39 protein-coding genes (1 of these 39 cut by a window edge) are annotated in these 46501 nt (G+C 58.9%); 13 read left to right on the top strand and 26 right to left on the bottom strand.

Features of this window, described 5'->3' with window-relative positions; all coding sequences use genetic code 11:
• Positions 1-38: 38 nt before the first annotated feature.
• The 6 genes from AUC61_RS10170 to glcD all read right to left on the bottom strand — a co-directional run bounded on the left by AUC61_RS10170 (position 39) and on the right by glcD (position 7212).
• Positions 39-1352, bottom strand: a complete 1314-nt coding sequence (locus AUC61_RS10170) for an MFS transporter (RefSeq protein ID WP_243245793.1) — start codon at positions 1350-1352, stop codon at positions 39-41.
• Between the two features lie 79 nt (positions 1353-1431).
• Positions 1432-2775, bottom strand: coding sequence for a CDP-diacylglycerol--serine O-phosphatidyltransferase (pssA, locus tag AUC61_RS10165; protein WP_243245791.1), 1344 nt, complete (start codon positions 2773-2775; stop codon positions 1432-1434).
• Positions 2776-2965: 190 nt separating this feature from the next.
• Positions 2966-3373 (bottom strand): heme-binding protein, encoded by a 408-nt coding sequence (locus AUC61_RS10160; RefSeq protein ID WP_243245789.1) that lies wholly within the window; start codon positions 3371-3373, stop codon positions 2966-2968.
• 34 nt (positions 3374-3407) lie between these two features.
• Positions 3408-4634: a glycolate oxidase subunit GlcF gene (gene glcF, locus AUC61_RS10155; RefSeq protein WP_243245787.1), complete on the bottom strand. Its 1227-nt coding sequence runs from the start codon at positions 4632-4634 to the stop codon at positions 3408-3410.
• Between the two features lie 2 nt (positions 4635-4636).
• The gene (glcE, locus tag AUC61_RS10150; protein WP_243245786.1) at positions 4637-5713 is read right to left on the bottom strand and encodes a glycolate oxidase subunit GlcE; all 1077 of its coding nucleotides are present in this window, start codon (positions 5711-5713) and stop codon (positions 4637-4639) included.
• Positions 5713-7212 carry a glycolate oxidase subunit GlcD gene (glcD, locus tag AUC61_RS10145; RefSeq protein WP_243245784.1) on the bottom strand — a complete coding sequence of 500 codons (1500 nt, stop codon included), beginning with the start codon at positions 7210-7212 and terminating at the stop codon, positions 5713-5715. Before glcD ends, glcE begins: the two co-directional genes overlap by 1 nt.
• 200 nt (positions 7213-7412) lie before the next feature.
• Here glcD and maiA point away from each other — a divergent pair, with 200 nt between their 5' ends.
• Both maiA and hppD read left to right on the top strand, forming a co-directional pair.
• Positions 7413-8051 carry a maleylacetoacetate isomerase gene (gene maiA, locus AUC61_RS10140; protein ID WP_243246053.1) on the top strand — a complete coding sequence of 213 codons (639 nt, stop codon included), beginning with the start codon at positions 7413-7415 and terminating at the stop codon, positions 8049-8051.
• 142 nt (positions 8052-8193) lie between these two features.
• Entirely contained in the window at positions 8194-9270 is a 1077-nt protein-coding gene (gene hppD, locus AUC61_RS10135) for a 4-hydroxyphenylpyruvate dioxygenase (RefSeq protein WP_122666378.1), read from the top strand.
• 226 nt (positions 9271-9496) lie between these two features.
• Here hppD and AUC61_RS10130 read toward each other — a convergent pair whose 3' ends face one another.
• On the bottom strand, positions 9497-10294 hold the full coding sequence (locus tag AUC61_RS10130; RefSeq protein ID WP_243245783.1) for an IclR family transcriptional regulator: 798 nt from the start codon (positions 10292-10294) through the stop codon (positions 9497-9499).
• A gap of 310 nt (positions 10295-10604) precedes the next feature.
• On the opposite strand from AUC61_RS10130, the gene hmgA reads away from it, so the two are divergent.
• The gene (gene hmgA / locus AUC61_RS10125; protein WP_243245780.1) at positions 10605-11912 is read left to right on the top strand and encodes a homogentisate 1,2-dioxygenase; all 1308 of its coding nucleotides are present in this window, start codon (positions 10605-10607) and stop codon (positions 11910-11912) included.
• Positions 11909-13207, top strand: a complete 1299-nt coding sequence (fahA, locus tag AUC61_RS10120; RefSeq protein WP_243245779.1) for a fumarylacetoacetase — start codon at positions 11909-11911, stop codon at positions 13205-13207. Before hmgA ends, fahA begins: the two co-directional genes overlap by 4 nt.
• Positions 13208-13390: 183 nt before the next feature.
• On the opposite strand, the gene AUC61_RS10115 is transcribed toward fahA, so the two are convergent.
• The 4 genes from AUC61_RS10115 to AUC61_RS10100 all read right to left on the bottom strand — a co-directional run bounded on the left by AUC61_RS10115 (position 13391) and on the right by AUC61_RS10100 (position 18598).
• Positions 13391-14860, bottom strand: coding sequence for an N-acyl-D-amino-acid deacylase family protein (locus AUC61_RS10115; RefSeq protein ID WP_243245778.1), 1470 nt, complete (start codon positions 14858-14860; stop codon positions 13391-13393).
• Between the two features lie 3 nt (positions 14861-14863).
• The gene (locus AUC61_RS10110) at positions 14864-15724 is read right to left on the bottom strand and encodes a MurR/RpiR family transcriptional regulator (RefSeq protein ID WP_243245777.1); all 861 of its coding nucleotides are present in this window, start codon (positions 15722-15724) and stop codon (positions 14864-14866) included.
• Positions 15725-17074, bottom strand: coding sequence for a GntP family permease (locus AUC61_RS10105; protein ID WP_243245776.1), 1350 nt, complete (start codon positions 17072-17074; stop codon positions 15725-15727).
• A 540-nt stretch (positions 17075-17614) separates the two neighbouring features.
• Positions 17615-18598, bottom strand: a complete 984-nt coding sequence (locus AUC61_RS10100; protein ID WP_243245775.1) for a GlxA family transcriptional regulator — start codon at positions 18596-18598, stop codon at positions 17615-17617.
• Between the two features lie 108 nt (positions 18599-18706).
• Between AUC61_RS10100 and AUC61_RS10095 the strand changes: the two genes are divergently transcribed.
• Complete coding sequence (locus AUC61_RS10095; protein ID WP_243245774.1) at positions 18707-19384, top strand: DJ-1/PfpI family protein; 678 nt, start codon at positions 18707-18709, stop codon at positions 19382-19384.
• Positions 19385-19389: 5 nt separating this feature from the next.
• Here the strand turns inward: AUC61_RS10095 and AUC61_RS10090 are convergent, their stop codons facing one another.
• The gene (locus tag AUC61_RS10090; RefSeq protein WP_122666386.1) at positions 19390-20004 is read right to left on the bottom strand and encodes a TetR/AcrR family transcriptional regulator; all 615 of its coding nucleotides are present in this window, start codon (positions 20002-20004) and stop codon (positions 19390-19392) included.
• A 186-nt stretch (positions 20005-20190) separates the two neighbouring features.
• Here AUC61_RS10090 and AUC61_RS10085 point away from each other — a divergent pair, with 186 nt between their 5' ends.
• Positions 20191-21273 carry an MBL fold metallo-hydrolase gene (locus AUC61_RS10085; protein ID WP_243245773.1) on the top strand — a complete coding sequence of 361 codons (1083 nt, stop codon included), beginning with the start codon at positions 20191-20193 and terminating at the stop codon, positions 21271-21273.
• 131 nt (positions 21274-21404) lie between these two features.
• Here AUC61_RS10085 and AUC61_RS10080 read toward each other — a convergent pair whose 3' ends face one another.
• The 3 genes from AUC61_RS10080 to AUC61_RS10070 form a co-directional block, all read right to left on the bottom strand.
• Positions 21405-21560 (bottom strand): hypothetical protein, encoded by a 156-nt coding sequence (locus tag AUC61_RS10080; RefSeq protein WP_243246065.1) that lies wholly within the window; start codon positions 21558-21560, stop codon positions 21405-21407.
• A gap of 73 nt (positions 21561-21633) precedes the next feature.
• On the bottom strand, positions 21634-22311 hold the full coding sequence (locus AUC61_RS10075; protein ID WP_243245772.1) for a response regulator: 678 nt from the start codon (positions 22309-22311) through the stop codon (positions 21634-21636).
• Positions 22286-25687, bottom strand: a complete 3402-nt coding sequence (locus tag AUC61_RS10070) for an ATP-binding protein (RefSeq protein ID WP_243245771.1) — start codon at positions 25685-25687, stop codon at positions 22286-22288. The genes AUC61_RS10075 and AUC61_RS10070 overlap by 26 nt, the downstream gene beginning before the upstream one ends.
• A gap of 510 nt (positions 25688-26197) precedes the next feature.
• Here AUC61_RS10070 and urtA point away from each other — a divergent pair.
• From urtA to AUC61_RS10035, 7 genes are all read left to right on the top strand, one after another.
• On the top strand, positions 26198-27442 hold the full coding sequence (urtA, locus tag AUC61_RS10065; RefSeq protein ID WP_122666390.1) for an urea ABC transporter substrate-binding protein: 1245 nt from the start codon (positions 26198-26200) through the stop codon (positions 27440-27442).
• A gap of 127 nt (positions 27443-27569) precedes the next feature.
• Positions 27570-28487, top strand: coding sequence for an urea ABC transporter permease subunit UrtB (gene urtB / locus AUC61_RS10060; RefSeq protein ID WP_243246051.1), 918 nt, complete (start codon positions 27570-27572; stop codon positions 28485-28487).
• Positions 28488-28498: 11 nt separating this feature from the next.
• Positions 28499-29671: an urea ABC transporter permease subunit UrtC gene (gene urtC, locus AUC61_RS10055; protein WP_243245770.1), complete on the top strand. Its 1173-nt coding sequence runs from the start codon at positions 28499-28501 to the stop codon at positions 29669-29671.
• Positions 29668-30429, top strand: a complete 762-nt coding sequence (gene urtD, locus AUC61_RS10050; protein WP_243245769.1) for an urea ABC transporter ATP-binding protein UrtD — start codon at positions 29668-29670, stop codon at positions 30427-30429. The genes urtC and urtD overlap by 4 nt, the downstream gene beginning before the upstream one ends.
• A gap of 13 nt (positions 30430-30442) precedes the next feature.
• Positions 30443-31132 carry an urea ABC transporter ATP-binding subunit UrtE gene (gene urtE, locus AUC61_RS10045; protein ID WP_243245768.1) on the top strand — a complete coding sequence of 230 codons (690 nt, stop codon included), beginning with the start codon at positions 30443-30445 and terminating at the stop codon, positions 31130-31132.
• A gap of 124 nt (positions 31133-31256) precedes the next feature.
• The gene (fmdA, locus tag AUC61_RS10040; RefSeq protein WP_243245767.1) at positions 31257-32486 is read left to right on the top strand and encodes a formamidase; all 1230 of its coding nucleotides are present in this window, start codon (positions 31257-31259) and stop codon (positions 32484-32486) included.
• A gap of 113 nt (positions 32487-32599) precedes the next feature.
• Positions 32600-32947 (top strand): FmdB family zinc ribbon protein, encoded by a 348-nt coding sequence (locus tag AUC61_RS10035; protein WP_243245766.1) that lies wholly within the window; start codon positions 32600-32602, stop codon positions 32945-32947.
• A 135-nt stretch (positions 32948-33082) separates the two neighbouring features.
• Here AUC61_RS10035 and AUC61_RS10030 read toward each other — a convergent pair whose 3' ends face one another.
• The 11 genes from AUC61_RS10030 to AUC61_RS09980 all read right to left on the bottom strand — a co-directional run.
• On the bottom strand, positions 33083-34489 hold the full coding sequence (locus AUC61_RS10030) for a lipid II flippase MurJ (protein WP_243245765.1): 1407 nt from the start codon (positions 34487-34489) through the stop codon (positions 33083-33085).
• A gap of 9 nt (positions 34490-34498) precedes the next feature.
• Positions 34499-35320, bottom strand: coding sequence for an acyltransferase (locus AUC61_RS10025; RefSeq protein ID WP_243245764.1), 822 nt, complete (start codon positions 35318-35320; stop codon positions 34499-34501).
• Positions 35317-36723 carry an O-antigen ligase family protein gene (locus AUC61_RS10020; protein ID WP_243245763.1) on the bottom strand — a complete coding sequence of 469 codons (1407 nt, stop codon included), beginning with the start codon at positions 36721-36723 and terminating at the stop codon, positions 35317-35319. The genes AUC61_RS10025 and AUC61_RS10020 overlap by 4 nt, the downstream gene beginning before the upstream one ends.
• Positions 36723-37823, bottom strand: a complete 1101-nt coding sequence (locus AUC61_RS10015) for a glycosyltransferase family 4 protein (protein ID WP_243245762.1) — start codon at positions 37821-37823, stop codon at positions 36723-36725. The genes AUC61_RS10020 and AUC61_RS10015 overlap by 1 nt, the downstream gene beginning before the upstream one ends.
• Entirely contained in the window at positions 37814-39037 is a 1224-nt protein-coding gene (locus AUC61_RS10010; RefSeq protein WP_243245761.1) for a glycosyltransferase family 4 protein, read from the bottom strand. The genes AUC61_RS10015 and AUC61_RS10010 overlap by 10 nt, the downstream gene beginning before the upstream one ends.
• A 3-nt stretch (positions 39038-39040) precedes the next feature.
• On the bottom strand, positions 39041-40375 hold the full coding sequence (locus tag AUC61_RS10005; RefSeq protein ID WP_243245760.1) for a cellulase family glycosylhydrolase: 1335 nt from the start codon (positions 40373-40375) through the stop codon (positions 39041-39043).
• A 1-nt stretch (position 40376) separates the two neighbouring features.
• Positions 40377-41555 (bottom strand): glycosyltransferase, encoded by a 1179-nt coding sequence (locus tag AUC61_RS10000; protein ID WP_243245759.1) that lies wholly within the window; start codon positions 41553-41555, stop codon positions 40377-40379.
• Positions 41556-41558: 3 nt separating this feature from the next.
• Positions 41559-43553: an exopolysaccharide transport family protein gene (locus AUC61_RS09995; protein WP_243245758.1), complete on the bottom strand. Its 1995-nt coding sequence runs from the start codon at positions 43551-43553 to the stop codon at positions 41559-41561.
• Positions 43554-43567: 14 nt separating this feature from the next.
• The gene (locus tag AUC61_RS09990) at positions 43568-44368 is read right to left on the bottom strand and encodes a polysaccharide biosynthesis/export family protein (RefSeq protein ID WP_243245757.1); all 801 of its coding nucleotides are present in this window, start codon (positions 44366-44368) and stop codon (positions 43568-43570) included.
• 118 nt (positions 44369-44486) lie between these two features.
• Complete coding sequence (locus AUC61_RS09985; RefSeq protein ID WP_243245756.1) at positions 44487-45941, bottom strand: mannose-1-phosphate guanylyltransferase/mannose-6-phosphate isomerase; 1455 nt, start codon at positions 45939-45941, stop codon at positions 44487-44489.
• Positions 45941-46501, bottom strand: partial view of an undecaprenyl-phosphate glucose phosphotransferase gene (locus AUC61_RS09980; RefSeq protein ID WP_243245755.1) — the 3' end only. The gene runs 876 nt beyond the window's last position; 561 of the gene's 1437 nt are visible here — the last part of the coding sequence; the start codon falls outside the window, past its right edge — the gene reads right to left on this strand; its stop codon occupies positions 45941-45943. Before AUC61_RS09980 ends, AUC61_RS09985 begins: the two co-directional genes overlap by 1 nt.

Below are 46501 nucleotides of genomic sequence, written 5' to 3'. Positions count from 1 at the left end.
GCGGCAGCTCCTACAGATATAGCGTGTGTTGCATGACCTCAGCGATTCACCAGTTTTGCCGGCAGGGCAATCACCAGAAAGCTGCTCAGGATCAGGCAACCGGCGAAGAACCACATGGCCCCGGCGCTGCTGCCGGTGATGTCGATGGCCATGCCCATCAGGGAGTTGCTGACCAGCCCGGCAATGTTCGCAAGCGAGCATGCCAAGGCGAAGCCGGTGGCGGCGGCGCGGCCTTTGAGGAAGGTCGCGGGCAGGCTGAAAAATACCGGTACCGCGCCGATGATCGCGGCAGAAGCGATCGCAAACAGCAGCACGGTTGCCACCAGATCATGGGTGAAGAAGGTACTGCTGGCCATCGCCACCGAACCAATCAGGAACGGCACAATGATGTGCCAGCGCCGTTCGCGATGACGGTCCGAACTGGCGCCGATCAACAGCATGCCCAGTAGCGCCGCGACGCTGGGTAAAGCGGTCAGCACGCCGATATGGAAAGTGTCGAACACGCCCGCATTGCGAATGAACGTCGGCATCCAGAATCCCATGGCATAGGCGCTGAGCAGGATCGAGAAGTCGATACCGCCCAGCATCCATACTTTCAGGTTGAAAAAGCCATCGCGGAAGCTTTCCTTGCTGTGGCCGTCATCTGTCTCATCGAGACGTAGTTCGCTCTCCAGCAACGTCTTTTCTTCGCGGCTCATCCACTTTGCCTGATGGTAGTTGTTCGGCAGGGCCCAGAAGGTCAGAACGCCCAATACTACGCTCGGAATTGCCTCAAGGATGAACAGCCATTGCCAGCCACGTAGCCCGGCGGTCTGGTCGAAATGGCTCATGATCCAGCCGGACAATGGGCCGCCGATCACGCTCGATAACGGCAGACCGATCATGAAAAGGGCAATCACACGCCCACGTCGATACGTCGGAAACCAGCTGGTCAGGTAAAACAGCACGCCGGGTAGAAAACCGGCTTCCGCTGCGCCCAGCAGGAAGCGCACTGCGTAGAACTGCATCGGCGTGGTGACAAGCATGGTGCAGGCGGAGAGCAGCCCCCAGGTAATCATGATCCGCGCGATCCAGATCCTCGCGCCAACCTTCTCCAGGATCAGGTTGCTGGGGACTTCGAACAGGATGTAGCCAACGAAAAACAGCCCGGCACCCAGGCCGAACGCCGTTTCGCTGAACTGCAATTGATCAAGCATCTGCAGTTTGGCGAAGCCGACATTGATCCGGTCCAGATACGCAGCCAGATAGCAGAAGCACAGGAACGGAATCAGCTTCCAGGTGATCTTGCGATACAGCGCCTTGACCGGGTCGGCACTGCCGGTCGCCATTGTGTTCATGTTCGCAGAGGGCATGGTGGTCTCATGACAGAGCCTGTGTTTTCTGTTTCAACGCTGAAGGCCGGTCGCACAAGCCTGCCAGGCAATTGCCGTGTCAGAGGATGCGATACAGCAGCCGCTCTGCACGAACCCTGCTGACCCGTCTCAGAAAGGTCCTTACGGCAGACGGATATTCGGTGAGGGTATCCAGTTCGTCGTATTTGCCCACTCGCTGAGTGTTAAGCATCAATTGCTCGACTTCTGCTTCCCTGGGGGCGATCCACTGGCCTTTGGGGTCATCAATGAGCAGGCCGTTTTCCAGGTCCAGATTGAATGCACGCGGGTTGAGGTTGTTGCCGGTCAGCAGTGTGTAGCGATCATCGGCCCACATACCTTTGAGGTGAAAGGTGTTGTCACCGTCTTTCCATAGATGCAGGTTCAGCTTATGACGAGCGATAGCATTCTGATGTTTCTGAGCAAAACGCCGCAGGCTGATTTCGTAGAGATAGGGCAGGGCGGAAATGACTTTGAATGGTTCTTCTGCCGGGATGAAAAAGTCATTGGCGGTCTTGTCGCCAATAATGATATCGACCGTCACCCCACGCTTGAGCGCGCGGTTGATCTCACGCTTGATCGACAGCGGTACGTTGAAATAGGGCGTACAGATGGTCAGGCGGTTTTTGGCTGCTGCGATCAATTCCACGATGGTGCGGTTGAGCGCGTTGCGCGGACCAACGCCCAGTAGCGGAATCACCCGTAGCTCGCCGTTTTCAGGCTCGCCTTGCTGCGTATCGTAAGATGCGCGCTTGAGATGGTTGCGAAAGGTACGGATTTCACTGCGCAGGCTGCGTGACGTCGGCGGCGATGGCAGGTCCAGGCGGTGGACTGCACGGGACGGTAAAATCTCGCGCTGCACCATTTCCTGAAAAGAGTCTGCCAGGTCTTTGCTGTGCAAGACGTGGTAGCGGTCCAGGCGGTACTTGTCGAGCTTGTGCAGATAGACATTGTTGATGCTGGCACCGCTGTAAATCACGCAGTCGTCGATCACGCTGCCTTTCAAGTGCAGTACGCCGAACAATTCGCGGGTCTGCACGGGCACACCGTACACGGGCACTTCCTGGTCGTACTCCAGATGCTGCGCCTGATACCACGCCGCATTCCCTAACTGACGTCCGGCACCGATCAGGCCGCGCTGGGCTCTGAACCAGTCCACCAGCACCACGACCTCCAGCTCGGGCTTTGCAGCCTTGGCGGCATACAGGGCATCGAGTATTTCCTGACCGGCTTCGTCCTGCTGCAGGTACAGGGCGATCACGTAGATACGCCGGGTCGCTGAAGCGATCTTCTCCAGCAGGCAACGACGGTAATCGGCGGCCGAAGGCAGAATGGTGATTGCAGTGTCAGGCAGGGTAAACCCGCGCAGTGCGGCAAGGGTGGAGCGACGGAAGTTGGACCGCATAAGCCTCTCGAAAGGTTAAACCAACAGGTTGTGAGCTTACACGAGCGAGAAGGGTTGGTCGTGGTCCGCAACGTCAGCGCTCAGCCGATTAAACGGTAGGAGCCAACTTGTTGGCGAGGCAGCGGACCTGCGTCGTCAGAAGTTGCGCCTCGCGAACACGTTCGCTCCTACACAGTATATTTCGCGGGATTTACCCCGCATTCACCGCCGCAACCCCGGCCTTGGCCACTTGCGCGTCTTGTGCGGCCTGCACACCAGAGACACCGACCGCGCCAATCACCTGACCATCGACTATCACGGGCACGCCGCCTTCCAGAGAAGTAACGACCGGTGCGGACAGGAACGACGTGCGGCCGCCGTTGACCATTTCTTCGTAACTTTTTGATTCGCGGCGGCCCAGGGCGGCGGTGCGGGCTTTTTCAATACCGATGTAGCCGCTAATAGGCGAGGCACCGTCAAGACGTTCAAAGGCCAGCAAATGACCACCGTCATCGACGATTGCGATGGAGACTGGCCAGTTGTTACTGATGGCGTCCTGGCGAGCCGCAGCAAGAATCCGGGTCACTTCGGTTTGGGTCAGCACAGCTTTGGTTTTCATCGTTCACTCCAGATAGTTGTTGTAAGCGGGATGGTCAATCGGTGCCCTGCAAAGCCTCTTCTATCAATTCGATCCAGTGCCGCACCGGCGTGCGACCTGTACCGGACAAATGCGTCTGGCAACCAATGTTGGCCGTAGCGATCACATCGGGTTTGCCACTTTCCAGGGCGTTCATTTTGTTATCGCGCAACTGGCGCGACAATACCGGTTGCGTGATCGAATAAGTCCCTGCCGATCCACAGCATAGATGGCTGTCGGGTATGGCAGTCAGATTGAAGCCCAGGCGCAACAATACACCCTCTACTGCGCCGCCGAGTTTTTGAGCGTGCTGCAACGTACAAGGGCAATGGAAGGCCAGGCGCAGATCGCTGCGGACGCCGAGACGTTCAAGGGGCTCGTCGCGCAGCACCTCCACCAGATCTTTTGCCAGTTCACTGACCCGTCGTGCCTTGGTCGCATAAGCCGGGTCATTGCCGAGCAGATGCCCGTAATCCTTGACGAAGGCCCCGCAGCCGCTGGCCGTCTGGACAATGGCCAGCGCGCCGCTCTCGATGTCTGGCCACCATGCGTCGATGTTATGTCTGGCGCGATCAAGGCCAGCGTCCTGAGCATTCAAATGGTAGTCCACCGCGCCGCAGCAACCGGCCTGCGCAGCGGGCGTGACGCTGATCCCCAGCCGGTCCAGTACCCTGGCCGTGGCCGCATTGGTATTGGGTGACAAACCAGGTTGTACGCAACCTTCGAGTAATAGAACCTTGCGCGTATGACGCACGGTTGGGCGTGCTTTGGCGGGTGTAATGTGCGTTGGCAGTTTTGTCTTCAAGCCTTCAGGCAGCATGGGGCGGAACGTGGTGCCCAATTGCGTCAGCGATTTGAACAGACCGGCGTTGGGCAGCACATTACGCAAGCCTTCACGCAGTACTCGCTGCCCCAGCGAACGCGGGACTGCCGCGTCGACAACCGCGCGGCCGATATCCAGCAGGTTGTGGTAATCAACGCCGGAAGGGCAGGTGGTTTCGCAGTTGCGGCATGACAGGCAGCGATCCAGATGCAACTGGGTTTTCTCGGTGACTTCGTTGCCTTCAAGCACTTGCTTGATCAGGTAGATACGCCCGCGTGGGCCGTCCAGTTCGTCGCCCAATAGCTGATAAGTCGGGCAGGTCGCATTACAGAAACCGCAGTGCACACAGCTGCGCAGGATGCTTTCGGCCTCCTCGGCGCGGGGCAGTTGTCGGGCCTGGTTGCTCAGGGTGGTCTGCATGGTCAGATCTCCGCGTACATCCGCCCCGGATTGAAGATTCCGTGGGGGTCGAGTTGAGCCTTGAGCTGGCGGTGATAGCGCAACAGGGTTGCAGGCAGCGGATGGAAAGGGCTGTCCTGCAGGCCGTGGCTGTAACATTGGGCGTGACCGCCTGCTGTACTGACCGTGGCGCGAATCGTCGCGCTGTCGGCATCGGATTTCAGCCAGCGTTGCGCTCCCGCCCAGTCGATCAGTTGCTCGCCGGGTACATCCAGAACGTCGGTGTTATTCGGCAGTGACAGGCGCCATAGCGGTGATCCACTGGAGAAAAAATCCAGCTGGTGTTCGTTGAGTTCCTGCCAGTACGCGGGGTCGATGCGCTCGCCGCCAAGCCGCTCGTGGGCCGCTGCCACCGAGCCTTCGCCGCCTTCAAGGCGCAGGCGCAGCACGCCGTTTTCAAAACTCGCCGCGCTGATGGGCAACGGTTGCTGGCCCCATTCCGCAAGGCGTGCCAGGGCGCGACTGCTGTCCATTTCCAGCGCAATACTGCTGCACAAACGGGGTTTGGGCAGGACCTTCAGAGAGACCTCTGTCAGTACACCCAGGCAGCCGAAGCTACCCGCCATCAAGCGGGAAAGGTCGTAACCGGCGACGTTTTTCATGACTTCGCCGCCAAAGCGCAAATGCTTGCCCAGCCCGGTGATCACTCGGGTGCCCAACACGAAATTCCGCACAGAACCGGCCCATGGGCGGCGTGGCCCGGACAGGCCGGTTGCGACCATGCCGCCGACGGTGGCTTCGCCAAAATGCGGAGGCTCGCACGGCAGCATTTGCCCGGCGGCATCCAGCGCCGCACACAACTCTTGCAGAGGCGTTCCGGCGCGGGCGGTGATGACCAGTTCGGTGGGGTCGTAGCTGACGATGCCACTGTGCGTTCGGGTATCGAGTACCTCTCCCGCCACTTCGCGGCCGAGAAACGCTTTGCTGTTGCCCCCTTGAATACGCAAAGGTGTCGCCGTTTGCAGCGCCTGATTGACTTGCTCCAGCAACGCGACGCTATTGTCGGCATCCGGATTATGAAGAAGCGGATCGGCAATCATCAGAAGCGCTCCAGTTCAGGGAAGGGCAACTTGCCCATGTGAACATGCATCGCGCCGAATTCGGCACAGCGGTGCAAGGTCGGGATGTTCTTGCCAGGATTGAGCATGCCGCCGGGGTCGAAGGCCGCTTTCACGGAGTGGAACAAGGTCAGCTCGTCACTGTTGAACTGGGCGCACATCTGATTGATCTTCTCGCGCCCCACACCATGCTCGCCGGTGATGCTGCCGCCGACTTTCACACAGAGTTCGAGGATCTTGCCGCCCAGCGCTTCGGCGCGCTCCAGTTCTCCCGGTTGATTGGCATCAAACAGGATCAATGGGTGCATGTTGCCGTCACCGGCATGAAACACATTGGCAACCCGCAGGCCGTATTCCCCGGACAATGCGGCGATGCCTTGCAGAACGCCGGGCAACTCCCGACGCGGTATCGTGCCGTCCATGCAGTAATAATCCGGAGACAAGCGACCGACAGCCGGGAAGGCGTTTTTACGACCGGCCCAGAAACGTACGCGTTCGGCTTCATCCCTGGCCTGACGAAGCTCCGTGGCTCCGGCTCTGGTCAGTACCTCACGAACCCGCTCGCAGTCGTCGTGGACGTCGGCTTCAACCCCGTCCAGTTCGCAGAGCAGTATCGCTTCAGCGTCCACCGGATAACCGGCGTGAATGAAGTCTTCGGCGGCACGAATCGCCAGGTTGTCCATCATCTCCAGACCGCCAGGGATGATCCCGGCAGCAATGATGTCTGCCACGGCCCGGCCGGCTTTTTCCACGGAGTCGAATGCGGCCAGCAGTACTTTCGCGACCTGCGGTTTGGGCAACAGTTTGACAGTCACTTCGGTGATGATCCCGAGCATGCCTTCCGATCCAGTGAAAAGTGCGAGCAGGTCGAAGCCCGGTGAGTCCAGTGCCTCCGAACCCAGTGTCAGGTGTTCGCCTTCGACGGTGAGAATGTCCACCTTGAGCAGGTTGTGCACGGTCAGCCCGTACTTCAGGCAATGCACGCCGCCGGCGTTTTCCGCAACGTTGCCACCGATTGAACAGGCGATCTGCGAGGACGGGTCCGGTGCGTAATAGAGTTCATAAGGAGCTGCGGCCTGGGAAATCGCCAGATTGCGCACGCCGGGCTGTACGCGGGCAGTGCGTGCGGCGCGGTCTATTTCAAGGATTTTGTTGAAGCGTGCCATCACCAGAAGCAGGCCCTGTTCCAGCGGCAGCGCGCCACCGGACAAGCCGGTGCCTGCCCCTCGTGCGACCACAGGCACCTGCAGAAGGTGGCAGATCTTCAGCAGGGTCTGCACTTCTTCAACGTGACGGGGCAGGGCCACCAGCATGGGGGTGGTGCGATACGCCGACAACCCGTCGCACTCATAAGGGCGCAATTCCTCTGGACGGTGGAGGATGTCCAGGTCCGGCAATTGGCGTTGCAGCTCAGTCAACAACAGTAGTTTGTCGACAACCGGCAGCACGCCATCGACGCGCTCGTCGTAGAGAATATTCATGATGCGTCGTGACCCTGTGTTGTTTTTATAGGGCAGTTCTGGAACATCAGGCAACTTGCATCATTAGGGGTTCCAGGCGGATCTGTCCATGTTTTCGATTCGCCCTTTAGTCTGAGTCGCGATTGACAGCGGGCCGGCAATCGCGCAATTTACGTATTGCGTAAATAAATTACGAAGAATAATAAGAAATGACTCAGCCCTTGGAACTCTTCACGTATTACCGCTCGACCTCCAGTTATCGGGTGCGCATTGCGCTTGCACTCAAAGGCCTGGATTACAACGCGATCCCGATCAATCTGATTCGCGACGGCGGCGAGCATCTCAAACCTGAATACCGGGCGATAAACCCGCAGGGCCGTGTGCCCGCGCTGCGCGTTGACGATGGTTGGGTGATCACTCAATCCACGGCGATCATCGAGTACCTCGAAGAGCGTTACCCTGAACGTCCGCTGCTGTCTGCAAATATCGAAATGCGCGCCCGGCAGCGCGCGGTGGCATCGTTGATCGCCTGCGATATTCATCCGCTGCACAACGTCTCGGTGCAGAACCGTTTACGAGGGCTGGGTCATGGTGAATATGAGGTCAGTCAGTGGATCGGCCATTGGATCAGCCTGGGTTTCGAGGCCGTCGAGCAGATGATTGGTGGTGAGGGATATTGTTTTGATGAGACAACCCCGAGCATCGCCGATGTGTATCTGCTGCCGCAGATGTACGCAGCCCGCCGCTTCAACGTCGACCTGACTGCATACCCACGCATTCTGCGGGTTGAAAAACTCGCGCTGGACCATTGGGCATTTCAGGCGGCGCATCCCGATGCGCAACCGGACAAGCCGGAGTAGTCTGTCCTTATGAAAATTCTTGGCCTGCAACTGATCTTTGGTGATTTCCTCGCGCGTAGCGTGCGAGGCATTCCGTGTGCGCCGCCCGCTGGAAAGTGACGTTCAAACCGCGTTAATCCACTTTCCAGCAAGGAGCCAGACCATGGCTGATTTATATGAGAACCCGATGGGCCTGATGGGTTTTGAATTCATCGAGTTCGCTTCGCCAACGCCCAACACCCTTGAACCTGTGTTTGAAATCATGGGTTTCACCAAGGTGGCGGTGCACCGCTCCAAGGATGTCGTGCTGTATCGCCAGGGTGATATCAACATCATCCTCAACAACGAACCCAATAGCCCCGCCTCCTATTTTGCGGCCGAACACGGCCCGTCAGTGTGTGGCATGGCGTTTCGCGTCAAGGATTCCCACAAGGCGTATCAGCGTGCCCTGGATCTGGGCGCGCAGCCGGTGGAAATTGCTACCGGGCCGATGGAACTGAGATTGCCAGCCATCAAGGGGATCGGCGGTGCGCCGCTTTATCTGATCGACCGTTTTGGTGAGGGCACATCAATCTACGACATCGATTTCAACTTCATCGAAGGTGTGGATCGTCACCCGGTGGGCGCGGGGCTGAAGTTCATCGATCACCTGACCCATAACGTGTATCGCGGACGCATGGCCTATTGGGCGAACTTCTACGAGAAACTGTTCAATTTTCGCGAGATTCGCTACTTCGACATCAAAGGCGAGTACACCGGCCTGACCTCGAAGGCCATGACTGCGCCGGACGGCATGATCCGTATCCCGCTGAACGAGGAATCATCCAAAGGGGCAGGGCAGATTGAAGAGTTCCTGATGAAGTTCAACGGTGAGGGCATCCAGCATGTGGCGTTCTTCACCGACGATCTGATCAAGAGTTGGGATGCGCTTAAAGCTATTGGCATGCGCTTCATGACTGCGCCGCCAGAGACCTATTACGAAATGCTCGAAGGCCGTTTGCCGAACCACGGCGAACCGGAAGCCGAATTGAAAAGCCGCGGCATCCTGCTGGATGGCTCTTCTGATGGTGGCGAGCGGCGTCTGTTGCTGCAGATATTCTCGGAAACCCTGATGGGCCCGGTATTCTTCGAATTTATCCAGCGCAAGGGCGACGATGGTTTTGGCGAGGGCAACTTCAAGGCGCTGTTCGAGTCGATCGAGCGCGATCAGATCAAGCGTGGGGTTCTGGCGGTGGAATAAGCAGGCTCGGAAACTGATTTGGAATGCGTTTTAACTGTGGAAGCTCTGCTTGTCCGGGATTGGGTTAACACCCCATCGCGAGCAAGCTCTGCTCCCACAAGTAGAACGTGTTCACACACCTCTAGAGTTGGAAATAAAGGCCGGTGGGAGCAGAGCTTGCTCGCGATGGGGTGTTAACCCAGTCTCAGGCACACACCGCCTTCCCGGTTAAAGATAGAACCCTGTATCAACCCTCAAATATCGCGACATCGCCACCCATCCTCACGCTGATCACTTGCGCCGTGGCTTTTAGCCTCTGCGCTGCTTCGCCCTGGCGCTCGTCAGTGAATACCGACGCCGAGCCGACCATGGTGATCACCCCGGCCAGTTTGTTGCCAACGCTGAAGACTGGCGATGAAACCGCATTCACTCCGGCCATCAACAATCCGCGAATCTGATGCACGCCGCTGCTGCGAATGTCATTCAGGTGCTGCTCGATTTCGTGCAATTGCGCAGCGTTGAGTCGCGCAGATTCTTCACTGCGCAGTTCGCTGGTTTCGCTCGCACCGAGGAAGCTGTCAAACACCAGACCTGTCGAGGAGCCGAGTAACGGCAGCACCGAACCGACCTGAGTCACCAGCGTCACCGCGCCACTTGAAGGCTCGACGTAAACCACAGTCGGCCCCTTATTGGCCCAGACCGCCAGGAAGCAGGTTTCATTAAGCTCATCACGCAGGCTTGCCAGATGGGGGGCGGTGATTTTCAGTACGTCCAGATGGCCGACCGCCGCCAGGCCGACATACAGCGCTTCGCGGCCTAAAGCATAGTGGTTGGTGACCGAGTCCTGTTCCGCAAAGCCACTGGCAATCAGTGCCTGCAGATAGCGATGTACTTTGCTGGCGGGCATGTCCACATGCTCAGCCAGCTTTGACAGCGAGGTCGCAGGGGCCAGTTCTGCCAATGCCTTGAGGATGCCCATGCCCACTTCGGCGGCCTGCACCTTTTGCTGACGCCCGCCTGTGGGGCTTTCGATATCTGCGGTCATGTCGGTGGGGGCTACGCTGGTCTGAGAAGGCAGCTTTTATAGCTTGACCGGCCTACAAACTCAAATTACGTTATGCGTAATCGTTTTCTGTTAGGTGTAATTTTCTATTTTGATGCTCCTGTAAAAGAAATACGGGATGAAATGCACGTTCTGTAGGAGTGAGCTTGCTCGCGATATGGTCTATTGGTTGACGACTTTTTCGCCTGAACTGACGGTATCGCGAGCAAGCTCACTCCTACAGACTTTGCTTCGCGGCAGCGCTGTGTCAGGGACACAGGGCGATCTCTTATAAAAACAAGAAGAGGTTCCGATGGTTACTCATCCGTCTCCGGAGTCGCTGATCTATCAGCCTGGCTTCGGTAACCAGTTCAGCAGTGAAGCGCTGCCTGGCGCATTACCCGTGGGGCAGAACTCGCCGCAGAAACATCCCTTGGGTCTGTATGCCGAATTGCTTTCGGGCACTGCGTTTACCGTCCCGCGCGCAGACGCTCGCCGAACCTGGCTCTATCGCATAAAACCGTCGGCCAGCCATCCGCAATACCAGCGGCTGGATCGACAGATCATTGGTCAACAAATGGGGCCGATCACCCCCAATCGGCTGCGCTGGAATGCCTTTGATATTCCGGATGATCCGACTGACTTCATCGATGGCCTGCACGTCATGGCCAGCACCCACACTGCAGATCAGAGCGAAGGCGTCACGCTTTATAACTACTGCGCCACGGCTTCGATGCAGCGGGCCTTTTTCAACGCCGACGGTGAATGGCTGATTGTTCCGCAACTGGGACGCTTGCGCATCGTCACCGAGTTGGGTCTTCTGGATATTGCTCCGCTAGAAATTGCCGTGCTGCCTCGGGGCATGCGCTTCAGTGTGCATTTGCTGGACTCCACCGCCCGGGGATATGTCTGTGAAAACCATGGCTGCGCATTGCGCTTGCCTGAGTTGGGGCCGATTGGCAGCAATGGCCTGGCCAACCCCCGGGACTTTCTCGCGCCCTGTGCCTGGTTTGAGGAACGCGATGAGCCTGTCACGCTGGTGCAGAAGTTCCTTGGCGAGCTATGGGCCACGCAGCTTGATCACTCGCCGTTCGACGTGGTGGGCTGGCATGGCAACAACGTGCCGTACAAATACGACTTGCGTCGTTTCAACACCATCGGCACGGTCAGTTTCGATCACCCGGACCCTTCTATTTTTACCGTGCTGACATCGCCAGGTGCCGTAAACGGTCAGGCCAACATCGATTTCGTGATCTTCCCGCCGCGCTGGATGGTCGCCGAAAACACCTTCAGGCCGCCCTGGTTTCACCGCAATCTGATGAACGAATTCATGGGCCTTATCGACGGGGCCTACGACGCCAAGGCCGAAGGTTTCATGCCTGGCGGGGCATCGCTGCACAACTGCATGAGTGCCCATGGGCCGGACAATGCTACAGCGGAAAAAGCCATTGCCGCACAACTGCAACCGCACAAGATTGATAACACCATGGCCTTTATGTTCGAGACCGGCAAGGTGCTGCGTCCCAGTCTGCACGCGCTGCAATCGCCGCAACTGCAAACCGGTTACGACGCCTGCTGGACGGGCATGGCCAGGACGTTCAATAAGGAAGTACCGAAATGAATACGCCCGCACACAGCCGCAGTTGGGTGGTATCTGCCAACGGCCATGCCGACTTCCCCTTGCAGAATTTGCCGTTGGGCATCTTCAGTCGTGGCGACTCCGCCAAACGAGGCGGTGTTGCCATTGGCGACTCTATTTTCGACCTGCAGGCAGCGTTGCAAGCGGGGTTCTTTAACGACGCGGCCCGGGACGCTGCGCAAGCTGCCAGTCGCGATCAGTTGAACGATTTTTTCGCCCTGGGGTCGCACGGACGCCAAGCGTTGCGCAGTGAATTGCTGCACTTGCTGGACGAACACAACCCGCAGCGTTCGCGCCTGCAGGCGTCCAGCGAGTTGCTGTTGCACCCGATGAGCGAATGTCAGTTGCACATGCCGGCACGTGTGGGTGATTACACTGATTTCTACGTCGGCATTCATCACGCTACGAACGTCGGCAAGCTGTTCAGGCCGGACAATCCATTGTTGCCAAACTACAAGTACGTGCCTATTGCCTATCACGGGCGCGCCTCGACGCTCTGTGTGTCCGGCACTTCGATCAAGCGGCCCGGTGGTCAGACCCTGCCGCCAGGCGCGGAGACGCCGCAGTTTGGTCCAAGCAAACGCCTGGATTATGAGCTGGAAATGGGCGTCTGGGTCGGTGAGGGCAACAGCGATGGCGAACCCATCGGGATCAGTGACGCGGCGCAGCATATTGCCGGTCTGTGTCTGCTCAATGACTGGTCTGCGAGGGATCTGCAGGCCTGGGAATACCAGCCGTTGGGGCCGTTCCTGTCAAAGAGCTTCGCGACGACGATTTCCCCTTGGGTGGTGACCGCTGAAGCACTGGCGCCGTTTCGCAGTGCCCAGCCTGCACGCCCCGAAGGTGATCCGCAGCCGCTGCCGTATCTGTTCGATGAAGCGGATCAGCAGGCGGGCGCGCTGGATATCGAACTGGAGGTTTTGCTGCTGACTCGACACATGAAGGCGCAGGGACTGGCTGCGCAGCTTCTGGCCCGCAGCAACACCCTGAACATGTACTGGACCGTGGCGCAAATGCTGACTCACCACACTGTGAATGGCTGCAAGTTGCAACCTGGCGATCTACTCGGCACCGGCACCCTGTCCGGACCACAACCAGGGCAATTAGGCAGCTTGCTGGAAATGACCGAGGGCGGTAAGAACGCGATTGATTTGCCTGGCGGCGAGACAAGACGTTTTCTGGAAGATGGAGACGAAGTCATTCTGCGCGCCCGCTGTAAGCGCGAAGGGCAGGTGTCGATTGGTTTTGGTGAGTGTCGGGGGATTGTTATCGGTTAGGTTCTGCCGGCGAGCGGCGTTTGCAAGAGGTTGTCCAGTTTCCCGATGTAACGCTTTCGCTCGGCAAGCATTGCACCTGTAGGAGCTCACCGAGGTTACGAGGCCAGCGATAGCGGAGTGTCAGACAAACCGTCATCGCTGGCCTCGTAACCTCGGTGAGCTCCTACAGGGGGGGATCTCCGGTCAGGTGGATGATTGCGCAAACCCCGCCACCAGCGAGCCGTTCCGCGGCAAGAACTTCCCTTGCCGTTCACCCTGCGCCTTCCCGTCCGCGTAGCTCAACTGGCCATTCACCCACACCCCGTCAATCCCTTCGGCGGCGCGTTTCGGGTCTTTGAAATCCGCTACGTCGCGCACGGTGTCCGGGTTGAACAACACCAGATCGGCCCAGTAGCCTTCGCGGATCAGCCCGCGCTCATGCAAGCCAAAGCGCGCTGCTGAAAGGCCAGTCATTTTGTGCACCGCGGTATGCAGAGGGAACAGGCCCAGATCCCGACTGAAGTGGCCAAGCACGCGGGGGAATGCTCCCCATAGCCGTGGGTGTGGAAACGGGTCCTCGGGCAATCCATCCGAGCCGATCATCGACAGCGGGTGGCTCATGATTCGCTCCACGTCTTTCTCGTCCATGCCGTAGTACACAGCACCTGCGGGTTGCAGCTTGCGGGCGGTGTCCAGCAGCGACAGTTGCCAGTCGGCGGCGATGTCTTTCAGGTCGCGGCCACTCTGATCCGGATGCGGCGTTGACCAGGTAATGGTGATGCGAAAGGCATCGGTGACTTGTTTGAGGTCCAGTGTCGACGAACTGGCCGCATAGGGATAACAATCGCAACCCACCGGATGATCCTGAGCCGCCTTTTCCAGCGAAGCGAGTAATTGCGGACTGCGCCCCCAGTTACCGGCACCGGCGCATTTCATGTGGGAAATCACCACCGGCGATTTAGCGTGACGACCAATCTCGAATGCCTCATCCATGGCTTCCAGCACGGGCTCGAACTCGCTACGCAGGTGGGTGGTGTATACCGCACCAAAGGCCGTCAGTTCTTCGGCCAGTTGTTTGACCTCAGTCGTTTCTGCCGAGAACGCGGAGGCGTACGCCAGACCGGTAGACAAGCCCAATGCACCGGCCTCAAGGCTGTCGCGCAACTGGGCGCGCATGGCACTGATTTCGTTCGGGCTGGCGCTGCGCTGCAGATCATCCATATGGTTGCTGCGCAGCGCTGTATGGCCGATCAGTGCGGCGACATTGACCGCCGGATGTGCTGCGTTCACGGCATTGCGATAGTCGCTGAAGCGTGGGTAAACGAATGCGGCGGCAGTGCCCAGCAAGTTCATTGGATCGGGTGGGTCTCCAGCCAGGGAGACAGGCGAAGCACTGATCCCGCAGTTGCCGACAATCACGGTGGTGACGCCCTGGCTGATCTTGGGAAGCATGGCCGGATGGCGAATCACCACGGTGTCGTCGTGGGTGTGTACGTCAATGAATCCGGGGGCCAGCACACGGCCTGCAGCATTGATCTCGTGTTTTGCCGAGACACCATCGAGACTGCCGATGCGCTGGATGCGGCCTTCTCGTATCGCCACATCAGTACGCACGCCAGGGGTATTGCTGCCGTCGATCACCAGCGCGTCGCGAATGATCAGGTCATAAAGCATGGTTCAGTCTCCAAGCGGCAAGCCGTCTTCACCGCCGCGGTAGTCATCGAGGGCGAGCTTGATGCGTCGCAGCCGTTCCTGATTGTCTTCCGGGGCGAGCAGGGCGAGTTCGGTCGCCAGCACATCAATGGTCAGCAACATGCCGTAGCGTGCTGCTGTGGGTTTGTAGATGAAATTGGTTTCGGCAATCTGTAGCGGCAACACCACGTCGGCGAGCTGGCCCAACGGCGAGTCGGGCAGGGTAATCGCGAGGACTTTTGTGCCGTAGCTGCGAGCGAGTCGGGCCGCTTCCAGCAGTTCCGGGGTTCGACCACTGAGGGAGCAGGTAATCACGCTGTGTTCCGGGCCGAGCGTTGCTGCGATCAGGCGCATCATCACCGGGTCACGGCAGGCGGCAATGGGATAACCCAGGCGCACCAGACGTGTCTGCAATTCTTCACTGCACAGGCTGGAACAGCCGCCCATGCCGAATGCATGGATCATCCGCGCCGTGCTGAGCAGTTCGATGGCGGCGGCGAAACGCGACTCGTCAAACCCTGCAAGATGCTGACGCAGGGTTGCTTCGATATCGCCGACGATCTGCGTAAAAAATGCCGATTGCTCAGGGGCTTGCTCAGGATTGAGGAAGCGATTGCCAACCGTACTGGCTTGCGCCAATTGCAGGCGCAAGTCGCGCAGGTCCCGGCAGCCAATGTTGCGGGCAAAGCGCGAGAGTGTTGCGCTGCTGACTTCCGCCCGGCTGGCCAGCTCATCAAGGCTGGCACTGGCGGCAAATGCCACGTCGCTGAGGATCAGTCTGGCAATCCGGCTTTCGCCAGCGCTGAGTGAGTCCTGACGCGCGCGGATCTGGTAAAGAATGTCCACTCAGAGCACCTGCGCCAGACCCAGGGTCAGGGCGAATGCCACGATGGAAATCAACGTCTCCAGCACCGTCCAGGTTTTGAAGGTTTGTGCGACAGTCATGTTGAAGTACTCCTTGATAAGCCAGAAACCACCGTCGTTCACGTGGGAAAAGATCACTGAACCTGCCCCTGTCGCCAGCACCAGCAATTCCGGATGCGGATAGCCAAGGCCCAACGCAACCGGTGCAACAATCCCGGAGGCGGTGGTCATGGCGACCGTTGCGGAGCCAGTCGCGACGCGCATGAGTGCGGCGAACAGCCAGCCCATGAGCAGCGGTGACAGATGAAACTCTTGAGCCAGACCGACGATTTCGTTGGTCACGCCACTGTCGATCAGGATCCGGTTCAAACCGCCGCCAGCACCGACCAGCAGCGTGATACTCGCCGTAGGTGCCAGGCATTCGTTGGTGAATTTCAGAATCGAATCGCGATTGAAGCCCTGCGCGATACCCAGCGTCCAGAAGCTTAGCAAGGTGGCCAGCAGCAGGGCGATGACCGAGTTGCCGATGAACAGCAGGAAGCTGTTGAAGCCACTGCCTGGCGTACTGATCAGGTTAGCCCAGCCACCCAGCAGCATCAGGAAGACTGGCAGCAGAATAGTGGTCATGGTCAGGCCGAAACTCGGCAGCTTTTCACGCGGCTCACGGTCCAGAAACTGCTTGCCCAGAGGGTTCTCGGCGGGTAACTGGATGCGCGGCACGATGAATTTAGCGTAGAGCGGACCGGCGATAATTGCGGTCGGAATGCCGATCAGAATCGCATAGAACAAGGTTTGTCCGACCGATGCCTGGTAGGCCTGAACCGCCAGCATCGCTGCAGGATGGGGAGGGACCAGCGCGTGGACCACCGACAGACCCGCTACCATCGGTAGCCCGACCATCAGGATCGAAACGCCGACCCGGCGTGCGACGGTGAAAGCGATCGGCACCAGCAGTACGAAGCCGACCTCAAAGAACAACGGCAGCCCGACCAGAAAGGCAATGCAGACCATCGCCCAATGGGCATTACGCTCGCCGAAACGATCAATCAGGGTTCGCGCGACCTGCTCGGCGCCCCCGGATTCGGCCATCATCTTGCCAAGCATGGTACCCAGCGCTACCACCAGCGCGATGTGCCCCAGCGTCTTGCCGACACCGGCCTCATATGAGGCGACCACGCCACTGGCAGGCATCCCGGCGACCAGCGCCAGACCGACAGAAACCAGGGTGATGACAATGAACGGATTGAGGCGATAGCGGGCTATCAGAACGATCAATGCAATGATCGCGACGGCGGCGTAAACCAACAGCGAAAGACCAGCGGACGGCGGCATAGAGCGGTTCCTTGCAGAGAGTGGAAGTCGAATGGCTCAGCACGGACTGAATCGTCAGTGAGGAGGCGTTTCGGAAAAACCCGGCAGAGGTATCGCTAAAGGTTTGTACGCTGGAGCAAGGGAAGGGCAACGGCGATCACAGGTCATCATTATTTTTATCTCTGTTTTCGTGATGAAAATAAATTACACGAATACAAAAACAAAAATCAATATATGAAAATAGTTTTCTAGTTGGGCTGTTTTGATGATGAGTGTGTGGGAGCAGAGCTTGCTCGCGATAGGGCTGGACACGATTAGCCTGAAACCTGCGGCGTCCTTGGCAAGCTCTGCTCCTGTCAAACCAAATGCAATTAGCTGATTTGGAATGCTTGTTGTAGGAGTGAGCTTGCTCGCGATAGCGTCAGGTCAGACGGTAATTCCTCAACAGGTCTACCGTTATCGCGAGCAAGCTCACTCCTACAGGTCCGTGTTTATTGCGCGACGGGGGAGCTCCTGCAGGATTGCTCCACCTAAAATTCATGAGGCAGACAGATGCTTTGTCTACCCACTAAACCGCGCTCGGTAAGCCATCGGCGTCACTCCCAATCCGCGTAAAAAACTCCGCCGCATCGTCTCTTCACTGCCGAACCCACACTTGGCTGCGACACGTTTGACGGGCTGCGAACTGTCCGCCAACAAACGTCGGGCCGCTTCGACGCGCAGTTGCTCAATGGCTTTGGCCGGGGTGATGCCGGTTTGCGCGCGGTAGTGGCGGACGAAGCTGCGCTCACTCATGCCCATCCGTGCGGCCAGCGAGGTGACGCTGAGGTCGCTGGTCAGGTTTTCGATAATCCAGCCATGCAGATCGGCAAAGCGTGCGTCGTCCGTGGCACTTGCATGCTGCATCGACAGGGTTGCGCTGAATTGCGACTGGCCACCCGGTCGCTTGAGGAACACCACCAGATGCCGAGCGACCGCCAGCGCCAAGGCGTGGCCCAGATCCTCTTCGACCAATGCCAGCGCCAGATCAATGCCTGCCGTGACGCCGGCCGAGGTCCAGAATCCATTGTCGTTGATGAAGATGGGGTCGGGATCGACTTGCAACGCCGGATAGCGGCGAGCCAGAGCTTCGCAGCTGTCCCAGTGAGTCACCACACGACGACCGTCGAGCAAGCCGGTTGCCGCGAGCAGAAATGCGCCGCTGCACACCGAGGCAACCCGTCTGCTGGCACTGGCTCGTTCGTGCAGCCACTGCATCAATTCAGCATCGTTGGCAGCCAGTTGTACGCCACGCCCACCGGCCACGATTAATGTATCGCTGTGCTCACTGGCAGGTGGCAGTGGCCAGGTCAATAAACCCAGCCCCGCCGAAGACTCGACGGCCTGCTCCTGTGTGGCGATGACTTTAAGGTGATAAGGCGTCGGCAAGCCTTGCTGCTGGGCCTGAAGATTGGCTGAGGCAAAAACCTGCAGGGGGCCGCAGACGTCCAGAATCTGAACATCGGGAAACGCCAGGATATGTACGGCTCTGGGTTGTTCAGTCATGAACCTTATCCACGAATGTTTGGCGTGAAAGGTGGGGTATATGGCGTATCCGCCAAAGCCTAAATGGCTACAGTGATTGCGTCTACCCAAACTTCAGGCGAACTTCAGATGACGTTACATATCGGCTTGCTCGTATTCCCCAAGGTGCAACAGCTGGACCTGACCGGTCCTTATGACGTGTTCGCCACGCTGCCTGGCGTCAGCGTGCATCTGATCTGGAAGGACCGCGATACGTTGCTCTCCAGCACCGGCTTGCAACTCACGCCCACTCAGACTTTCGCGGAGTGCCCGCCACTGGACGTACTGTGTATTCCGGGCGGGCAGGGTATTGATGCGTTGCTGGAGGATGAAGAAACCTTGGCGTTCATCCGCAAACAAGCGAAGACGGCCAAATACCTGACCTCGGTGTGCACGGGAGCTCTGGTACTTGGCGCCGTCGGTCTACTGGAAGGCAAGCGCGCAACAACTCACTGGGCGTCGCATGACTTGCTAATGAGTTTTGGTGCTATCCCGGTGCATGAGCGAGTGGTGCGCGACGGCAATCTGATGACCGGTGGGGGAGTAACCGCAGGGATTGATTTCGCCCTGACGCTGGTCAGCGAATTGTTCGGAGAGGTGCAGGCTCAGACCGTGCAGTTGCAATTGGAGTACGCGCCAGCGCCGCCTTTTGATGCCGGGCATCCGTTGACCGCCCCGTCTGAAGTATTGGCCCTGGCGACCGAGCGAGCCCGGAACTCCATGGCGCAACGTCGTGCAATCGTGGCGCGTATAACAACGAAGCCTTGAACGCCTTATTCGGTGATTTCGTACCAGCCGAGGAACATGTCCAGCGTCGATTCGATGACATTGGTTTGCTCTTCGGCGCTGAGCACGGGTTTGTTGAAGGTGACTTGCGGCCAGAAAACAAACCCCTTGAGCAGCCCGTGCATCTGAGTGGCGGCGAACGTCGGGTTTGCAGGCTTGAGGCGGCCATCGGTCTGGGCGTCTCGAATCCACACGGCGAAGGTTTCTTCACGTTCATCCAGCCGCGCGAGCCAGATCTGGGCGCGCTCGGGTGAGTGAATGGTAGCGCCCAGCGCAACTCGGGCGAGGTCGAGGCAATTAGGATCAGAGAGGGTTTGCATCTTCGCCTGCAACATGCCGCGCAATTGATCTCGCAAGGGCACGCCGGGCCGGTAGATCGAATCCGGGATTTCACCGATACGGCACCACAGCCGCTGAAGGATTTCAGCGAACAACTCTTCCTTGCTGGGGAAATGGTTGTAGACCGTACGCTTTGACACCTCGGCTCGTGCCGCGATGCGATCCATGCTGGTCACTTCGAACCCGGTATCGCGAAACTCGGCAATGGCTGCCAGCACGATAGCTTCGCGTTTTCGGTCAGTGAGTCGCAGGGGAGCAGTCATAGGTCTCGCTTCAAACAAGTGTTTTGATAAAAAGTACACCCGGCAGTTTACTTGTCATCGCTGATGATGCAAGCTTAAAACTACACTGTGTAGTGTAAAACTAGGTTACACATTATCTTCCTTTTCCGCTATTGCAAAGCGGAGGCGATGATGAGCAGCGCGGCAAACTCCCGGAGTCAGCAGACCATGTCAAAGATCACAGAGAATTCGTCAGCTCAGCCTTTACCGACCCTGAAGAAGCACGAGGGGCGGTATCGCAACCCCGTGCCCATGAGTCGCATGGGCTTTTTCAAAACGCTGGGGATTTTCTGGAACATGGCCTTCAAGAAACCATCGGTCACACGTCCTTCGGGGGAAATTCCAGTGCAACCATTATCACGTCAGCAGCTCCTGGCTGCTCCGGACTACACGGTCTACCGCCTTGGGCATTCCACCGTGTTGCTGAAAATGCGCGGGGTGTTCTGGCTGACAGATCCTGTCTTTGCCGAGCGTGCGTCACCCGTGCAATGGGCGGGGCCACAGCGTTTCCATCAGCCACCCATCAGCCTGGAAGAACTGCCGCCCATCAAGGCAGTGATCCTGTCGCACAACCACTACGATCATCTTGACCATATGGCTATCAAAGCACTGGAGGCCAAGACCGAGCACTTCCTGACGCCTCTGGGTGTTGGCGATACCTTGATGGAGTGGGGCGTGCCTGCGCACAAGATCACTCAACTTGACTGGTGGCAATCCACTGAAGTGCATGGCATGCAGTGTGTCGCGACGCCTTCCCAGCACTTTTCCGGGCGCACGCTGCTGGATGGCAACCGCAGCCTGTGGGCATCGTGGGTGATACACGATGAACATCAACGAATTTTCTTCAGCGGCGATACCGGTTATTTCGATGGCTTCAAAACCATTGGCGAGCAGTACGGCCCGTTCGACCTGACCTTGATGGAAACCGGCGCCTACAACGTCGACTGGCCAGATGTGCACATGCAGCCCGAAGAAACCCTGCAGGCGCATATCGACCTGCGCGGGCGTTGGTTGCTACCGATTCATAACGGTACTTTTGATCTGGCGATGCACGCCTGGCATGAACCGTTTGATCGCATCATTGCCCTGGCATGGGAAAAGAATGTCTCAATCACTACGCCACAAATGGGCCAGCCGTTTTACGTGCAATATCCGTGTCGCGGCAACGCGTGGTGGCTGGGTATGGAAGGTGTGCGGGAAGTGCCGCTGGAAGATAATCGCGGTTTTCAATACGTGCGGCGCGATGCTTGAGGCCTGGATGTGCAGGCGAACTCGCTGTCACAGAAATGCGCGGAACCCTGAGGGAGCGGTGCTTGCCCGCGATAAGGTTTGAAATTATCGCGGGCAAGCACCGCTCCTACATCAGATCAGTAGCATCACCCTCAGCCTTGCTTCGGATTCGCTGGCGTTCCCGGTCTTGGTTGCTCGCCTTTTTCATTCATTTGCTTGTTCTTCTCCCCCACCTTGCCGGCGTTTTCAGGTTTGTGATCAAGGTCTTCGCGGGTCGATTCCTGGTCTTTCGATTGTTCAGTCATCACGGCGTCTCTTGTTTGTTGTCAGTAGAGATTGGGCAACGCCGGGGCGACAAGATTCGTATTATTTTTCAGCCAGTCACACCCGCTCCGTCATCGCCGCCAACGCCACGGAAGTCGCCGCCGTACGTGTCTCCACACCCAGCTTGATGTAGATATGTTCGAGGTGCTTGTTCACGGTCCGAGGGCTGAGTTGCAGGATGTCGCCGATGTCTTTGTTGGTCTTGCCGCAGGAAACCCAGCGCAGCACTTCGATTTCTCGTTCGGTGAGCTGGAAGCGGCTGGAGAGTTTGCCGTAGGCGGGTTTGTCGTCGAAGCCCAGGCTGGCGGATTGCGACGCGCTGCGGGCTGATTGCAGGATGCGCGCGGTGCGCAGGTGAGAGGCAACGCGGGCCAGAACTTCGTCGCAGACGATAGGTTTGGTCACGTAGTCGATGGCACCCGCTTCGAAGCCTTTGACCACGTGCTCGCTGTCGGTCAGGGCCGTCATGAACAATATCGGGATGTTGGCGCTGTCCGGTTGCGCCTTGATCCTGCGACAGGTCTCGAAGCCATCCAGTCCGGGCATCATCGCGTCCAGCAAAATCAGGTCAGGGCGTCTGCGCTGAATCCGGTTAAGCGCACTGCTGCCATCCAGGGCCACCAGCACCATGTAACCCGCTTCATCCAGCGCGTCCGAAAGCAGCGCCAGATTATCCGGGGTGTCGTCGACGATCAGGATCACGCCGTTATCAGCGGGTTGGGTCAGGGCGTTCATTGAGGGCCTCCTTCAGTTGCAGGCTGAGTTCATCCAGACGAAAGCCCTTGGCCAGGGTTCGCAGGTCGGCGATGAAGCTGGCGCTGTTGATGCTGTCGCGTTCGATAGCGTCGAGTTTGGCCTGAATACCTCGCACATAGCCCAGGCCGCATAACTCGTATAAGTCGAGCAGGTCTTGCCTCGGAGGCAACGTCCACGGCACTTTGACCACCGACACGGCGCGCAAACGACGTAACCACTGCAGTTGCAAGTGGTGCTGAATCCGGTCCAGCAGTTGCTGGATGTGCACGGGCTTGGCCAGGTAGTCATCGCAGACCTGGGGCAAGCTGCGCTCCTTGTCGTCGGTGAACGGGTTGGCATTGGCAGAAATGATGATGATCGGTGCCAGCGACAGCGCGTTGCGGCGGATCAGGCGGCTGGTTTCCCAACCGTCCATGTCCGGCATCGACAGGTCCATGAGGATCAGGTCCGGATGCAGCAGCGATACCTGCCGAATTGCCTCCTGACCGTTTGCCGCCTGAGCCACTTCAAAGCCCAACGGCGCGAGCATGCCGCTGATCACCTTGCGATGTTCGATGTGGTCGTCCACCACCAGGATCAGCCGCCGCTCACCTTCATAGCCCATCACGTCGTGGTCGACATGGATCACCGCCTTGGGCACGCGTACTTCGGACAGAAACAGGCGGACCTGAAAGCGCGTGCCTTCGTCCGGCTGGCTGGTGACGGACAAAGCGCCGCCCATCAACGAGGTGAGCATGCGAGTGATGGTCAGTCCCAGGCCGACGCCGTTGTCCTGACGCACCAGGCCGCCGCGTTCGAAGGGCTGGAAGATGCGCTCGATCTGCTCGGGTGCGATACCGATCCCGGTGTCGATGATGTCGAAAATCGCCGTTTCCCGGCGGTAGCTGACCCGCAGGCAGACTTCGCCGCTGTCGGTGAAATTCACCGCGTTACCCAGCAGATTGATCAGGATTTGCCGCACTCGTTTCTCGTCGCCGCGAACCACTGCGGGCATGCGGCCTTCCACATCAAGGCGAAATGTCAGGCCCTTTTCTCGCGCTGTAGGGGCAAACATTTGCTCCAGATCGTGGAGGAATTCCTGAAAGAGGATTTCTGAAGGTTCAAGACGTAATTTGCCTGCCTCGATCTTGGCGACGTCCAGTAACCCGTCGATCAGCGACAGCAGGTGCGAGCTGCTGCGCAGGATGGTCGCCAGCGGGTCTTGTTGATGAGGCGGTGTAGTGGGGTCACGCTGCAAAATCTGGGTGAACCCGAGAATGCTGTTCAACGGTGTACGCAACTCATGGGAAAGGCCGGTCACGTAGCGACTCTTGGCCGCGTTAGCTGCTTCCGAGGCTTCCTTGGCAGCCTGCAACGCCTGATCGGTCTTGTCGTGGGCGTCAATCTCCTGCATCAGCAGTGACGTCTGACGATCCGATTCCTCCAGCGCGACGCGTCGGCTTTCCCGGGTTAGCACCACCCACCAGGCGAGGATCCCGGCGAACACGCACAGGGTGAAAAACGCTTTGAGAAAGGCCAGGAATAGCGTGTGGTGTACGGCGGGAGATTGATCGATCAGGCTGTGAGACACCTGCCCATAGATTACCGCCAACGCCCCGGAAATGGTCAGCAGCAGGACGGTGAGCAAACCCAGGTATTGCGCCAATCGGGTGTGCAGGTAGTGCAGCGGCAGCTTTGGCAGCAATGTGCTGACGACGTCTTCAAACTGCATCGACAGTCGTGCGCGACTTTTGCATTGGTCGGCGCATCGCGCATCCAGTGAGCAGCACAGTGAGCAGATCGGTGAGCTATAGGCCGGGCAGTAAGCCATGTCCGGAGTTTCGAACTCGTTGCTGCACAGGCCGCAACGCAGGCTGGTCTGTGGGCCTGCCGGGAAGAGTTGCAACGGGTCACTGGTCCGCGCGATGTAGTACTTGCCTTGGGTCCACCAGGCAATCAACGGTGCGGCGATCAGCGCGGTGGTCAGGGAAATCAGCGGCGGGGCGGCTTGGGCCAGTTCACCAAATGCCCCGAAATGGGCACTGATCGACAGCAATGACGCAATCGACATCGCTCCCACGCCAACGGGGTTGATGTCATACAGGTGCGCGCGTTTGAACTCGATATGTTTCGGGGAAAAACCCAGCGGCTTGTTGATGACCAGATCGGCCACCAGCGTGCCTATCCAGGCGATCGCTACGTTGGCGTACAGACCCAGCACTTGTTCGATGGCGTCGAACACTCCCAGCTCCATCAGGATCAGGGCGATGGCGACGTTGAACACCAGCCACACCACGCGGCCCGGATGGCTGTGGGTGACGCGGGCGAAGAAGTTCGACCAGGCCAGAGAGCCCGCGTAGGCGTTAGTCAGGTTGATCTTGATCTGCGAGATGATCACGAACAGCACCATGGCTGCCAGCGCCCATTCCGGGGAGCTGAACACGTACCGGAAGGCGACCAGATACATCTGCGTCGGCTCGGCCGCACGCTCAATGGGGACTTCGTGTTGCAGGGCGAGAAACGCAAGGAACGCTCCGGCCATGATTTTCAGCGCGCCGGGGATGATCCAGCCGGGACCCGCCATCAACAGTGCGGCCCACCAGCGTTTGCGGTTCTTGCGGGTTTTTTCCGGGAGAAAGCGTAAATAGTCGACCTGTTCGCCGATTTGCGTCACTAATGAAAGCGCGACGCTGAACGCTGCACCAAAGAACAGCAGATTGAACGTGCCGCCTTCGCCCTCACGCCCGGCAAACGTGGTCAGGTCGGAGAGGGCTTCGGGGTTTTTCCAGATCACGAAGATGTACGGCACCAGCAGCAAGGTCAGCCATAACGGCTGCGACCACATCTGCAAACGGCTGATCAGGGTAATGCCGTATGCCACAAGGGGAATGACGATGATCGAACAGATCACGTAGGCCATGGCCAGGGGGATCTGGAAATACAGCTCGATGGCCAGGGCCATGATTGCCGCTTCCAGAGCAAAAAACAGGAAGGTGAAACTGGCGTAGATCAGCGACGTGATGGTCGAACCGATGTAGCCGAAGCCTGCGCCACGGGTCAGCAAGTCCATGTCTACGCCGTAGCGGGCCGCGTAATAGCTGATTGGCAGACCCGTCAGGAAAATCACCAACGCCGTGGCCAGGATTGCCCACAAGGTGTTGGTGAAGCCATAACTCATGACCAGCGCGCCGCCGATGGCCTCCAGCGCCAGAAACGAAACAGCACCAACGGCGGTGTTGGCGATGCGGAACTCCGACCATTTTCGGAATGATTTGGGCGTGAAGCGTAAGGCGTAGTCCTCCATGGTCTCGTCAGCGACCAGGCTGTTGTAATCGCGGCGAACCTTGACGATGCGTTGGGAGCCGGAGGGTCGCACTTTTGATTTCCTGAAAGGTTATTGAATTGCCGACAGCAACTTCCGTGCCTGTGAGTTGAACCTCCGTTGTTCCAGACATGACGCCCGATCTTGTAGGAGCGAATTCATTCGCGATGGGCCCGGTACATCCGCAGCTCATGTATCGCTGAAATGCCGCCTTCCCGAATGAATTCGGTCCCACACGTAAATCATGAACCTGTGGGAGCCGGGCTTGCCCGCGATAAGTCTGGATGCGATCCGAAGTGAACCGCGTCCAGCCTGATCGCGGGCAAGCCCAGCTCCCACATGAGATGTCATCCCCCGGTCTACAGCGGATCGGGCTCCGCTCACACGGGCGCAATCATCCTCGTTTTTGTGCAGTCCGGCCCTACGTCAAATGACGTAGCCGGGTACGTCATGATGCGTATACCCGGTTTTGCTCCTCGACCTCATGCTTGCCGCAGTTTCACCACAGGGCCTTTACGGACCGTGGCGCATTTAAAAAAACAGGCAAAGCACAGGAGCGGAAACATGAATTCACGACTGACAGGTGCCAAAAGGTTTTTGCCACGTCGATTGGCGCTGGGCGCTGCTGCGCTTTCGCTGATTGCGGCAGGGGTGTTCGGGCAAGTGGCGCTGGCCGATGACGCCAATACCACCGGGCTGGCCGTGACCGCGACCGAAGTGACGGTCGGCCAGTTGCACTCGGCCACCGGCACCATGGCCATCTCTGAGACAGGCTCGATCCAGGCCGAGCGTCTGGCTATCGACCAGATCAACGCCTCGGGCGGGATTCTCGGGCGGCAGATCAAAGTCGTGCAGGAAGACGGCGCGTCTGACTGGCCGACCTTCGCCGAAAAAGCCAGGAAGCTGCTGGTAGGCGACAAGGTCGCAGCAGTGTTCGGCTGCTGGACCTCGGCTTCACGTAAAGCCGTTTTGCCGGTCTTCGAGAAGGAAAACGGCCTGCTGTACTACCCGACTTTTTATGAAGGCCTGGAACAGTCGAAAAACGTGATTTATACCGGCCAGGAAGCCACCCAGCAAATTATTGCCAGCCTCGACTGGATCGCCAAAACCAAAGGCGCCAAGACCTTCTACCTGATCGGCTCGGATTACATCTGGCCGCGCACCTCCATGAAAATCGCCCGTAAACACATCGAAAACGTGCTCAAAGGCACTGTGGTCGGCGAGGACTACTACCCGCTGGGCAACACTCAATTCGGCTCGCTGATCAACAAGGTCAAGTTGAAAAAGCCTGATGTGGTGTTCGCCGCCGTGGTCGGTGGTTCCAACGTGGCGTTCTACAAACAGCTCAAAGCCGCTGGCGTTGACTCCACCAAACAGACCTTGCTGACCCTGTCGGTGACCGAAGACGAGTTACTGGGCATCGGCGGCGAAAACATGAAGGGCTTTTACGCCTCCATGAAGTACTTCCAGAGCCTGGACAACCCGAACAACAAAGCCTTCGTTGATGCCTTCAAGGCCAAGTACGGCAAGGATTCGGTGATGGGCGACGTGACCCAGGCCGCCTATCTCGGCCCATGGCTGTGGAAAGCAGCAGTCGAGAAGGCCGGTAGCTTTGACATCGACAAAGTGGTCGCCGCATCACCTGGCATCGAGCTGAAAACCGCGCCCGAAGGCTACGTCAAGGTTCACGAAAACCACCACCTGTGGAGCAAGACCCGCATTGGTGAAGTGCAGAGCGACGGCCAGTTCAAGGTGATCTACGAGTCGGACCTGATCGAGCCGAATCCGTTTCCTAAAGGCTACCAATAACCGCTGACCAGACCCATTCCTGTAGGAGCTGCCGCAGGCTGCGAAGCGGTGTGTCATGAAAACCCATTCGCAGCCTTCGGCAGCTCCTACAGGGAATCGCGAAACCTTCACCTCGGAGACCATCATCATGGAATGGCTATCGGAATTTGGTGCCATCGCGGCCATGCAGGGGTTCAACGGGTTATCCGTATTCTGCGTGCTGCTGCTGATGGCCCTGGGGCTGGCGATTATTTTTGGCCAGATGGGCGTGATCAACATGGCCCACGGTGAATTCCTCACCATCGGTGCCTACACCACGTACGTGATGTCCAGCCTGACGTTGCAGTACATGCCGTCCATGCAGCCGTACTACTTTTTCTTCGCCATCGCGCTGTCGTTCGTGGTGGCCGGCGCCATTGGCTGGGTTGTCGAATCGGTGATGATCAGCCGTTTGTACCATCGCCCACTGGATACCTTGCTCGCCACGTGGGGTTTGTCACTGGTGATGCAGCAAGCCTTTCGCTCGATCTTCGGCGCCCGCGAAGTCAGCGCCACCCCACCTGAATGGTTGATGGGCTCAGTGAGCCTGAGCGATACCATCGAGATCCCGCGTAACGGCCTGTTTGTCATGGGCCTCACCATTTTGCTGACCGCGACGATCTTCCTGATGCTGTACCGCACCCGCTGGGGCCTGCACGTTCGCGCCACGGTGCAGAACCGGATCATGAGCCGCGCGGTGGGCATCAATACCCGCAAGGTTGACCGCATGACGTTTGCCCTGGGCTGCGGTGTCGCCGGAGTCGCGGGCGCTGCGTTCACCACCATCGGCTCCACCGGGCCAACTGCGGGTTCGCTGTACATCGTCGACACCTTTCTGGTGGTGGTTTTCGGCGGTGCGCAAAGCTTGTTCGGCACCATCGCCTCGGCGTTTGCCATCGCTCAGACCCAGTCGATTTCCGAATTTTTCATGAGTGGTTCCATGGCCAAGGTCCTGACCCTGTCTGCCGTGATCCTGATTCTGCTGATGCGCCCGCAAGGGTTGTTTTCCAGCAAAGTACGTAAATAAGAGGCCACCCCATGAATGCTCTAAACAAGGTGCTCGGTGGTCGACAAGGTGTCGTCGGCGTGCTGATCCTGGCTGTGCTGATTCTGGTGGTCTTTCCGCTGACGCTGGACGCCTTCAGGTTGAACATGGTCGGCAAGTACCTGACCTACGCGTTCGTCGCCGTTGGCCTGGTGCTGTGCTGGGGCTACGGCGGGATTCTCAGCCTCGGCCAGGGCGTGTTCTTTGGCCTTGGCGGGTATTGCATGGCGATGTTTCTCAAGCTTGAGGCATCGGATCCGGAAAGCACCAAAATCCAGTCAACGCCCGGTATCCCGGATTTCATGGACTGGAACCAGATCACTGAACTGCCGTGGTTGTGGGTGCCGTTTCACAGCTTCACGTTCACGGTGATTGCGGTGATCGTCGTGCCGGTGATTCTTGCGCTGGTGATCGGTCTGGCGATGTTCAAGCGCCGGGTCGGTGATGTGTACTTTTCCATCGTGACCCAAGCCATCGCGCTGATTCTCACGGTGCTGATCATTGGCCAGCAAGGGCTGACCGGTGGCGTCAACGGCATCACTGACCTGAAGACGCTGCTGGGTTGGGACATCCGCGGCGACGGGGCGAAACTCGCCTTGTACTTCATCAATGCGGGGCTGTTGTTCGCCTGCATTCTGATCGGCAAATTCATTCTTGCCTCCAAGCTCGGCCGACTGCTGATGGCCATGCGCGATAAGGAAGAACGGGTGCGTTTTTCCGGCTATGACGTGGCCAGTTTCAAGATTTTCGTGTTTTGCGTGGCAGCAGCATTCTCGGCCATTGGCGGCGCGATGTTTGCCTTGCAGGTGGGCTTCATGTCGCCTTCGTTCGTGGGCATCGTGCCCTCCATCGAGATGGTGATCTTCGCTGCGGTGGGCGGACGCATGTCGCTGCTCGGCGCGGTGTACGGCTCGCTGCTGGTCAACTACGGCAAGACCTACTTTTCCGAATCCTTCCCTGAATTGTGGCTGTACCTGATGGGCGGCCTGTTCATCGCGGTGGTCATGTACTTCCCCAACGGCCTGGCCGGTTTGTGGGAAAGCCACGGGCGCAAATGGCTTGCCGGTCTGCGCGGTAAACCTGCGCCAGTGCTTGAAAAGCCGCACATCACGCCGGTACAGGCGATGCCCAAAGCCAGCGTCACGCCACTGGAGACTCAGCCATGAGCAGCCCGACAGGCTTTCAGATGCACAAGCCGGTGTTGGCCATCGAAGGGCTGACGGTGTCTTTCGACGGTTTCAAGGCGGTGGACGATCTCAATCTGTACATCGACCGCAACGAGGTGCGGGTGGTCATTGGTCCTAACGGCGCTGGCAAGACCACGGTACTGGATCTGATCTGCGGCAAGACCCGGGCAACGGGCGGCAGCATCCAGTTCGAGGGCCGTGAACTGACCAAAATGCACGAGTACGACATCGTCCGTGCCGGGGTGGGTCGCAAGTTTCAGACCCCGTCGATCTACGACAACCTGAGCGTTTTCGAAAACCTGGAAATGTCCTTTCCGGCAGGGCGCTCGGTGTTCGGCGCACTGTTTTTCAAGCGCTCCGATGAAGTGGTCACGCGGGTCAAGGACGTTGCGGCGGACATCTTCCTCGGTGATCTGCTTGAACAGCAGGCGGGCTTGCTCTCGCACGGGCAGAAGCAATGGCTGGAAATCGGCATGTTGCTCATGCAAGACCCGCAACTGCTGATGCTCGACGAGCCGGTCGCCGGGATGAGCGTCAGTGAGCGTTCGCAGACGGCCGAGTTGCTCAACCGGATCAGTCAGGGCCGTTCAGTGCTGGTCATCGAGCACGACATGGAGTTCGTCAAAAGCATCGCTCACAAGGTCACGGTGCTGCATCAGGGCAAGGTGCTGGCGGAAGGCAGCATGGAGTCGGTGCAGACCAACCCGAAAGTCATTGAAGTCTATCTGGGCCACTAATCAGGAGCGCGGCATGTTCAAGATCAATCAGCTGGCGTGTGGTTATGGCCAGAGCCAGATCCTTCATGGCCTGGACCTCAGTGTTGAAAAGCAGGAAATCGTTGCGGTCATGGGCCGTAACGGCATGGGCAAGACCACGCTGTTCAAAAGCCTGATGGGCATCCTGCCGCAGTGGGGCGGCCAGGTGCAGGTCGAGGGCGTTGACGTGTCGGCCATGGAAACCCATTCCCGGGTCGAACATGGCATGGCTTACGTGCCGCAGGGGCGAATGATTTTCCCGGCCATGAGCGTGCTGGAAAACATCCAGACCGGTTTGCCTGCATCGGCTCGCGGCATCGTGCCGGAAGATTTGTACGCGTTGTTCCCGGTGCTTTACGACATGCGTGGCCGACGCGGCGGCAACCTCTCTGGTGGCCAGCAGCAGCAACTGGCGATTGCCCGTGCGCTGGCGACCAACCCCAAGGTGTTGCTGCTCGATGAGCCGACTGAAGGCATTCAGCCGTCGATCATCAAGGACATCGCCCGCACCCTGAAAGAGATCCGCACCTTGCGCAACCTGACCATTGTGGTCTCCGAGCAGGTGCTGTCGTTCACCCTTGAAATCGCTGATCGATTCCTGGTGATCGAGAAGGGCCGTTTCGTGATTGAAGAGACCCGGGCCAATGTCGATGAAGCGACGATCAGTCGGTATTTGTCGGTGTAGTTCGCTGTGAATTTTTGTCCGGCCTTATCGCGGGCAAGCACCGCTCCCACATTCACACCCTATTCCCATGTGGGAGCGGTGCTTGCCCGCGATGCGGGCGCCACATACCTGAAGGAGAAACGCCATGACCGAAACGCTGATCAAAGTTGACCTCAACCAGCCTGCTACCGAAAACGAGAACATTCACAACCGCTGGCATCCGGATATTCCGATGGCGGCATGGGTCAAGCCGGGGGACGACTTTATCCTCGAAACCTACGACTGGACAGCTGGCGCGATCAAGAACGATGACGACGCGAGCGATGTGCGCGACGTGGACCTGTCCACCGTGCACTACCTTTCCGGGCCGATTGGTGTGCATGGCGCTGAGCCGGGCGATTTGCTGGTGGTAGACCTGCTGGACATCGGCGCGCGGGCCGATTCCCAATGGGGGTTCAACGGCTTCTTTTCCCGGCAGAACGGCGGTGGTTTTCTCACAGATCATTTCCCTTCTGCACAAAAAGCCATCTGGGACTTCAAGGGCATGATGACCAGCTCCCGACACATTCCCGGCGTTGAGTTCGCGGGTCTGATTCACCCGGGGCTGATCGGCTGTCTGCCTGATCACAAGATGCTCGCCGAGTGGAACAAGCGCGAACAGGAACTGATCGACACCAACCCGACCCGCGTGCCGCCACTGGCCAACCCGCCCCATGCGAAAACCGCGCATCTGGGCAAGCTAAAAGGTCCGGCTCGCGACATGGCGGCAGCCACCGGCGCAAGGACTGTGCCGCCCCGTGAACATGGCGGCAACTGCGACATCAAGGATTTGTCCCGTGGTTCGAAGGTGTTCTTCCCGGTCTATGTCGACGGTGCCGGCCTGTCAGTGGGCGATCTGCACTTCAGCCAGGGCGACGGTGAAATCACCTTCTGCGGCGCTATCGAAATGGCCGGCTGGGTGCACATGCGTGTCGAGCTGATCAAGGGTGGCATGGAGAAGTACGGCATCAAGAACCCGGTCTTCAAGCCCAGCCCGATTGTGCCTACGTACAACAAATACCTGATCTTCGAAGGTATCTCGGTGGACGAATCAGGCAAGCAGCATTATCTGGACGTCAACATTGCGTATCGCCAGGCGTGCCTGAACGCAATCAACTACATGACCAAGTTCGGCTACTCACCGGCTCAGGGGTACGCGTTGCTCGGTTCGGCACCGGTGCAGGGCCATATCAGCGGCATTGTCGACATTCCCAACGCCTGCGCGACGTTGTGGCTGCCGACGGAAATCTTCCAGTTCGACATCAACCCGAACGCCAACGGCCCGACCAAAATGATTGACGGTTTGGTTGATTTGCCGATTGCCTACGATTTGTAGATTGTCGTCACCTCTCTGTAGGAGCTGCCGAAGGCTGCGAAGCGGCGGGTCAGTTGAACCCATTCGCAGCCTTCGGCAGCTCCTACAGGAGATCACTATCAGGAATCTGGCCCATGCCCATGTACGAATTCGATTGCCCCAGCTGTGGGGATTTCTCAGCCCTCAAACCTATGGCCGAGAGCGGCGCGCCGTGCGCCTGCCCGCAATGCGGCGAGTCAAGCATGCGGGTGATTTTGTCCGCGCCCGGCTTGAGCACGGTGTCAGGCAACAAACGCCGGGCCATCGAGACCAACGAGCGTAGCGCCCATGCGCCCAAGACTGTCGCCGAGTATCAGGACAGCAAACGCCACCCGAGCGGCTGCAGTTGTTGCGGGCCGAGCAAACCCGTGGTGCCCACCAAAACCAATCCCCATGCGCTGAAAGGCAAGGCAGCGGGACGGCCGTGGATGATCAGTCATTGAGGCTAATTACTGGCTGGCTGCAGTCTTGTGGGAGCCGGGCTTGCCCGCGATATAGGCACCGCATATCTCAGGTCAATCGCATACAGCCTTATCGCGGGCAAGCCCGGCTCCCACACAAGCGTCGTGTCAGAAGGATCAGTTGCGCCAAGGCCTCAGCCATGCCGCCAGGCCAATCAACAACACCGCCCCATACGCACAACTCAACCCCAGTTGCAGCCAGGTGTTGCTGATCGGGTGCAGCACCAGCGCTGCGATCAGCATGGCGGCAGCACCCAGTGCCCATTGGCTTTGCCATGGGACAAACGTCAGCAATTGCTGGCGGCGCATCAACAGCAGGCCGGTAATGATTGCTCCGGCCAGCGCCGCAATAGCAATGCCGATCAGGCCGAGGAAAAACGGCAACACGCCCAGTAACAGGGCGTTGCACAGGTTGCCGATCAATTCGCAGTTCAGCGGCATGCGGGTATCGCCCGCCGCGTAGGCATAGCGCGCCAGCAAGGCATTCCAGGCACCAAACATCAGTGGCACGGCAAACCAGGCGAGCAATTCCGGCAGCGGCCCATCATGAGCCAGGCTGGGCAGTAGCAAGACCACCAGCGCTCCGGAGGCGCCGATCAAACCGGCAATCGCGGGCAGGGTCAGCAAGGTGGCGCTGCTCAGGCCCTTGCGCAACAGCACAAGGCGCTGATCGGCTGCGCTGCCACTCATCAAACCCAGCAGCACCTGATTGAGACTCATCAGGGCAATCAAGGGCAGATTGATCAGCTTGCGGGCCAGGTTGATCCAGGTCACTGCGCCTTCGCCCAGTAACGAAGCAACCATACGCTCCAGTAACGCCAGGCCCTGGCTGGCGAGGTTGCTGCTCAATAGCGGGCCGATGCGTTGCAGCAGTTCCCGGCCAGCGCCGGGTTCGGCTTGCCTTCGCCAAGGCTTCCAGCCCATCCGGTGTAACGTCGGCAGCAATGTGCCAGGCATAAGCAAACTGCCCAGCACGCAAGACAGCGCCAGGCCGACGGGTGTGGCCGCATGACTGGCAACGGCGAGGTAAATCACGGGCGGCAGATTGAACAACAATGAGCCAAGCCCGGCCATGACGAATCGTTGCTGCGCCTGCAGCGGCACGCACAACAATGCATGCAGCAAGAAGCCCGGTGCGCACCACGCCAGCCATTGCAGGCTGCTGCCCGCCAACGCGTAACCGCTGTCGTCCAGCCCCGGTCCGACACCGCGTACCCATAGCGGCGCGCCAAGGCTCAACAGCAGCGCCAACCCCAGACCACACAGCAACAGACGTGGCGCCAATGCATTGAGCCAGCGTTGCTGTGCGGGCAGATTGCGCTGTTGATACAAGGGCAGCGCCGCTGCGCTCAACAAACCGGCCGCCAGCGCCATGCGCAGGGCTTCAGGGAGGAACATCGAGACCAGAAACGCGTCGCTTTGCGCCCCGGCGCCCCAGGCGGCCACCAGCAGCCATTCACGGGCAAACCCCGCGGCCAGGCCGGTCAGCGTGGCGAGGGTCAGCCACAGGGTTGAACCGAGCATGCGGCAGCCTTAATGAAACAAAGTGAACAGGCCTTTGCCGCCCACTTTGTAGTTGAGATCGCGGGCCCGTTCGCCTTTGATCTCAGCGTTCGGCCCGCCGACGATGGCATAGGGCGGGACCGGTTTGGAGACCACGGCCGCGCCGCCGACCACCGCACCTTCGCCGATTTCGGCTCCAAAAGAGAGCAGGGCGCGGCTGCATATCCAGGCGTAGTCATGGATATACACCGGCCCACCGACGGCCCAGAATTCCGGTGCCTGCAGGTCGTGACCGCCTGCGATGATCAAAACGTGGGAAGCGACGGTCACGTGGTTGCCAATGATCAGTCCGCCGCGGGCATCCAGTTGGCAGTGCCAGCCGATGGTGGTGTCGTCCCCGATACGCAGGCTGTCGACGCCGAGGATTTCGGTGTTGCGCCACACGCTGGAGCCTTTGCCGATTTTCGCCCCGCCGATGCGCAGCCACGTCAGGCGCACAGTGTGGCTGGGGATCTTGCAGATCAGAATGTTGTACGCCTGTTCCCAGGTGCGCAGCATGCGGTCGCGCAGCGTGGGCCAGTTGATCCCGTAGAGGGGGATCAGCGCACCTTTCATTTCGCTGGACAGCAAGCGGTAGAAGCGCCGCGCCAGCGGATGTTCGATACGCGGCTCGATGTTCAGGTAGCTGATGAACGACAGCGTACGGCCCTTGATGGGCGTTTCGAACAGCACTTCGTTATCGAGCATCCACTGATAAGCGCTTTGCAGTTCTTCAAGTTCCACGCCCATCTTGCGTGCGTATTCAGGCAAGGCCAGGCGCAGGTCGTGGGAGTGCATCAGACGGTGTTTCATGATTTCGATTCCTGCTCCGGTAACGCTTGTCGAACGAGGGCCGCCTGGGTTTTCAAGCGTTTTGCCTCGTGCAGATTAATCCCCAGCATCAGCCAGAACACGGCGATCAGCACGCTGGTAAAACTGAAATAGTGGTCGAACAGGCCGCTGGCCAAGGCGGCCAGCAAGCCGGTGGTGGTGCCGAGCCAGATGGCGTTGTCGTGGGTCAGGGTAATAAAGCCGTCTTCGGGACGGGTTTCACGCCACCAACTGACAGTGACGGCAATGAACAGCAGCATCCCGGGGATGCCGAGCTTGTAAATGAAGTTCAGCCACAGGTTGGAAATACCGAACAGCGTCGCACCGGGCACCGGCGGATCAATCTTGAAACCAATGCCCAGGGGGAATTTGGCCATGGCGTCCGGGAAATGGCTGTATTCCAGAAAGCGAATCGCTGTACTGGTGTCGTCGTTGGTGAACAAGCCCACTATCCGTTCTTGCAGCGGCGGGTAAAACATCAGCAGCAGTGCACCGGCAATACCGCCGCCCATGAGCACCCGGCCCATTAAAGGTACGCGCTTGCGGGCCATCCACATCATTACCAGCATCAGGCTGACCAGCGCGCCGCGCGAACCGGTCAACAGCAGACCGATACCGCCCAGTATGGCGACCGCAAAGCCCAGTGATCTCGGCCAGCCGACTCGCGTCATGCCCATGCAGAATGCCAGGGGTACGATCATGGCCATGGCGCCACCCGCTACGTTGGGGTGCATCCAGGGTGTACCCATACGGCTGGCCAACGACAGAAGGCTTTCATCCAGTACGTCGGTGCCGCCGTAACCGAACATGCCGAGAATCGGGATAATGTCCGCAGCCGTGCGGTTTTTCAGAAACACCGGAATCGACAACAGCAGCAATAGCAGGGTGCCGAGCAACAGTGCGCAGATCATCTGCTCCCGGTACTTCTGCTGATCCAGCAAACGCGGTACCAGAAACAATGCCGACAGGTTGAACAACCAGCGCACCCAGTTGATAGGGCCGTTACCCAGCGCAGTGATGGTCAGTTGCCCGACGATGAACGGTAAAGCGCTGTAAAGCATCAGCGCGATCAGCAAGCGTTCTGTTCGCATCAGCGCTGGCAATGGCGGCGGGCTGGTGAACATCCGGTGCGCCAGATACGCCGCCCAGACCAGCATCAGCAGTGCCTCGGACACCGTGGTACGAATCCCGACATTGACTGTCGAGTACGGCAGGAATGTGGCCAGCACGCCAAACAACAGCAAGCCGCGCAACGGTCGCCGAATCACCGTGGCAATGGCCACCACTCCGATCATCGCTGCCAGCACCTTGAACGCTGGCAGCAACCAGAACATCGCACCGAACAACAGGCCGAAGAGCAAGCCAACGGGCATTGCCAGTGGCATCAGCGCAACTCCTCGATCAGCTCGTCAAAGCGCTGGTTGAAGGCTTTGGGACCATACCCGGCGGCCCAGGCTTTCAACGTTTCAGGGTCTTCTTTTTCCGCACTGGCCAGTTCGCCCATGAGCTGGATCAGCGCGCCGGTGTCGTTCGGCGAAAAACGGGGGCTGCCGGGCGGGGTGATTTCATCCAGGGACGAGCCACTGGCCACGGCGACTGGCGTGCCCACGCCCAGTGCTTCAACCACTGGCAGGCCGAAACCTTCTGCGTAGGACGGCTGCCACATGCGGTCGGCGCGGGCGTAAACGGCGTGTAGTTCCGAATCACTGATCTCGCTCAGGAAGTGCAGGCCGGGCAGGGCTTGCTGGGCCGGCGGCAGGTGTTCCGGCGCGCCGATCAGGATCAGGTCCGGTACATTTTCAAATTGCGTTCGGGCGCGTTGCCAGGCGTCAATGAACCACGCCATGTTTTTGCGCGGCTCACGGGTACCGACGCACAACCAGTAACGCTCGGGCAGTGTCCAGCCCAGCAGTTCGGAAGGCTCATCACTCCAGCCGCTGACCAGCGCGGGCAGTACCCGCAGTTTGTCGCGGGTTTCGGGAAACAGGCGCATGCATTCATCGGCGGTGAACTGCGACGGGGTCCAGATTCGATCAGCGACCCGCAGCGAGTGAGCAATGGACAGCCGATCAGTGACGCCGTAAATACGTGCCTTCAGCTGTGAGCCGTGACTGTTTTTAAGGGTCAGCTGGAACAGGTCCTGCAACTGCAGTACATAACGCATGCCCTCCGGCTTGCGACCCAGCGGCAAGCCCATGTTCATGTTGCAGATGTACACCTGTACTTCTGCATCGCGCAGGGCCCTGGGCAGAAACAAACCTTCGAAGCGCAGCCGCTCGGGCAGACGGTGGATGCCATTGAGAGGCGTGGCCCAGCGCGGGCAGTGCGCCACGCGGCGGATTGGATGGTCGAAAGGCGCCACGCTGAACAGTTGCACCTGGGTGTTGGGGTTGGCTCGCGCGGCTTCTTCGAGGGCGATGTTTTGCCGGCCGATGCCGCTGTTCGGGTAGCCGGTGGCCGGACGGTAATCAAGTCCTACACGCATGGGCGCGGCTCCTGTTTGGCTTTTACGGGTGATAGTCGAGTGTAAATCCGCTCCAGTTGAGCAGCAGATACCGACCAGTCATGGTGGGTTTGCACGTACTTGCGTCCGGCTTCTCCGATCTGTGCCAGACGCGCGGGTTGCTCAATGGCTTCGGTGATGATCCGCGCCAGTTCCTGCGGGTCTTCGCTGCCCAGATAATGCTCGCCGTTGACCACGGCGAGTCCCGAACTGCCTTGCTCGGTGGTAACCACCGGCAATCCGGCCGCCATGGCTTCCAGTACTTTGAGCTTGGAGCCGCCGCCTTGACGCAGCGGGGCGAAAAATATCGCTGTGTTGTTCTGCAAGGCACGCAGGTCCGGGACGAACCCCTGAAACTCGATGCGCGGATCAGGCCAGCGTTCGCGCCACGAGTCGGGCAGGGCAAAACCGCAGATCACAAAGCGTAGCGTGGGCGCGTGTTGCCAGACTTTCGGCATGATCTCGGTCAGTGCCCATTCGATGGCATCCACATTGGGTCCGTACTCGTAGTTGCCAATGAACAACAGCCGATTACTGTAGGGATCAGGCTTGACCTGGGCGTAGTAGCCGCAATCGACGCTGTTGACGACCACAGCTGTCGCCTTGCCACTGAGCCGGGAAATTTCCTTGGCATCGTCTTCGGTTACCGCGATCAACTGATCGGCCTGACGAAAGACCCGGCTTTCCCAGTGGCGATAGCGCCAGCGATCAAAGCTGGCGAACAGGCCAGCCCAGCGCGGCAGTCGGTCGTAGCTGGTGGCGCCCATGGCCGACTCGACATTGTGTTCAGTCATCACAAACGGTTTGCCGGATTGTTGCAGCGGCTTTTCAAACGGCTCGAAACCATACGTGTGCTGAAGCTGGATCACGTCCCAGGGTTCCTCAAGCAGGCCTTCGAACACCTCGCTCAGGCGCGGTGCGTAGCCGTTGATACAGGCCAGCATCGGCGCCGGGGCCACGGCGATGGCCATCAGCGTCTTGGCGCTTTTGAGCGGGCGGCGTGGCAAGACGATCAGCCGTTCCAGCCACGGCTCGAGGGCGTCTCGGGTGCTTTGGTCGACATCGGTCTTGGACTGCACCAGCAAGGTGATCTGATGACCACGGGCGGCAAGGTTGCGCAGCAGGTGATATTCCCGGGTTTTGCCGCCGCTGGTGGTCGGCCATGGCAGATAGGGTAGTGTCCAGAGAATTCGCATCGCTCAGGGTTTCCATTCCAGAATTTGCAGGGTCGGCTTGAGGGCCACGCTGATGCCTTGGGCCTGAGTAGTGTTGGCACTGCCCAGTTCGGTGCGGGCGCCGCTCAATGGATCGTGAAGTACCGCTGATTTGATCGCTGGAAAACTCAGGGTAGCCCCCTTGGCACTCCAGAACATCAGCAGCCGTTTGCCGTCACTGCGGGTCCAGGGCACGGCATACAGATCGTCGGGGACCGCGCTCACGCCCGGCGGATCGGCTGGCTCCAGTCGCGGACCGGTAATCGTCAGAAAATTCTTCAGCGCGGTGTAGACCGGCTTCGGGTTGCCCTGCAGGTCAAGCAGACCGTAGGCCTGATCCCGGGCGCTGGCGCGTTCGTCCAGGTCGCTGAGGTTGAACAGGAAGATACGTTGATAGTCCAGCGCACTCATCAGGGCCAGGCGCCGCAACGTGTAGTCGGCTTGGCCTTGCAGGCCGATAATGGCCTGCATTTCCACCGGACCGTTGTAGCTCGACCAGCCCCATTCGGTCGCCCAGACCTGTTGCACGCCATTGCCGTGCAGCAGGTTGTTCATGGCGTTCGCTTTGACCAGAAAATCCCGGTCGGGCGGTGAGTCACCTTCAGGGTATTCGGAGTACGGGTGGTAGGCGGCAACGATGTTTCGGCTGCCCAGACCACGGTCCAGCAACGTCTGCAGCATGTAACCCGGCGTGCTGTGCATCTGGCTGTAATAAGCCATGCCAGCGGTGACAATGGTCTTGTCCGGCTCGGCGGCACGGATGGCGTTGGCGGTGGTGGTCAACAGGGTGTCATAAGCCACCGGGTCCTCTTTTGGGAGCCAGATAATGTTGGGCTCGTTCCAGACTTGCCAGTTGTTGACCTGCGGATAGCGTTTGGTCAACGCCGCCATGCGCGCGGCAAATAGATTGAAGTCCCGGGGCGGGTACTGATCGCGACTGGCGACGCCTTCCGGAGCGCTGCTGGCATAAGGCGAAGACCCCACCAGATAGGCGAGGATGTTGTAGTGGTGGGTATTCATCGTCGCCATCGCGCCGTCCAGGTCACCCAGGTCGAACTGGTTCTGCTCGGGTTCGATGATCGGCCAGTGGATGGTCAGACGTACCCAGTTAAGGCCCAGCGCGTCCAGTTGGTCCATCTGCTGTTGGTACATGGCAGGTGAAAAATACTGGAACTGCGCATTCACTCCCAGGAAGTCCTGCCAGACCACTGCGCGAGGTGCTCGCAGAACGGTTGCCGCCTCTGCATCAGGTATCAGATCAGACACCAGTGCTGAACAGGCCAGAATACTTGCCAACCACAAACCCGCTGCTGATTTCATCTCAATCGGCCTCGCATGCCTGTTGGAACAACAAACGGAAGCGTTCGGCGGTCTGGCTCCAGACGCGCCGCTGCCCCAGAACACTGGCCTGTGCGGCCCATTGCGCAGCCCTCTCCGGGACCGCGCAGACTTCGTTCAACGCGGTACTCAACGCGGCGACATTGCCTTGAGGGAAAATCATGCCGTTGCCATGGGAAACCTCTTCGGCAAAGGAACGGGCATCCGAAGTGATCACCCCGCGTCCGCAAGCCACCGCCCATGAGAGCGCGCCGCTGGTGCCGCGCAGTTTCCCGAGCAGCTTCAATTTGCTCGACTCGCGATAGGGTAGAACCATCACGTGGTGGGCCTGAATGACGTCGGCGATGGCATCGGCAGGCAGGTCCAGATCCCAGTCGATCAGGTCGGTCAGCTCCAGTTGGTTGATACGCAGGCGTAACTGATCCAGATAACTGCCGGAAGGACCGAAGGCCATTTCAGGCTCGCTGCCGCCTGCCAGTGTCAAGCGCACCCGTGTGCGCAGCTGCGGCTGACGGCTGAGCATTTTGGCCAGGGCATCGAGTAAGTCCTCGATACCTTTGCCGCGATAAATAAAACCGAAATACAGCAAGCGCATGGGTTGCAAGGGCGGCAGCGGGGCCGGAGGGATCGGCAGGTTGCCGTGGGCAATGACTGCCATTTGTTCTTCGCGCAACCCCATCCGCTGGCGCAGTGCAACGCTGCCCGCCTGCGTCAGGGTTACCAGGCGGGTCATGCTGCGTGCCAGTTGCCGCTCTTCGTACAGACAAAGAGGGTCGGCAATGACTGTGGCAATTTCCGGGAAGGGCGAGGGCAGCGAACTGGCCGCAGATAACGGCCATGGCAGCCTGGCCCGACGCCATACCAGACGCTCCGGATCATGCACCGTGGCGGTGAGTGGCAGTTGCGGGAAGCGCTGACGCAAGGTGCGCAGGGCATGAAATTCAGCCAGCCGTCCGCCACCGATTTCAGCATGCACCAGATCAATCCCCTGCCAGTCGGTCTCGGCCACCCGCTGCACTGCGCGGACCTGATCGTTACCGATGCCCGCAAGCGGCGTGCTGACACGCACGCCGAGGCTCTCAAGCGCGTTCTTGAGATGCCCGGCGTAATCGGCAATGCCGTTCTGCTCGGGCGGCAGTGGCGCGAGTAGGGCAATGTGCATAAATCAGCCTCGCGTCTGGAAGCGCTTGAGATAATCCATCACGCGTTTTGGCACTTTGTAACGGCGTCGGTTGATGATGATGCCGTCGACTTTTTTGAACGCGGTATGCAGGGTCGCCAGCACGTTTTCCAGCATCGGTACGGTGGTTTCCTCGGCTTTGACGATCAGCAGAATCAGGTCGGCATCGCGCAACAGGGCAAAGGCATTCTGGTTGGTGAAGATACTGGAGGCATCGATCAGCAATATCTCTCCCGGTACAGCCGGTCCGGGGCCTTCGGTGCGTACGGTGTAGCCGTGCTCATGAAGCAGGCTGGCCAGTTGACTGATGACGAAGCTGACGCCTTCGCCTTCATGAGACGAGGTAAAGCCCAGCGCCAGGCCTTTTTCCGTGACCTGTCGTAACGGCAAGGTGCCGTATAGCCTGTGCAGACTGGCCGTGAATGCGGTGTTGTGCGTGTCCTGAACGCTGCTCAATTCCTGAAGGCTGGTCCAGACCGGTACCCCAAAACGGGTTTCGATCTTGTCGCCGTCGTGGATTCGCTGATCCAGCAGGTAGAAGAAGTACAGGGCAACAAGGCCGACGCCAACACTCAGCGGGAACGCCAGAAGCAGCATCAACAGGCTTTTCGGGAAGACCCGGCTGGGGTTGTAAGTCGCCTGCTCGATGATCGCGATGTTGCTGATCTGGCTGCGGTCCAGTTCGCGGTCGATGCGTGCTTTCTCAAGGCTGCTGCTGTAGAGCGCAAAGCTCTTTTCGCTGGCGTCCAGCTCGCCCTGCAAGCGAGACATTTCAGGTTCCAGATTCAACGCCAGTTGGCGGCTTTTTTCCCACTGCGCCAATTGCAGGTTTTGTTGCGTCAATTGCGTTTGCAGTCGCGCATAGCTGGCCTGCTGGTCAGCCAGAACGTTTTGCATCCGGTTATAGATCGGGTTGGGTGTAATGCTTTCCGAGCGCTGAATGGTCGCATCCTGCTCACTCAGAAGCTGTTTCAGATTGGTGATTTCCTGGTTCAGCGCACGAACCGGCGGAGCCGTTTCTTTGAAAGAACGCAGCAGTTCCTGACGCTCGACTTCCTTGCCATTGATGCGGTTTTGCAGGTCCTGACGGTTAGGGTTGAGGCTCAGTTCACGACCGGCGCTGACCGTCTTCGACTGTTGCTTTAATTGCTCCTGCAGCTTATCGAGCCCGGCCTTGGTCGAGGCAATGGAACGCAAGGTGTTATTGCGCTCGGTCGTCAGGTCGTTAAGACCCTGAGACGTATCCGCCAGACGCTGGGCGATGCTGACCGCGCCGAGTTGATTGAGGTACGTCTGAATCTGTTTCTTGTAGCTGAGAATCCGCGCCTGAGTGTCTTTGACTTCGGTTTCATAGAATTGATAAAGGCTGACGCGACCCAGTACCCGGGTACGTTGTTGTTCGTATTCGGAAATCCAGGTTTCCAATACTTCCTTTGCAACCTGCGGGTCATTCCACGAGAACGTCAGTTCCATCACCGCTGAACCCGGGTCGTGGCTGACTTTGAAGTTCTTGGACAGGTCTTCAGCAAGACGCTCTTCCGGAGAGCGCTTCTCCACCAGTCCAATCAATTGCAGTGCGCCGCGGAATACGCCGATGACCGAACTCACCGTGTCCTTGAGCAGGTTCTTCACCGAAGCCAGAAAACCTTGTTCCTGTTCGGCATTGGAGATCTCGGCCAGGTATTTCTCCGCGACCGTACGCATGATCGGGCGCCCGGTCAGCATGCGTTCTTCGTCGAGGATCGGGTCACGCTGGGCGCTGGGAATTACGATTGCCTGCCGATCAGCGAACTCGATCGGCACGGTGCTGCTGTCGCGGCCCGGCTTGACCAGCAACAGGGCGGTTGATTCGTAGCGGTTGGGCAGCAGGAACGCGCCGAGCACGATGATGATGAACGTCACCATGACCGTGAGTCGTACTTCCTGTTTGAAAATGAAGAACAGGCGCAACAAGTCGCGCAATGAACGAATATTGATCATGTCGTTTCCCTGACTTAGTTTTCGCTGCGCAAGTTGTAATTCACGCCGAACCCCAGCGACTTGGCGAAGGGTATCAACTGGTTGAAGTACAGATTTACGCCGTCGGCTTTGTCACCTGCTGATGACTTGGGCACGAACACCACATCGCCGCGCTGGAGCAATACCGGGCCACGCGGCCCCGAACTGTCTGCCCAGAGCAGCTTGCTGTAGTCGAAAAAGTAAGTTTTGTAGAAACCGTTGTCTTCCTGGCGGAGCAGGGCGACCATCGTCGCGTCTCCGTCGTTGGCCACGCCGCCTGCGCCGACAATCGCCTGCACCAGCGTGGTTGCGACCGTGGCGGACAGAGCCGTCGAGTTGCGTACTGCGCCGCCAACGAACACGGTGTTGCCCGGCGATTGCGAGATGTTGATGGTCATCGCGGTTTCACGGTACACGTCCTGCAATTTGCTCTGCAGGTGTTCAGTAAGCTCCGGCAAGGTCATGCCTGCGGCCTGTACGGAGCCGATATACGGATAGCTGAAGGTGCCATCGTTGAGCACCTGGAACAGCGTCAGCTCGTAGATGGAGTTAGCCGTAAAAGCGGAAATGGACGGCGCTTCGCCGGTGTTTCGCACGATGCGCAGCGTATCGCCCGGTCGCACCCGTTGCGGTGGCAACGGCTTACCGGCAAGCGCACGGCCCGCCGCCTTGCCCGCTTCAATCTGTGCGGTATCATCGGGTAAACCGACGCGTGCCGGGGTGCTGCAAGCGCTGACCACCAACAGGCTCAGCACCAGCAGCGTGCTTGCGACCACCCCCAAACTCCTGTCTTGCATGAACTACTACTCCCGTATCGGGTAAAACCATCATGTAGGCGGGCTACCGCTGTCATCCGTGTTATGTGCTGCGTTTTGTACAAGCAGGTTGATCGTGGGCCTTGCGTTACAGGTGAGGTCAGGAGGCCGGAATCGGCGCCGCGACCCGGCCGTAGACATCGGTGAAACGTACGATGTCGTCTTCACCCAGATACTCGCCGCTCTGCACCTCGATCATGACCAGGTCGATCACGCCCGGATTGACCAGACGGTGGGTATGGCCAGGCTTGATGAACGTCGATTCGTTGGTGTCGAGCATGAACTCACGCTCACCATTGGTTACCCGCGCCATGCCGCTGACCACAATCCAGTGTTCACTGCGGTGATGGTGCATTTGCAGGGACAGCGAAGCTTGCGGGCGAACCACGATGCGTTTGATCTTGAAGCGCTTGCCTTCTTCGAGCACGGTGTAGGTGCCCCAGGGGCGCGTGACTGTACGGTGCAGGCGATAGGCATCGTGACCCTGGCGTTTGAGTTCCTGGGCGATGTACTTCACGTCCTGGCTACGGGTGCCATCGGCGATCAACAGTGCGTCCGGTGTGTCGATGATGATCAGGTCGTTCAGACCGACACCACCCACCATGCGTTTGGAGTCGATGTAGCAGTTGCTCACGTCATGCAGCACCGTCGGACCGTTGCACTGGTTGCCATGCTCGTCAGCAGGTACGAGTTCACGAACTGCCTGCCATGAACCGATGTCGTTCCAGCCCAGCTCGCAGGGGACGACGGCGACTTTGCTGGAGCGTTCCATCAACGCGTAGTCGACAGAAATGTCTGGTGCATTGGCGAACGATTCACTGTCCAGTTCGATCTGCAGTTCGTTATTGCCTTCCTTGCTGACGCTCAGCTCCAGGCAGGTTTTGACGGCCGCCAGAACCTCCGGCGCGTGTTCGGCAAACTGATTGAGCAAGCTGTCGGCGCGCATGCAGAACATGCCGGCGTTCCACAGGTGCAGGCCGCCATCCAGATACGCCTGCGCTGTCGCGGCATTCGGCTTTTCGACAAAGCGTGCGACCTGATAGCCATCGCTGTTCAGCGACTGGCCTTTTTCAATGTAGCCAAAACCCGTTTCTGCTTTGCTTGGCAGAATGCCGAAGGTGACCAGCCAGCCGTCGTCGGCCAAAACCCGTGCGGCCTGGACTGCCTTGGAAAAGGCCGCCACATCGGCAATCAGGTGATCGGCCGGCAGCACCAGCAACTGCGCATCCTCGCCATACAGATGTGAGACGTGTAGCGCTGCGGCTGCCAGGGCAGGGGCGGTATTACGACCGAAAGGCTCAAGGATGAAATCCAGCTTGACCCTGGTTTTGTTGAGTTGGCGATAATCGTCGACCGTGCGGAAATAAACCTCCCGATTGGTCACCGTCAACAGGCGTCCAACGTCGGGCAAGCCAACAGCCCGGTTGAAGGTTTTCTGCAGGAGGCTTTCGCCATCGCGAAGACGCATGAAAGGCTTGGGCATGGCTTCGCGGGAGACTGGCCACAGTCGGGTGCCGGCGCCGCCGGCGATGATGCAGGGGATGAGGATGCTCATCAATAAGCCTCTCGAGTGAAGAGCACTGCCGGAACAGTGCGCAGAAGGATGTAAATGTCGAACCAGACGGACCAGTTTTCGATGTACTCCAGATCGAACTCCACACGTTTTTCGATCTTTTCCACGGTGTCTGTCTCACCACGATAGCCATTGATTTGCGCCAGACCGGTGATTCCCGGCTTGACCCGATGGCGTGACGTGTACTCCTTCACCGCTTGCTCGAAGAGGATCCCGGCCGCTTTGGTGGCCGTTGCATGGGGGCGCGGCCCTACCATGGACATGCTGCCTGCAATCACGTTGAACAGCTGGGGCAGTTCGTCCAGGCTGGTTTTGCGGATGAAACGTCCGACCCGGGTAACCCTGGAGTCACCTCGGGTGGTTTGCTGCTCTGCGGTCGCGTCGCTCTGGTGATGGTGCATCGAGCGAAACTTGCAGACTTTGATCATGCGGTTGTTATAGCCATAACGGTTTTGCCAGAAAAAGACCGGTCCACGGGAGTCCAGCTTTATGGCAATGGCAATGGCCAGCATCACCGGGGACAGCAGCAGCAAGGCCAGGCT

Source organism: Pseudomonas maioricensis, assembly GCF_022790535.1.
Taxonomy (GTDB): Bacteria; Pseudomonadota; Gammaproteobacteria; order Pseudomonadales; family Pseudomonadaceae; genus Aquipseudomonas; species Aquipseudomonas maioricensis.
Note: the sequence above shows the minus strand (reverse complement) of the source record. Positions and strands in the feature narration are given on the sequence as shown.

Excerpts from the sequence above, each read along its gene's own strand:
- urtC (WP_243245770.1), top strand. The coding sequence starts at position 28,499 with ATGAATGCTCTAAACAAGGTGCTCGGTGGTCGACAAGGTGTCGTCGGC.
- hppD (WP_122666378.1), top strand. The coding sequence starts at position 8,194 with ATGGCTGATTTATATGAGAACCCGATGGGCCTGATGGGTTTTGAATTC.
- AUC61_RS10010 (WP_243245761.1), bottom strand. The coding sequence starts at position 39,037 with ATGCGAATTCTCTGGACACTACCCTATCTGCCATGGCCGACCACCAGC.
- glcE (WP_243245786.1), bottom strand. The coding sequence starts at position 5,713 with ATGATTGCCGATCCGCTTCTTCATAATCCGGATGCCGACAATAGCGTC.
- urtB (WP_243246051.1), top strand. The coding sequence starts at position 27,570 with ATGGAATGGCTATCGGAATTTGGTGCCATCGCGGCCATGCAGGGGTTC.
- fahA (WP_243245779.1), top strand. The coding sequence starts at position 11,909 with ATGAATACGCCCGCACACAGCCGCAGTTGGGTGGTATCTGCCAACGGC.
- AUC61_RS10090 (WP_122666386.1), bottom strand. The coding sequence starts at position 20,004 with ATGACTGCTCCCCTGCGACTCACTGACCGAAAACGCGAAGCTATCGTG.
- AUC61_RS10130 (WP_243245783.1), bottom strand. The coding sequence starts at position 10,294 with ATGACCGCAGATATCGAAAGCCCCACAGGCGGGCGTCAGCAAAAGGTG.
- AUC61_RS10030 (WP_243245765.1), bottom strand. The coding sequence starts at position 34,489 with ATGCTCGGTTCAACCCTGTGGCTGACCCTCGCCACGCTGACCGGCCTG.
- AUC61_RS09990 (WP_243245757.1), bottom strand. The coding sequence starts at position 44,368 with ATGCAAGACAGGAGTTTGGGGGTGGTCGCAAGCACGCTGCTGGTGCTG.
- urtA (WP_122666390.1), top strand. The coding sequence starts at position 26,198 with ATGAATTCACGACTGACAGGTGCCAAAAGGTTTTTGCCACGTCGATTG.
- AUC61_RS10085 (WP_243245773.1), top strand. The coding sequence starts at position 20,191 with ATGTCAAAGATCACAGAGAATTCGTCAGCTCAGCCTTTACCGACCCTG.
- hmgA (WP_243245780.1), top strand. The coding sequence starts at position 10,605 with ATGGTTACTCATCCGTCTCCGGAGTCGCTGATCTATCAGCCTGGCTTC.
- AUC61_RS10015 (WP_243245762.1), bottom strand. The coding sequence starts at position 37,823 with ATGCGTGTAGGACTTGATTACCGTCCGGCCACCGGCTACCCGAACAGC.
- AUC61_RS09985 (WP_243245756.1), bottom strand. The coding sequence starts at position 45,941 with ATGAGCATCCTCATCCCCTGCATCATCGCCGGCGGCGCCGGCACCCGA.
- AUC61_RS10075 (WP_243245772.1), bottom strand. The coding sequence starts at position 22,311 with ATGAACGCCCTGACCCAACCCGCTGATAACGGCGTGATCCTGATCGTC.
- AUC61_RS10005 (WP_243245760.1), bottom strand. The coding sequence starts at position 40,375 with ATGAAATCAGCAGCGGGTTTGTGGTTGGCAAGTATTCTGGCCTGTTCA.
- AUC61_RS10035 (WP_243245766.1), top strand. The coding sequence starts at position 32,600 with ATGCCCATGTACGAATTCGATTGCCCCAGCTGTGGGGATTTCTCAGCC.
- AUC61_RS10160 (WP_243245789.1), bottom strand. The coding sequence starts at position 3,373 with ATGAAAACCAAAGCTGTGCTGACCCAAACCGAAGTGACCCGGATTCTT.
- AUC61_RS10000 (WP_243245759.1), bottom strand. The coding sequence starts at position 41,555 with ATGCACATTGCCCTACTCGCGCCACTGCCGCCCGAGCAGAACGGCATT.
- pssA (WP_243245791.1), bottom strand. The coding sequence starts at position 2,775 with ATGCGGTCCAACTTCCGTCGCTCCACCCTTGCCGCACTGCGCGGGTTT.
- AUC61_RS10115 (WP_243245778.1), bottom strand. The coding sequence starts at position 14,860 with ATGCTTTATGACCTGATCATTCGCGACGCGCTGGTGATCGACGGCAGC.
- AUC61_RS10025 (WP_243245764.1), bottom strand. The coding sequence starts at position 35,320 with ATGAAACACCGTCTGATGCACTCCCACGACCTGCGCCTGGCCTTGCCT.
- AUC61_RS10170 (WP_243245793.1), bottom strand. The coding sequence starts at position 1,352 with ATGCCCTCTGCGAACATGAACACAATGGCGACCGGCAGTGCCGACCCG.
- AUC61_RS10095 (WP_243245774.1), top strand. The coding sequence starts at position 18,707 with ATGACGTTACATATCGGCTTGCTCGTATTCCCCAAGGTGCAACAGCTG.
- AUC61_RS10020 (WP_243245763.1), bottom strand. The coding sequence starts at position 36,723 with ATGCCACTGGCAATGCCCGTTGGCTTGCTCTTCGGCCTGTTGTTCGGT.
- AUC61_RS09995 (WP_243245758.1), bottom strand. The coding sequence starts at position 43,553 with ATGATCAATATTCGTTCATTGCGCGACTTGTTGCGCCTGTTCTTCATT.
- urtE (WP_243245768.1), top strand. The coding sequence starts at position 30,443 with ATGTTCAAGATCAATCAGCTGGCGTGTGGTTATGGCCAGAGCCAGATC.
- fmdA (WP_243245767.1), top strand. The coding sequence starts at position 31,257 with ATGACCGAAACGCTGATCAAAGTTGACCTCAACCAGCCTGCTACCGAA.
- AUC61_RS10100 (WP_243245775.1), bottom strand. The coding sequence starts at position 18,598 with ATGACTGAACAACCCAGAGCCGTACATATCCTGGCGTTTCCCGATGTT.
- urtD (WP_243245769.1), top strand. The coding sequence starts at position 29,668 with ATGAGCAGCCCGACAGGCTTTCAGATGCACAAGCCGGTGTTGGCCATC.
- AUC61_RS10105 (WP_243245776.1), bottom strand. The coding sequence starts at position 17,074 with ATGCCGCCGTCCGCTGGTCTTTCGCTGTTGGTTTACGCCGCCGTCGCG.
- glcD (WP_243245784.1), bottom strand. The coding sequence starts at position 7,212 with ATGAATATTCTCTACGACGAGCGCGTCGATGGCGTGCTGCCGGTTGTC.
- glcF (WP_243245787.1), bottom strand. The coding sequence starts at position 4,634 with ATGCAGACCACCCTGAGCAACCAGGCCCGACAACTGCCCCGCGCCGAG.